We start from the raw sequence: 57,671 nt of genomic DNA on the forward strand, positions 1-57,671 counted from the left end.
TTTTGACATCGCGTTCATCCTCCTCTAGTTTCGTCACGCAACTCTTTAAAAGTATTAGCAAAAAATAAAGTTTACTATAGAATAAAGCAAAAGCTTAGCCCTTTTAGGTGGAGATAGGTGTCATCCAGGTTTTGGAGTCTATAAATATAAATTTCTATATTTATATTGAGAGTTTTTGTTCTATGTTCCGATAGTGTCGTCATTTGTATATAATTTCATTAATTGAGGCTAATCTCTGGGTCGAGAAGATACTAAGATAAAGTTATTATATGCCTTATTTTAATATAGAAATATAAATAGCTTAATGATGACACTATCTATGTTCCTCTCATGTGCCACTTAAATGATAGGTATAACGTTAAATCGATAATAAAAATCTCCTTGGATTACATGGAGGAGATTAATCGTGTGAAAAGATTACAGAGACCATATTACCGTCTTTCTTGTCCACTCTTACAAATCCAAATCTATAAAATTGCACAATTTCATCTATCTCCAAATCCTTTACAATTCTTTCTGCATAACCATTTATTATTTTTATATCATCTCTTTCCGCTTTTTCTACTATTACTGGAACTTTTTCGTCCGATTTTACCCATTGAACTATTCTTGCATTGACTTTCTTAGCCTCATCTAACGTCTTACTGTGAAAAACAAGCTTACGATTACGCTTATCAACTCTGACATTACACAACTCCATTAACCTCAATACGCTACCATCCTCTGCATCGATAGATTCTATCAAAATTTTATCACCAGAATTAACAATGATAGTTCTATCCACTTCCTCTTGTTTAGAAGGAATTAAGGGTATCTTAGCTTTCAACGTTTGAGGTAGCTCAATGGCAAACTCTTCCCCATCTTTTATGAACATTATTCTTTTAGCTACTGGATCTAATTTTTTCCTATTAATCGCAGCAATGTTTTCGAAACTTATAGTAGCATCAGTTACCTTTACTCCAACATCAATTATCACATCTTTAATAGTATCTGGTAAGATTCCCCTTCTTCTGAGTCCAGCCAAAGTTGGTAGCCTAGGATCATCCCTATTGGCACCCTTCTCTAGCATTCCTCTTATTTTCGACTTACTCATCATAAAACCCTCAAGTTTTAGTCTCCCAAACTGTAAGACTTCTGGAAATTCCCATCCCATATACTCAGAAATGTACCTCTGTTTTTCCGTATTCGACATATGTTCTTTAGCTCTTAATATATGAGTAACACCAAGTTCATGATCATCTATTATAGAAGCGAAGTTATAGGTAGGCCATACATAATACTTACTCCCTACTCGTGGATGAGGATTTTTAGTAGTATCAATTATCCTAAGCATTACCCAGTCTATTTGAGAGGGATCCGGATCCATTAAATTGGTCTTTAACCTAACCACAGCTTCTCCCTCTTTGAACATTCCTTCTAGCATTTTTTCAAAAAGTTCTAGGTTACTCTCTGGTGAAGAGCTTCTATGTAGACATTCTGGCTCCCTCATCTTGCCTCTACTGTCTCTAAACTTCTTGAAAGTACTAGAATCACATGTATCAACATAAGCATGTCCCTTTTCTATCAGATAACGAGCATACTTGTAGTATACCTCAAGTCTCTCTGAAGCGTAAAGCTCTTGTTCCCATTTAATCCCCAACCATTTTAGATCCTCCTTAATCCAATCATATGCGTCTAGAATTGGTCTTTTAACCTTAGGATCCGTATCATCAAACCTCAGTATGAATTTACCGTTATACATCTTGGCGTATTCGTAAGATAAGATAGCAGCTCTGGCATTTCCTAAATGAAGAGGACCGTCTGGATTAGGTGCGAATCTAGTTACCACTTGTCCTCTAACGTTAGGAAGGGGTGGTAATATTTTCTTTTTTTCTTCGTGCTTCTTCTCTTCTAATAACTCAGGATACTTAGTCTCAATTTCAGCTATTTGTTGCTCCAAGGTTAGTGAATTAACTTGATCTATAATCTCCTTGACAATTTTTACTATTTCTTTTGCATTAGATCTTAATTCCGGCCTCTCTGCTATGATCTTACTCATCACCGGGCCCGCTTCAGCTTTACCATCATGCTTTACCGCGTTTTGAAGAGCGTATTTATATATAATTTCCCGTAGTTCACTTGATGACATCAAGCTCCCCTTTTAGTAATTTATCCACAAATTCCCTTACACCTTTTCCGCTTTTATTACTTGTTATATAATCAGCTATATCTTTCAGTTCATCATCCGCATTTCCTACTGCTACTTTAAATCCTACTTGTTGAAACAATTCTATATCAGTTGACGAATCACCAATAGCTGCTACATCTTCTTTCTTTAAACCTTGTAATTGAAGCAACTTTTCCACTCCTACACTTTTCCCTGCTGCATTATATGCAATATGAACAGCATATCCGCTACTTTTAATATACAGATTCTTTTCTTTAGCCCAATTTATCATTTCATCAGTTAATTTTGCGGGGACGAAACCAAAATCACATTCTCTATACTCATTTTGCCATGTATCCCTTAACTTAAATAGAGATTTAAATTCAATTACTAGACTCTTATCCATTTGTTTACATAACCTATATTTTTCCTTGTAAAATACTATACATCCGTTTTCTGCGACAATTCCACCATCTAAATAAAGATATGTGTAAAGCCCTCTAAGGATTGGGTAAGAATTTCCGCTAACTAAACCTACTTTAATCCTTTTTTCCTGCAAGAGCCTTATTGCGTAAATTGCATCTAGGTCAATTCTCGTAGAATCCCTATCTTCGGTTAACGTTCCATCTAAATCCATTAAAACTAATTTTATCATGGAACGACATCTCTAGCTCTCTTGGCGTATTCATGATCTACATAAATTCTTCTAATAGTTAAAGTCTCTGGTATATGATTAATTAACGTGGATTTATACTTAATTATATTAATCTCATTATTCTTCGAAATTATATTTATTTTATCCTTACTGAGTATTTTTATTTTTTCCTCAATGGGATATATTGAAGTCCTAGGAATTTGATTTCTCTCTAATCGGTCAACTAGCTCCTTAATCTCAACATCTCCTCCTTTCATCTCGTTATTATAAGAGACCTCTTCATAAACGACCTTAGGACCTCTTCTATCCAAGAAATTCCTTATTTTGTCTTTTAAATAAAGGGGAGAGTTAGAGGAATAGAGATATGTGTAAAGGATCATGAAGACCCATTCATCATCCCAATAGGATATTGAGGAATCATATACAAGATCTCTTAAATTATCAACGCTTAAAATTGACGAATAGCAGCAATCATGAATAGTTCTAAAAATTTCTCTCAGCATTAACTCATAACCTATTATCGTCTTATGATAATATACAGCCTGATACATGTGAAGTCTGGATATGAAAAAGTTCTCTAAACTGTATATGCCTTTATCTTGGACAATAATTTCGTTATTATTCCCATAGAAGATAGTATCTAGAAGTCTATACAAATCAATATTGCCTAATTGCACCCCTGTGTGTCTCGAATCTCTAACTAGATAATCCATCCTATCAACATCTACGTCACTGTTTATAATTGATGAAATCATAGAATTTCCATTTAAAATATCTAGAATCTTATTGTAGTCAATTGACTCTTTATCAAAAAAATCCCTAAAGTAAGGGGACTTGGAAATTATCATATATCTTAAATCCTTATTTGATAATCCTTTTTCTAGATATAGAGGCTCGAGACTATGACTAAAAGGAAATTGACCTATATCGTGGAGTAATGCAGAGTACTTTAGATAGGTTGACTCTTCATCAGTTATTATTCCTAGTTGTTTGAATTTCTCACTTAAAATTGTAGTAAGATAAAAGGTGCCTAATGAGTGGCTAAATCTAGTGTGAGTAGCACCAGGATATACCAGGTACGCTAAACTTGTCTGTTTTATTCTCCTTAGGCGTTGAAACTCAGGCATGTCTATTATCTTGGCTTCTCTATCATCAAGTTTAATATAGGCATAAATCTCGTCATATACTTTCTTCATTCAACTCAGACTAATCTTAAAATCAGAGAAATATAAAAGCCCATCCCAGCTTGGTGGGGCTGCGGATCCTCACGGTATCCACGGCCCCACCAACGTGAGTGGCTTAACTTCCGGGTTCGAAATGAGTCCGGGTGTTGCCCGCTCACTGTGGCCGGGTGGGCAAGATTAAGTACTCATAACATATATAAAAAATTAACTACCCTTCTTTTCCTCAGGCACCACTGCGTATATACCTACTATATATAAGTTACGTCCATCCTTTGGACAAGTGCCAACTACTTTAAGAACATAATCTCCATCTTGGAAAGGTCTCTCCGTTTCATAGTCCCCATTAACGCACTTAATCACAGTGTAAACGCTTACAGTTTGTTGTTGATTAGAGGACATTTATTGAGCCACCCCTGCAGTATTCCCTACTCCTACTACTACTACTATATCTCCAGGTTTAGTTCTTTCTAGAATTATCTTCTTTACTAATTCCAATGCCTTAGGTGCAGCTTGATAGATTTCCTTCCTCATTTCAGTAATTGCCTCCTCCATGCTCATCTTCACTATTACCGCATCTATCGGTATGTTGTACCTTACAGCAACTCTCTCTATGCTTATCTTTTCTGGGCCTGGATCACCCATTGCAACTCCAGTACCTTCAGCTATGGCCCCAGTATTTTCGCCTTCTAATTTCAACGCAGCATCTATAGTTATAATTCTTGTAACTTTACCTTTATACTCTTCTACAGCATTCTCTACTGCTTCCCCAGGCCTTCCTACTGTAGCCATAGGACCCTCAGCCTTTATTACGACCAATCTTCTACCTTCAAATTCCACCTCTCCTGCTACAGTATCTCTACTAGGATTCCATTTTTTATCAGCATTCATAAATAGATAAGCCGCCACCAAGGGACCTAATGAATCCCCTACTGGTATTCCTCTTATGAAAGTACTCATTGCCTTTGAGTATGCTTCAGATATCTTGACAAGTTGTGGAACAACAAATTGTAATTGATAAAGAAGAACCACACTATTTAGCTTTTTAGCTAAGATTAAGTAATGCCTCACTACTTTGTATATTAGATTCAACGAATTTACTACTTCTGCAGAAACTTCCAATTTACTCCTATTAACGTTGTCTATATTTGGAACCATAAGGGTTATAAGATCTCTTATCTTATCCTCTCCACTTCTAAGCAATAGCTTCATTCTACTTATTATATCCGTTGGCTCTACGTTTACTGGATCTATTATAAACATTTCAGATACTCTTTCAATAAATGGTTTTGGATCTTGAACACCTCTTTCTTTTAATAACTGCTCCATTTTACTCTTGGACTCATTCAAGTATCTTTCAATCATACTTAATTGACCCTCTATACCTCTAGCTAACATCGATACAGTCAGCCTTGTATTAACACCAGGCAAATATAGCAGAAATAATAAAACAAAGAATAGTACATATGTTAGAATGTAGTAAAGAGAACTTGCTTGATTTAAAGATGTTTGTGCTAAAGTAATTAAACTCATTTTTATCGTTAACCTTTACTCATTCGAATTAATTAAACTTTTTTTCAAAGAGACTTTGTAGACACTATAATTGAATTGCCCTTAACTATAACGGTATGCTCGAACTGGGAAACAACGCCTTTTTTAATCTCAAGTAGGATAGGATATCCTCTTAATACACCTTTTTTAATTAAATTTTTTATATTATTTCTTAATTCGTCGACATTGGTAGAAAATTCCTTAAGCCATCTCTCTGAAAATGGCAGATAATTAAAATGTGTATATATAAAATCTAGCAGTTCACTCTCTCTCGCAGAAAGACCTTTCACATTGGGATTTTTTAAGGAATATATTGTAACATCCTTCCCTTCTACTACCTCACCACCCCCATCAGTAGCGAACGGCTCTATCGCGTAAACAGAATCAGATTGTATAGCGCCTAATCCCCTTTCATAAACATTGGGTATAAAGACGCCAGCATGAAGTTCATAGCGCCTTATAAGATGACCTCCCAAGTTCCTTATCGGCTTATATCCTTGAGCTCTTATCATTTTTTCAATAACTCTACCTATCTCGCCTACGCTTAGTCCAGCCCTAAAATTAGCAATTGCAGCTTCAAGAGCGGTTTTAGAGGCATCTAACAACCTTTGATACTTAGCGTCTAAACTAATGGTAGTAGCGGTATCACTAATATAACCATCAATATGAGCTCCCAAATCTAACTTAACTACTGCACCTTCCGGAATTCTCTTTTCATCATTTATAACTGGACTATAATGAGCTGCTTCTGAATTAATGGATATATTACATGGAAATGATGGAAATGCCTTATTTTCGAGTATTATACTCTCAACCTCTTCACAAATATCTAAAACCTTGGCATTAGCCTTAACGTTTAAGGAAACTTCATCTCTAGCCTTAGCTGCAATTTTTCCTGCTAATAAGAGCTTGTTAAGTTCATCCTCAGTCATGAATGTAGTTTTCGGGGTATAAGCTTTATTTTTTTCTCATAAAAATCTTTTGTATGGCACAGTTAAGATGGTTAGGCCATGCAGCAACCTTGTTAATATTTGGAAATAAGAGTGTAATAATAGACCCGATGATAAAGGATAACCCATTAAGCCCGGTAAAAATAGACTATTTTAAAAATAACTTGGACATCATAATCGTAACTCATGACCACTACGATCACTTAGGAGATACATTAGAATTACTAAAAATGAATCCTAAGGCAAAACTCTACGCAACTTACGATTTGGAAGCTTACTTGGCGGAGACCTATAAAATATCCGAGGAAAGTATTATCCCAGCTAATGTAGGGGGATTTGTAGAAGTGGATGGAATAAAGCTTGCATTGACCAAAGCTGTGCATTCAAGTACACATAGTGATCCAACTGGCGCAATAGTATCGGCTGAAGGAATTACGATATACCATGCAGGAGATACTGGATTATTTGAGGACATGAAATTAATTGGAGAAGTATTTAAGCCTGATTACGCACTATTGCCAATAGGTGGAAGGTTTACAATGGACCCCTATCAAGCATCAATAAGCGTTGAGTTTATTAAGCCTAAAAAAGGCGCGATACCAATACACTACAATACTTGGGATCTAATAAAAGTTGACGTAAATGACTTTGTTAAACTAGTTAAAAACAAAGGATATAATCCCATAGTGTTACAACCTGGTCAAACTATAACGTTGTGATATGAATGTTAAGTGAGAACGAAGCTAAGATATTGTTTTTTTTAAAAGATCTTAAAAGAACAAATTCTATAGAAATTTCAACAAAAATAGGTATTCCAGAAAGTTCGGTCCTAAGTTTAATTGAGTTATTAAGAGAAAAGGGTTATGTAAAAACGGAGATAATATCTGAGAAATATTATGTATTAACTGAAGAGGGAAGGAAAAGAAAGGAAAACGGACTGCCCGAAGACATTTTAATAAATTCATTGAATGGACAAGAAAAAGATCTAAACGAGATAAAAAATACTCTTGATGAGGACTTTAATATTGCAATTAGTTGGGCAAAGAGAAAGGGATTAATAGAGATAAAAGAAGGAAAAGTAATACCTAAAGTAAAAACTTATACATCACCCGAATATCTTGCTCTATTAAATCTTGAAAAAGCTGATATTAATACAATAAATTTGCTTAAAAAAAGGGGGCTTATAGAAGAAAAGGAAAGGAAAATTGTAAACGTGAAGTTAGTAAAAGAACCTAAAGAGTCAGAGATCGGGATTTCAAATCTTACTAGAGAAATGATAGTTAGTGGTGAATGGAAAAAGTATAAACTTAGAAAGTATAATGTAGAAGCATTTCCTCCCTATTATACTATTAGTAAAAAACATTATTTTAGAGAATTCCTAGAAAAAGTCAAGGATATTATGATTAGCTTAGGATTTAAAGAGATTAATACAGGGTATATTGAAATGGAATTTTATAATTTTGACCTTCTATTTCAACCTCAAGATCATCCAGCCAGGGAAATTCACGATAGCTTTGCAGTAGAGGGTTTGGGAAATATAGAGGATAAAGAGTTGCTAAGTAATGTAAAGGAAATTCACGAGAAATTCTGGAAGTACGAATGGAAACAAGATATTACGCTAAGGTTAATGTTAAGAAGCCAAACTACAGCTACAACTGCAAGAGTCCTAGCCTCAAGACCAAAGGCACCTCAAAAACTGTTCACTTTAGGTAAAGTCTTCAGACCAGACGCAATAGATGCAACTCATTTGATAGAATTTCACCAATTAGATGGTGTAATTATAGATGATAATTTCACGTTTAGGGAGCTATTAGGTGTTCTAAAGGAAATATTTTATAGGTTAGGAATTAAAGAAATCAAATTTAAACCAGCATACTTCCCATTTACGGAACCTAGCGTAGAAGCCTATGGATATCTGGAAAAATTGGGTTGGGTGGAGATGTGTGGAGCTGGACTGTTAAGGCCAGAAATACTAAGTTCGGTTGGAATAGACAGCATAGCCGGAGCTTGGGGCATAGGAATTGAAAGGCTCGCTATGAGCTTTCTGAACATTAGCGATATTAGATTACTTTATTCGAATAATATAGAATATATAAGGGATATGAAAGTGAAAATAGAGTGATATAAATGGTAACTATAGTATTAAATAAATATAAATTACTAGATAAAATACATATTGGCCAGCAGAAACTAGAGGATCTATTGTTTAACTTAAAATCAGAAGTAAAACCAATCGATGAAAATAATATTGAAATTGAAATAAACGCTGACCGATTGGATCTGCTCTCCTCTGATGGGATAGCTAGAGCAATCAAGGGTTTATTAGAAAAAGAGTTGGGCGAAGCAAAATATAATGTTACAGATACAGAATATACTCTGATTGTTGATAATGTTAGAACTAGACCTTATGCATTAGCTGCTATAGTCTATAATGCTAAGATAGACCTTGAAGAATTGATACAGTTTCAAGAAAAACTTCATGGCACTATAGGAAGAAAGAGAAAAAAGGTAGCAATAGGTATACATGATCTTAGGAAAGTAGATTCAAAGACGATAGAATATAAGGAAGTTCCTCTTTCCTATAAATTTGTCCCATTATATGGAAATAAAGAGCTCACAATCAGTGAGATTTTGGAGAAGACTGAGCAAGGAAAACTTTATGGAAATATCTCAATAGCTAATGGAGTATCACCAGCAATAGTTCAAGACGATGGAGAAGTATTAAGTATACCTCCAATAATTAACTCTAATAAAACCAGACTGGATGAAAACACAAAAGATTTCTTTATAGATGTTACAGGAACTTCGTTTGAAGCCGTTGCACAAACTCTAGATATAATAGTTTCAAATCTAGCAGAAGCTGGAGGGACTATAGGAAGAGTAAAAGTGCTAAAATCTGCTAATTCTTCACAATTATCTTCACCCTTGTTTTTACATAAGATTCAGAATGTTAGAGAGGAATATGTAAAAAAAATTTTAGGAATTAAAACCAGTAAGGAAGAGATATGTAAACATGTAATGAGAATGAGAATGAATTGCGACATAGAAAACGGAGTCATAAGAGTAACGGTGCCTCAATATAGGGTAGATATTCTGAACGAAATTGACGTGGTAGAGGATATTGCGATGAGTATTGGTTATAATAACCTAGAACCTTCTAAGTATATTTCAACAAATTATGGTTCTTATGATTACATGACACTGCTTGAAAGGAAAATAAGAGAACTAGGCATCGGAGCAGGATATGTAGAAATATCTAACTTTGTGTTAATTAAAGATGAAAAACTATTCAGTAATAAATATGTAAAAATTCTCAATCCTGTTACTGAGGAATATAATGCAGTAAGGGATTCACTAATTCCAGGATTATTAGATTTCCTATCTAAAAATCAGCATGCGAAATTTCCCATTAGAGTTTTTGAGACTGGAGATGTAGTAGTTTATGACTCTTCTACAGATACTGGATTCAGAAATGATAAAAGGGCTGCGTATGCAATAATGGATAATAAGGTGAGTTATGAGGACATACAAGCACCAATCCACTACATTCTAAAATCCTTAGGCTTGGAAGTAAATTATAAGGAAGAAAATAATAATATTTTCATTGAGGGGCGCTCAGCATCAATATTTTACGAAAACGAGAAAATGGGAGTAATAGGTGAAGTTAACCCTGACGTATTAATAAGATTCGGTATTGAATATCCTGCAGTAATTGCTGAATTATATATTTCGGAAATAGGTAAAAGACTTACAAATCAAAGATAATAGACGAGGTGATATTAATCCCATTTATAATATCGAATGGTGTTCGTCTATATTATGAAGTAAGAGGAAATGGAAAACCGATTGTGCTAATCCACCATTTAGCAGGCAATTATAAGAGCTGGAAATTTGTAATTCCAAAGTTGACATTAGATAGCACTGTAGTTGTATATGATTTAAGAGGACATGGTAGATCTTCAACTCCCAATTCACCTTATAATATCGAAGAGCATTCCAGTGATTTAAGAGGTTTATTAGTCCAACTAGGTATAGAAAAACCAATATTAGTTGGACACTCAATAGGTTCTTTAATTGCAATAGATTACGCTTTAAAATATCCAGTAGAGAAATTAATATTAGTTGGAGCTCTGTACAAAGCGCCATCGCCAGAAGTTTATGAGAAGTATGTAAGAATAGCGGTGAATTTCGGATTAAGAGCCTTAGCGGAATACAGAAGATTACATAAAGAGTTTGCGGAGACATTAGTCAGTAACTATCACGCATGGAATTCTCTTCTAGAAGTATATGAGGAAACAACGCCAATAGGTTATAAAAACGCAGTAGAAGGGTTATTGAAAGCAAAAGATTATTCAGACGAACTCAGGGAAATAAACGTTAATACCCTTTTAGTGTATGGGACTTATGACGGATTAATAACAAATATAAACGTATTTAAGAACAACATGAAAAATGTGGAAACAAAAACTATAGAAGGCTATGGTCACTTTCTTAATTTCGAGAATCCGTCATTATTGTCGGATATCATAAAGAATTTCTTATAATTCCATTTAATTTCTTTATGGCATCTAGTAATTCATTCTTAACTTTTTCTATTTTTACTTTAATTTCCTCCTCTCTTCCGCTCCCCGCTATTTGTATTTCTAATATAGGGCGTAACAACTCATAACTTTTTGGATGTGTTTTTATATAAATATCATACTTTTTCACCAGTTCCTTAACATATGGTGCCAAAGCCGATTCCATCACGTTCTCAACGTATATGAAGTCCTCTAGATATTTCAAATTGGGCTTGTTTCTTAGCATTTTGTTTATAAAATTCTCTAATACGTTTTCCATTTCTCTAGGTACGCCCGGTGTTGCTAATATATCAATGTTATTATGATAAATATATATCCCAGGTGCTATTCCCTCATTATTTTCGACGGCCATAGCACCATACGGCAAATAAGCCATTTTCTTTCTCTCTTCAGTGAGGGGAATATTTCTTTTGGTATACTTTTCTAGAATCATATCAAAGGCTGTTTTATTTAACTCCAAATTAACCCCTAACGCTTTTGCTAACCCTTCTGCTGTCTTATCATCCCACGTAGGCCCAAGACCACCAGAAGATACTATGACTTTCGGCTTTCTATCTATTGCCTCTCTAAAAGCTGATACAATTTCATCTATATCATCCATAACTACAGTTATTCTTCTCACAGTGAATCCCAATGATGTAAGTCTACGGCCGATATGTGAAGCATTAGTATTTACAGTCTTTCCACTTAATACTTCATTACCTATAGTTACAATTTCCGCGAACCAATAATCCATAAAAATATTAACTATCGGAACCAATTAAAACTTGAGCTTCATGTTTGAGAGATTTTTATCCAACGAAACTAAGTATTTACGCACCTCAGAAATAAGAGATTTACTAAAGTTAACCGAAGGTAGAAATGTAATTAGCTTTGCAGGCGGTTTACCTGATCCTCAGACTTTTCCGGTAGAGGAGATTAAAAAAATAGTTGATGATGTTTTATTGAATAATGCAGACAAGGCATTACAATATACGGCAACTGCTGGAATATCTGAATTTAGGAAAGAACTAGTGAACTTATCTAGGTTAAGGGGAATTAGTGGAATAGATGAAAGAAATGTCTTTGTTACAGTAGGAAGCCAAGAAGCACTTTTCATGCTATTTAATATATTACTAGACCCAGGAGACAATGTAATAGTCGAGGCGCCAACTTATTTAGCAGCTTTAAATGTCATGAGAACCAGAAAGCCAAATTTCATATCAATCACCGTAACGGAAAGAGGGCCAAATCTAGATGAATTAGAAAGAAAAATAAGGAATACTCATAACGATGGGAAAAAGATCAAGTTAATGTACGTAATACCAACAGCCCAGAATCCAGCGGGTACGACAATGAGTACAGAAGATAGGAAAAGACTCTTGGAAATTGCATCAAAATATGATTTCTTAATTTTTGAAGACGATGCTTACGGGTTTTTAGTGTTCGAAGGAGAGAGCCCCCCACCGATTAAGGCCTTTGATAAAGAAGGAAGGGTAATTTATACTAGCACATTTAGTAAAATACTTGCACCAGGTTTAAGATTAGGATGGGTAATTGCTCATGAAGATTTCATTAAGGAGATGGAATTATACAAACAAAATGTTGATTTACATACACCTTCATTTTCACAATATATTGCAATGGAGGCTATAAGGAGAGGTGTAATTCAAAATAATTTACCTAAGATAAGGAGAGTGTATAAGGAAAAGAGAGACGTAATTCTAGAGGCAATAGAAACTTATTTCCCTAAGGATGCTAGGTGGACTAGACCAGTTGGTGGAATGTTCGTTTTTGCTTGGTTACCAGAAAAAATAGATACCACTAAGATGCTAGAAAAGGCTTTGCAAAGAGGCGTAGCTTATGTGCCCGGTTCTAGCTTTTATGCTGACTATAGTGGAAAGAATACCATGAGGATAAACTTCAGCTTTCCTAAGAAAGAAGAGCTAGTAGAGGGAATTAGGAGACTAGGAGATACCATAAAACAAGAGCTCTCTACTTAAAAACCTCTTCAGTATTTATTACTACCCCAGCCCTCGGTGATGGAAAAGAAGTCAAAAGGTCATTGGAAAATGATACCAACTCATTAAATAGTTTATCGGTAATTTTTTTGTCTATAAATTCAAGAACACCATCAACTTCTCTAGGAGGAATAAATATCGCTTTAGTAGATGAAACTACTGGCCATGTGTTCATTAACTTGGGCATTATTATCTTAGTATTTGATTTAGAAATATGGTCTACAAAAGCTCTGATCCATGACCTAAATGTTGTAATTACTATATTGTCCCACTCCTGTGAAAGGTGTCGAATCTCCTCAACTCCAACTATTTTCGGATTAATTCCGTCTTCCCTATATACAGCAACTTTACTGACTACGTCTCTTAAATAAAGTGCTGAGGTTATTCCGTAGAGCCCACTACCTATTATTAAGGTATTGCCGCTGCTAATATATTTAGGTAATTGTAATGCAAAACTCACGTAAGGATAAAGTATATATTTTTCATTGAAATTAGATTGAGGAAGAATTACTATACTGTCCAGAGGTAAAGTAGCCTTTTCTGCCAAAATACCATCTATCTCAGTTCCAATCCCACCATATGTCTGAGAATATGGTAAGACGAGAACTAGTTTTCCTTCTAAACTCTTGTCAATATCTAATCCAACGTTTTCAATTCTACCTATTCCAGTTGAACCGAGTATTCTAGTTGGTTCTACCCATAATAAACCCACATATATAGAGTTTTCTAACCCATTTACTAACACTCTTTTTGGCTTTAATAATACATAATCTCTATTAACTTGTTTTTCTGGCACATCGTTTATTGTAATACCTAAATTGAATACCAAAGCTTTCATTTGAGGGACATAACTCCTACTGCTTATTAAATTTTATAATTAAATTCATTCTACAATGGAAAAGGCAATTCATAATCTAGGGAAAGACGCTAGACTGCACATTATACACATTCTCTTACAAAACAGAAGTAAAAAGGAACTTGCTGATGAGCTGGGTATAACTCCAGCAGCGATTACTAAGTACTTGAAGGGAATTACACACCCAAGTGATGAAATAATTGAAAAATGTATTGAAGTTGCTAAAGAAGATGAGTATTATGAGATAATTAAAATAATAATTAGTGATATAACAGAGGCTTTAATAGAACTATCTAGGGAAATAGATATAGAAAAAATAATGGAAAACGAGAATGTACAGAAACTTAAAAAACTACTTGATAAAGCATTTGATAAAATGTTATCAACTTCTCCTAGCTTCGTATAGTGGACATACAATGCATATTTCTGAAAATTTGGAAACAACAACTCTTTTAGTACCATCATCATTTATTACTATTACATCACTAGGAATTCCGAGCTTACTTTCATCGCTTATATTCCACGCTTGGCATACAAAGTTTATTGCATGTTTGCAAGTTTTTGATTTCCATACACCTTGAGATTTTGCTATATTAATCCAGTTTAAAGTTCTTGTTATATTGTCAACCATAGCATAGATTTTTTTATGCTCTTCATTATTATTATCTTTTATGTTCTTTAGTTCCTCTGTTAGTTGCCTTATTTCTTGCTCTAGATCAGAAGTTGAAAGAAGTACAATATTTGGTTTTAAATTATCCTCTGTAACTGAACTCATGATAAACTACTTAATATAGTATACCTTATAAAGAAATGTGCACATAAACTTAACGAGGTAGTTAGGAATGGTAAAGGAAATCTACAGAGAAAGGATAAAAGTACTTACTGACATATGGAGTTTATTGATGGAAAGCTGGGAATCATTAAGTCGGGAAGATGTTATTGAAATCGTTAAAAATGCTTATACAAAGAAAAATATTAAGCCATTTAGAGGGTTTAATGCAGATGGATTATATGAGAAGGAGCTAGTAAGCTTGTTTGTAGTAGGAAAATATGGGTTAGGTCTCTTTGAAGATAATAAAGAAATATTTGACAAATTACTATCTAAGGAGGAAGACTACGATGAAATCTCAAAGTTAATCATAGATGGAAATGTTAATGAAGCCTTTGAAAAGTCTGGTAATAGCAAAGAGGTATTAGCTAGAGCATTAAGAACAACATTTACTAAAATAATATTTTCTTTTGAATCAGAAGACAAAATGTATAAATCGCTAAAAAATCTAAATATTTCAGAAAAAGACGAAATAAAGCATACTTCAAGAAGTTTTTCAAGATTCTATACCGCATTTAAACTTGCAGAAAGTATGGCTGAGGGAATAGTGAGGGATAGGCTAACTTATATTGCTACTAAAAAGGCTATCGCAATATCAATAGGTATTAAATATCCTTTACCAAAAGCTGATTACGTAGCGTTAATAGCCAAAGAGGTGTTTAACGTAAATAAGAAGATATTGAATAAGATTTTGGGTATAAAGGTATAAGCATAGATATTTTAAACTACTAAATAAATTATAATTGAGTTATGCAGAATCTCTCGCCTACACAAAGGGAAATATTATTAGCACTTACAGATCTTTATAATAGGCAAAAAAGAATGATAAAAAGTAAGGAAGTGGCTGACATTATAGGGAAAGATGAGGGGACAGTAAGAAACATTATACTAAGCTTAAAGGTATTAGGTCTAGTTGAATCGAAACCGGGACCTAATGGAGGCTACATGCCAACACTAAAGGCATATGAAATTATCAATAATCCTACATTAACTCCAATACTGGATAAACTAAATCTCTATAAAGGAATGATAGAAACTGATATAAAAGTAGAGAATATTGAAATAATTGATATTACTAATCCTTCGGCAAATAGGGTTCTCCTAAAGGTAGAGGGGGATCTAAGGAAATTAAAAGTAGGAGATGCCGTACGATTGGGTCCTACACCCTATAGTAGGCTAGTTATAGAAGGATTAGTATTACACTTAGATGAGAACAGTAAAGAAATCGTAGTAGATGTAAAGAGAATGATAAGTATTCCAAAGGAAAAAGTTAAAAATCTTATCTCCAAGAAACTTATAGCGTTAAAGCCAGAAACTAGCTTAAGAGAGGCCTCCATGATATTCTACAAGGAAGCAATAAGAGGTGCGCCTGTTATCAATCAAGACGAAAAAGTTGTAGGGATTCTAACTACAGCAGATATAATTAAAGCCTTTTTCGAAGGAAACTATACCGCTAAAGTGTCAGAGTATATGAAGACCAATGTAATAAGTATAAATGAAAATGAAGATTTGCTAGATGCAATTAGAAAAATGATAATTTACAATGTTGGTAGATTGCTAGTGTTAGATAGTAATAATAAAGCCGTAGGTATTGTAACCAGAACAGATATTTTAAGATCCATTGCAGGCCTAGAAGGCTTGTGGACATCTTGAAAGAGAAATGCGGAATCATCTGCAATAGCGCTTTTTATGAGCTAAAAAATATAAGTTATCTAGAACACGAATTTCTTTGCGATCCTTCTGATTTTTATACAATTGTACAAAGTAAATGTAATGGTAAAATAAAAGCAATAGTTCACACTCATGAAGAAAGTTGTGAACCTAGTTACAAAGATATCATATCAATGAAAATATGGAACATACCTTGGATTATTATATCTAAAAATTGTATAAAAGGTATACTATATTCAAACGGAAGTATACTCGAGCTCGATATTAACTCCCTTCTGTCTCAAGAACTCTATAACTCTATCATGAAGCTTCTTCATTAGTTCCCTTCTATCTTCCGCTAATACTACATCTGAATGCCCTTTAAGTATTATACTATGGGAAAATGGACTGGGAATGCTAGTGGGTCCAAATACATCAATTGTTATTTCGTGATCAGCAACTTTTCTGAGAATCTCCTTAGCTCTCATTATATCCATATGATCTTCCAAAATCTCTCTGATAGTCTCCTTAATCACTGGAAAATTTTCAATTTCTCTTACAGCTTTTAGCAATATCTCTGAATTTAATTCTCTTCTCTCTAGATTAGTCTCCCTTCCTTTGTATTTTCGCAATATCATAAATGATCTCTCTGCGCAGTGTCTAAATCTTCTCTTTAGCATTTCTGTCCTCATAATAGCATTTGTAACTATTTCATAAACGTTATCTGGATTAACCTTTTCAAATAGGTTCTTAATATCATAATCCAAGGAAATGTCTCTTTTCACACTAAGCACAAATCCATTGTCAGTAACAGAAACTTTAACATCTATATTTAACTCTTCACTAAGCACATATGCAAAAGCTCTAGAAAGAGCATCTAATGCTCTTCTTCCATATAATGCGTGAAAAATATAATTCCTAATTCCTTCTTCATCATCATAAATTTCTATTAAAATCAAGTTATCAGAAGGAACTTTTCCATTCGTGAAAAGGTATTGCTCTAAAATATAGGTATATATTGACATGGAAGAGTGTTTATCAATATCATATTGCTTAGAAATATTTTGTATTATCTCGGTATGCGTTACTCCTTTCTTAATCATCTCAGCTATTTCTCTTCTAAACTTACCAACCTCTAGCGCTGATTCATAGGCTAATGGAAGCATTTCAGAAAACCAGCTTGGAACTGTTGGCCTTTGACCTATGGCTTCTTTTACAATTACCTTTGAACCTTTGCTCCCAATAAATTCATAGGTCCTACCACTTAATACGAAGATATCTCCGGGTGATAGTATTTCAACAAATTCTTCTTCTAAATTACCAACATATCTATTATTCTCAGTAACTACGCTTATCATAGCCTCATCTGGAATTGTACCACTATTAGTGTAAAATATCAGTCTACTACCTTTTTTTGGATAAATAATCTTTTCCTCTTTTAGTCGTATTTTAGCATAAACGTTTTTTAACTCAACTCCAAAGAAATCTCCACTAAGATATCTTAATACTAAAGAGTACTCAGATTCATTAAGGTCTGAGAAATTATATGACCGCTTTAGAATATTATACAACTCTTCCCTATCTATCGGAGAAATTAAACTAGCAGATACTATTATCTGCGACAAGACATCTAATGGATTTTTAGGAATATGAATGTTATCAATTTTCCTATCTCTAGCCAACTTAGCTAATACAGAACACTCAACTAAATCATCTCTGTCAACAACAATCACTCTTCCTTTACTAATACTCCTTATATGATGACCAGCTCTCCCTATTCTTTGTAATAATCTACTTACACTCTTAGGACTACTTAGTAAAACAACTAAATCTATGTAGCCTATGTCTATTCCTAATTCAAGGCTAGTTGATGATACAACAACTTTTAAGATCCCCTTTTTAAGCTTATCTTCAACATCTAGCCTCACATCTCTACTAAGACTACTATGATGAGCTTCTATCGCATCAACATCAAAGACCTTTTCATTTTCAGCTAACTTTCTCAACTTATATGCTACTCTCTCTGTAGCATGTCTTGTATTTGTAAAGATAAGAGTAGCTCTATGCTTTTTTACTTCATTCAAGATTGTCTTATATATTCCCTTATCTACCTCACTTTCAGAAGAATGAACTAGATCTTTAACTGGAGAAATCACCTTAATATCAATAGGTTTTACAAATCTAGCGTCAACAATTCTATACTCTCTCCCTTTGCCCACAAGAAATTGAGCTACGTCTTCAAGTGGTGATACAGTCGCACTTAGCCCTATTCTTACAAATTCTTTCTTAGCAAGTAGGCTTCTAAATAGTTCTAACATTGCAGAAAGATAAGCTCCCCTCTTACTGTTAGCTAGTTCATGAATTTCATCGACTATAACCCATTTCACATCAGTTAATTTCTGGCTGAACTTCGGTGAAGTTATGGATATTCCGAAGGATTCTGGTGTTGTTATTAAAATATGTGGAGGTTTCTTTAACATTTTCTGCTTTTCATAGGGTGTAGTGTCACTGGTTCTAATTCCAACCCTAATATCTGGTAACCTTGGATTTATCTGCTTTAACTCATTAAGAGGTTCTAATAGGTTTCTTTGCATATCATTGTTAAGCGCCCTTAACGGTGAAATATAAACCGCGTAAACCTTATCTTCCAACTCGTTGTTATCGCCTAATTCAAATAACGAATCTAAAATTCCTAGAAACGCAGCTAAAGTTTTCCCACTTCCCGTAGGGCTTGATACTAAGACATTATAGTTTTGCTTTATTAAGGGTATCGCTGCTCTCTGAGGAGGAGTGAACGTGGTATATTTCTCCTTAAACCATTTGACAACATATGGTCTAAGTAAGTTATATATTTCTTCATCGGAGTAAAAGTAGGTACTACTCAACTTGTAGTCCCTTTAAGAATATGATTTAAAAAATACTTCTTTCATAATCCTTTAATATATGCTATAAAAGTATAAAGGAAAGCTATTGAATAGTAAGCTAGCCAAATAAAGGTTAGAAAGTCGCCTCTAAACATATAAAGGAAAGCCGATAAAAGGAAGAATATTCCAAAGGCTAAAATTGGATATCCTATGTTACTCTTAGCCTTCTTACCTTTTGGAGTAACAATATATGTTCTAGTCTTCTTAAATGCGTTAAGAATACCAACAAGTAAAAATGGCGAAATTCCAACGGTATAAGCAGATAATCTTCCCAGCGCGTTTATTGCTGTTATAGTATCTAACCCTGACCTCTTTGAACTATTTACAAAAATAATAGCATAAACTGATAATGTTATAGCCCATATGACAAACATTGACAAACTCATACTAAGCCTAATACCTAGAAAACCAGCTATTCCAAAAACAGTAGCACTTATAAAAGTTAGTATAATTGGAATGTACTGAGAAAGATAAGCTATAATCTCTATTTTTTGCCAAATTTTTATATTACTACTTACGATATATTTGAACCTCCTAGAAAGAACCTCCATCGTCCCCATCGCCCACCTAGTCTGCTGTACGTAAAATGCTATTAGATTGTCTGGAACTTCCACATAAACTGGGGATGAAGATGCGCAAATCCTAAATCCTCTATTTATAAGTCTGGTTCCAAGTTCATAATCATCTTGAACCATAGTATAGTCCCATCCGTTTACCGCCTCTAATGCATTACGCTTAAAGATCGTTCCACATCCTATTGGCAATACTTTTAATCCTAATTTGTCTCTTCCTCTCAGTATAGATCTACTAGTAAGTACTGTTGATACCATTAACGCTCTTGCTAGAGATGTGCTAATGTTAGAGTAACCATGCCATTCCATAGTAACTGCATCACAGCCTAAATTCACCATATGATTGTAAGCTCTTATTAACGAATCTTTTTCAATCCTAGCGTCAACATCTAATGTTAGAATTAAATCACCAGTACTTTTCTGCAAGCCAAATGCTAATGCACCACTTTTATAGCCAAGTCTCTTTTCTCTTCTGAATATCTTTACATCTAACCCTGGAGGAATAATTAATGTTGATAATAATTTATCAAAATATGCTTGATCATCATCAGATACGATTATTATCTCTAGCTTGTTTTTATCCCATCTAGCCTCATATATATTATTAATTAGCCCTTGAATCACATCTATTCGTTCACCTTTCGTCGGTACTATAATTGATAGTTTAGGTAAATTAATCCCGTTATCGTGTAGAATTAAATTAACTGCATTGTAATTCTTACCATAGATATAGAAAATTATCTGATTCCAAACCACTAGAGAAGGTACTATAAATATAGCCAGATTAAGTAATAAGTTAAGCATCTATTAATATTGCCTTTTGGGGAATAATAAATTCATATACGTGTCTTGTTGTCTTAGGTGGAAATCTTAAGCCCCTATTAGCAATACTTATAACATCTTCCTTATATATTGAAGGTGGTTCTAAATGACCAACCATATCCTTTTCGACATGTATCCCTATCGAATTTAGAAAACTTTCTACTTTTTCTAGTTTCCAATAAAGTTTATACAAGCTATCATCACAAATGCGGATAGAATCGAATCGGGCGCATATTCCACCACTAGAGTAAATTGATGATAATATGCTCTTTACAATATGAGGCTTTGAGAATCTTCTATGCCATATACTCACGCTAATAGAAGTAGAATTATAGTTTACGTAAATCACTGGTATTCTTGGTAGCGAAAGACGTAAAGCAGCAGTAAATCTATGATGACCATCTAAGATAACATGTGTATTTTCATCCACTATAATAGGTTTTATAGCCCTTATTTTCTGCACTTCTAAAGAGATATTGACAACTTTGTCGATTAATATGTCCTCATGAGGTATTAGATTTCCGGGCTTCTCCATCTCTATGCGAATAGTACTCACAACATTCTTTAATTATACATGAATTACATAAAGGTTTTCTAGCCTTGCAAATTTGTCTTCCATGTGCAATTAACAAGTGATGAAGTTGAAGAAGATCATAAGCCGAGAAAAGTTCTTTTAAAGTAGATGATATCAATTCATATTTAGCGTTCATAGGAACTATCCCTAACCTTTTACTAACTCTAGTTATGTGAGTGTCAATCGGGAAAACTTCGTATCCCCTACAAGTTAATAATACAACATCTGCAGTTTTCTCTCCTATTCCCTCGAATTTTAATAGTTCCTCTCTGGGATTACTACTATTTAGCAGATTATCTATCAATCCATTATATTTCTCCAGAATTATTTTTGAAATTATTTTTAGCCTTTTGGCCTTAGTTTTGTAAAGGCCAGATATTTTTAGCGCATTTTCTATATCACTCAAATCCGCATCTGATAGTTTTTCTGGAGTAACGCCAACTTTCTTTTCTAGCTCTAAATAGGCTTTAAGCGCTGATTTATCTGTAGAATTTTGAGATAAGATAGTGGCTACAAGTACTTTAAAACAATTTCTAGTCTTAAGCCAGACATAATATGCAATGTAATCCTCCTCTTTTATAGTATAGATAGCGGAAAGTTTATGATAAACTATTTCGGGGGCACACTTCACGAATTTGAATATGCAGTTCAGCTTATAAGGAATTCTTAAGCTAACTTATTATTTGATGTACGAAATAGAGATGGTTCTTGATGCCATAAAGGAAGGTGCTGTAAATCCAGGGGATGCAGTAATCAAAACTGGACTACCTAGATACGAAGTCTTAGCGCTGTTCCACATTTTAGAGGAATTGGGCTTAATAGAGCCAGTATACTCTAAGGGATCACATAAGGCATTTCGTCTTACTAAAAAAGGAGAGGAAATACTTGAGGGATTAAAAAAGGGATATGAATTACATGTATTCGTAAAACCTAATCTGATCCAAGGTTAAAATAGTAGTAGTTTCCATTAATCTGCAAAATTATTGTAGAGTTTTCCTTAACAGGTATGTTGCTATTTATTATTGAGCTCAGTGGAACTAAGCTACCAGTTAATATTTCATATTTTACGTTATATGACACGTTATTGACTATAACTTTATCTATTATAATAGGAACACTACCATAATTATATACAAAAGTAGTATTAGCTGAATTTCCTAAATATATCACACTTATTTTAACATTAATATCGGTTAGATAATTATTGTATGCACTATTTGCTTGGATAGAACTATTTGTATAACTTTGTGCGAAAAATAAGTATAATGGAACAATTAGTGAGAGCGTAATCATAACCACGATCAATGTCGAAAAAATAGATGAAATAGCTTTCAAATAAACCACCTAATTTACGCTATTGAAGCTAGCACGTTCTGAACAACACTATACGGTTTTCCATTAGGTAAATTACCAACAATTTCAACAGTGTAGTATTGGCCAGCAGTTATTTTACCATTAATTGATGTTATATTTTGAATTGATTGGCCAGGTTGTAAGAGGTCGTTATTAAGTGATATTACAATATTCTTAGTCCCATTTAGAATCACAATGCTGTTTAGATATATCTGTGTGTTCCCTGTATTTGAAATGTAATATTGTAGATATGCTTGTCCGGTATTAGGATTGACATAGATACTTAATTGAGTCTGGAGACTTGTATTTTGTGTTAATGAACTAAATAAACCGTTTGAGTAGGCATAAAGTAGACCACCTAGCACTAGAGTTATGGCTAATACTATTACTGTACCTAAAATCGATGAAAGTCCTTTTCTCTTTTTTAATTTATACACTCCTTTCATCTCTCACTATATCAAAATTTATCTTACTCAGAGAACATCGAAAATAATTTACCTTTTTAGATTAAGTTAAAGATAACGTTTCCGAAAAATAGTATCAGTATCAAGTTTACCAGAACTAAAACAAGTAATGGGAAATTAAAAATAGTAAAGCGAGATATTTTAGCATACATTATACTAAGCGCTATCGAATATAGAACAATAATCAAATCTAAGTTACCCACTGCCTTAATCTTAGTCATTACCCCTAGTGCAAAATAGAATATAATCGGAGTTATGATGGCTAGAATATTGAACATACGAAGATTCTGCAATACTTTCTTTCGTAACAAAATATAATTGTTAAGAACCAAGGACAAATCTTTGAAAGTGTAAGTGTCAGCGAAACCTTTTTTGTCAATATTTTCTATAAGTTCTAAAATAGCATTTACAATCCAGATATTTGTTTTTACATTAGACATTGCTTCATTTTTCTTAATCTTTGTAACAAGTTCCCCCAAAAACTTCTTAAATTCTGTACTATCTACATTAAGTTTCAGTATTGCACTTTTTATACTATAACCTATTCTCAAATAATCTGCAATATCTGATAATATATATGGCAAATTGTTCAGAACAGCATCAGCGACCGATATCTTACGATAGACAATAAAGGAGAACACTATAAATATTGAATAAAATAGTAGTATCTCGTATTCTAAATTAAGATGGAAGAGGAACGTAAATATAAAAGGAATAGGTAGTATATATAATGATTTTTTAATCTCATTTATATTAATTTTTATATCGTATCCTATATTTGGCTGTATTAGTGAAACATAAAAGAAAATAATAGGAAAGAGTAAAAGAGGAAATATAAGCTCGAACATATTTATTGTTGACGAAATATACTGAAAGGCCAGTAAAATCATTGGAGTGACTAAAAACAGCATAAATAGAATCTCAACTAATTCATTCACTTTTTCAACGTAACTTCCAAAATTCAAATTTAAATTATCAATTGTCTCATTTAAAAGATCCTTTATTCTTTCGGGCATGGAAATTCCTATTGACTCGCCACTTGTATATGTTGTATAAATCTTGCCTAGAAAGTCCCCCCTATGAACTTTTGCTCTACTTTCCATTGCGGAGAAAGAAGATTTTCCTAAAACTTCCACCTCTTTAACCAGTAACATAGCCTCTCTTCTTAAACCTTTAAATACCTTAGAATTCCTTATTTCCTCAAAAGTTTTATATAAATTTTTACCTAAAAGACTATTAACATATGCAAATAGTAAGAAAATGGGTATCTCGTTTTCTATAATTTTTCTTTGCTCATCCTTTCTAATTTGAGTAATCAATAAAGGATAGAAATAGATGAAAAAATTCATTATATCTAATAATAAAAAATATTTACTAAATTTTAAATAAAAGATAACAGAGATAATGGAGATAACAGGTATTAAAAATGATATCCTAGTATACTCTTTACGGAGTCTTTCTATGTCATCACCATAATATTTAATATTATCATTTATTCTCGTAGCAATCAAGTTAAATAAATTAATTTTTTCAAATAGCCTTTGTCTCAACTTGACCACCTTGGGTTATTTTCTTTAGATAAATACTAAAATCTTCAAGATCTAAGACCTCATTATTTACTAACTTATCAAGGATTTTAACTCTATTACTAATCTCCTCTGTTATTTCTGAAATTGGTATTTCATATGTCTTTGATATATAATTGATCCTATAGGACTTTTTAACTAAATCATTAACACTGTTAGGTAAAAATGTGTTAGAGGAGAAAGACCATTTTAACACTGGTTTGAATCTTAGTTTACCTTTAACGTAAACTATTTCATAAATCGACCTTATAATGCGCCTTATATTCCCATTACGATCTCTTAATGTTCCTAAAACTATAATCCCCCATAGATTTTGTAAAAACAATTTAGCAACATCCTTATTTAAAAGACTAATTAATCTGGTTAGGGCCTCATGTGGATTGCCTGCATGAAATGTGGCTAACGAACCATGGCCAGAAGCTGAGGCATGAACCAATGCCTCTATCTCCTTGCCTCGAATCTCACCTATAACTAAGTAATCCGGCCTATATCTTAATGATAGTCTAGCTAAATCCATCAACGATACTTCAAATTGGGAAGAGATTGATTGTCTGGCAAAAAACCTTATCCAGTTATCATGAACTATGTTTATTTCTGGAGTATCCTCAATCGTAATTACCTTAAAGAAAGGGTTAACCATACTGAGTATCGAGTTAAGTAAGGTAGTCTTTCCAGATCCGGTAGAACCTATGACTAAAAAGAACGGTTTATAATCCAATAAAAACCAAATATAAGCTAACATTAGCGAACTTATCGATACGTTTTTAATCAATAATATAGGACTTATTGGCTTTAAAGGAAATTTCCTTATATCAAATGTAGAACCAGGTAATGAAACCTCACGAGATACCGTAGCAGCAACTCTATGGCCCTCAGGTAGGGAAAATTCAAGGTATGGCTTGGCAATACTGACTGGCTTATCCGCCTTGTTTGCAAGCTTTTCAATAACCTTTAGAACATGATCCTCTTGCTCAAAGACTATATTGGTATACAATCTTGGGAATCTCGTAACAATTCTATGAACTACAGTTACAGGATATGAGAATCCTTTGCATTCTACTTCTTCAACATAAGGATCTGCTAAGGGAACAGTTAGCTCATCATAACCTAACCTTTTTCTCAAATAATAGATCATTTTTTCAATAATACCTTGATCAGTAATACCTTTATTCTTAAGTATCTTGACTACTGTCTCTTCTATATTAGATATACTAGGAGTTGAATAGGTATACTCTAATATAGAATTAAGTAGTTCAATTTCCTTCTGATCTAGGCTAGGTTCGCTTACTTTATAATAGCCAATTCCATTATCCTCATATATAATGACTTTAGCATTTAGAACAGAATACTCTTGAAGAATATTCATAATACTGAGTATTCAGAAAAAATATACTCACGCAATACCGAAATTACTTAAAACTTCCTTTATAGCCATTGCTTCACTTAAAGCCATAGAGATTGATAACTTTATAATATTGACTAAGTCATATTGTGACTCCCACGTAAAACCCTGCGTATAGGCTCTGATTTTTATTGAATTATATACAGGCTCTATCGGGAAAATGATGTGATTTCCTTCTTTAGATATGCCTCTAAATGAATGAGGCCCATAAAATATTTCGAAAGGAATATTAGGTTCCATATCTAATTTTATTATCAGTTGATCACCTTTTAACTCAGCATTGATTGACTTAATGGGGTTTTTAATGCTAATTAATAAGTATTCTCTGATATAATTCCCATTATCTTTGACAATCTTGACCAAATCATATCCATCTCTTACAATTATCTTTTCACCGTCAACTTCTATTTTTTCACCTACTTTTCCAAATAATATTCCTTTGTATTCTAAAGGATATTCAAATAACTCTTTCCATTCGAAAATCTCGTTTTTTACTATGGCAACTTCTTTCTCAACACTATTATTTATAATTATGATTTTATTTCTATTTAAATTAGCTTTCTTTCTAACTATTTCCATAGGTGCTAAAAATTCTAATGACGCAACTAATCGATCATCTACATGAGCGTAAACATTGACTTGAACGTCTGAAAGCTTTAAATTATTAATGGTTAGTGGTATTTTAAGTGATTTCTTACCATAATTTTCCATAGTAGTAAGCTTATATATTTGACTTAGAGCTTCTATTGTAAATGTTATTTGAGATCTAGTTGGAATGGAATACTTTATATTAAACATTAATAACGCGTTCTTGTCTGGATTACCAATTAACGCTCCACCTTCATCTGCTGCAAGTATCTTTGCATTTGAGAATTCAATTTTTGGGAGTTGAGAAGTATAAGGAATAGTGTACATAAAAGAGAAGAACGTATTTCCAGCAGAGATTTCGAGGGAATCTTTACTATATTCAAAAGGCTCTATTAGTACGATTTTCTTTTTATCTTCAACAACCTTAATATCTAGCATCTTGCCGTTTTTTATATTAAAACTGTGGGAATAATTTTCGTCAACTTGCAGAATAATTGGATTCTGAATACTATTGTTTCTATTTATAACTTTGATCGGCTTATAGTTGTCTTCCAATGTAGCTATTCCAACAGTTCCGTCATTAGAAACCAGATAAATCCTTTTAAAGTTAAAATTGAATGAAGTAACATTATCAAAAATAAATAACTTGTTAAAATTATTGTCAAAAATGTAAAGTTTTCCGTTTTTTAGAATTCCAAACAAGTTTCTATTTGAGTTAACAAAGAACTCCGAATCTATAGTTCTCTCGATCTCCCTCCAACCAGTATTATAGTACTGCTTTAAGCTTTCACCACATAGAATTAGTAATCCTCCAGAAAACTCTCCTATTAAGTATGCATCATCAATACATATTCCAATATTTCCCTTTTTAGAAGAGACTATTATTCCCTCACTTGATCTATATATATTACCATAGGATTGAATAAAACCTAGATAATCTCCCTTAAAATTAAAATATGACGCAATACCTTTATTATTAATAACTTTAGTAACATTATCATATATTATAGAAATAGAGTGTCTTGAAACGTAAACTCTGTCTCCACGATCAACGTCCAAGTGTTTATTTCCTAATATTATAGTTAGCTTACTTTTTCCTATCAAAATTTTTTTATCTAAATAAGACAGATACTTCTCATACTCCTCTCCATTCAAAATATATTTTCTTCCTTTTAGATAAATTGGATAAATTTCATTATTATTATACATAATATAATCTACTACATATTCATTTTCATCTTTCCTAATTATCGTTTCCTTATCGTCCTCAATCATAACAACAAAATTGCCCTTTCTGAAAATCCACTTATTATCACTCATTCTTATCCCAAATTCATTAATATCAACTGAGGGTTGACGCAAAACGTTACATACTAACTGTACAGAATCTTCATCCTTCAACTTAAGCCAGCAATTGAATTTAGTGATAAAATTTAAATCTAATTTCTGGTAAAGTATAAAATCAGGAATCACCATATATCCTCTTTTTAATCCTTTATAAAAAGACGGAGTGTAATGTGAATTTATAATTTAGTTAAATTCAAGACTGATATAAAGAACCCTTCAGTAGAATCGATATGAGGGAAAGTCCTATTGGATCTCTTTCCTACCTTGTATAAAGAATAACCAGATTGATAATTAGAAAATGGCATTTCAGCTATATCATAATAGTCTTCTATTACCCTTTCACCCTCTTCTGGAAATAATGAACATACTGCATAAACGAGTTTATTGGCCCTAATCTTTAAGGACTCATTTAGTAAAGATTTCTGCAATTTAGCGAACTTTTTTATTTTTTCATTATCACTTAATTTCAATAAAATAGAAGGATCATTATTTATCATTCCGGAGGAGGAACATGGAGCATCTAATAATATCTTATCTGATTTTATTACACTATTTTTTGTGGAATCTTGATATATTATATGAATCTTACGTAAATCTACTCCACACCTTTTTAACAAATTATATTCCCTCGATAACCTCTTAAAATCGACGTCGGCTAGGAAAGTTTCCGCTCTATTTTCTGTTAGCATCATGTATAAAGAAGCCTTAATCCCGGGAGCTGAAGACAGATCGACTAGTTTTTCACCTATCTCTGGCTTAAGTGCTTCTACCACTAAGGAACTAGCTTTATCGTGAATTACTAATTTACAGTCTTTTACTATGCTCAAAGAAGATAATCTTACTGGTGACTTCTTGATCTTTATCATATAATAAAAATTCTTATCCACTTCAAATTCTATATTTTGACTCTCTAACTCCCTATAAATTTTATCGATACCAGTCTTGAGGATATTTACACGAGCCCACATCCATCTTTCTGATAGTTTTCTTTTTAGAGCATTAATATCTAATAATGTGGATAGTTTTTCTTCCATCCAGTTAGGAAACTTAATCTCAATACTTTCCTTATTTTCAAGCCAATATCTTACCTTAAATGACCTTTTGCTTTGAGGTAATGCATAATAAGATAATAGCATCCTTTTACTATATTCGTATAAGAGGTTAGACTCTATCTTCCTTGGTTTGTTGTGCAGATACGCTCGTTTAAACGCTACCGCCAAGGGATAATTCTTCTTTTCCACGTAATATAGCACAGTAGTCAAAAACTTTACTATATCCTTCAACTTAAGTGTAATTCAAATTTTAACGTTTAATATTCTTATCGTCATCTAGGCATAAGGTAATATTAGGACTTACATAAGATTACTCTATATTAGATTACACGAATAACTAAATATGAAAGCTACATTACTCATCTATGTAACATTGGTCTTATTAACAATTTCGGTTTTATCAACTAAAATTAATAATGAGGCACTTCAATACGCATTAACTATTAACTCAATTTTCATAGCAGCGGCAATGTTTATATTAACTAGAAAAACTAAGAACCTTCATAGAATCTGAGGAGAAATCGTACTCCTACATAAACCCTTTTTTAAACAGAGTTGGAAGAAACATTCCACTGCTTGCCTCCCTTTAAGACCTAATTCTTTACTATACTGTGAGACTTTCTTCCTAGACTCTTGTAAAGATGCTGCTTCTCTGATAATTACTTTAACTTTAGATAGAGTTTGTTCATCTAGACGTAAAGAACCAATTAAGCTTATAACTATAGGAAGATCACCGCAATTCTTTCTCCAGAGTTCATCTAAAGAGATATGGTAATCCTCATAACTTATTAGTACGTCAGTATCGGTACATGATTCACTTCTGACTACCTCTATTGGGTTTTTATAATTTGTAAGTATTTTAAACAAATAATACTCTGTTGAATTGGAACTACTAATACATAATCTAGCAAATCTATTATTTATAACCTTTAATCCAATTTTAGTAGTCACAAATGCACCATTACTTATAAATCTTATGTTTTCATAAAAAAGTGTTAAAGGTAAGGGTATAAAAGCTAGGTCTAATTCTTTAAGTTTGAACTTCAATTCGTCTTCCTTAACACGTATAGGCTCTAATTCAACATTTCTATTGATTTCATTGCTTAATAGGGGTTCTATAACCTCTAACTCTTTTTCACTCACGTATCCTAGACGTAGCCTCACATAGTAGAACTTTTTCTGAACCTTTATTTTAACTTATCTTTTAAAAGGAAACATTAGATTACTAATAACCGAAATGGAAACAGAGAAAGTTGTAATCGTGGGTGCGGGGTACTCGGGACTTAACGCTTATTATGAATTAGGGAATCATGTAGTTAAAACACTAATAGCTGATAAAGCTCAACTTGTATTTTATACTGCATATCTCCAAAAACTCATGTTTAATAAAAATATTAAATATACAGCTAACATAAAACCAACCATAACGAGCAAGGTAAAGGAAATCGATTTAGAAAGAAAAACAGTGAAAATTGAAAATGGTACAGAGATTCAAGGTCATAAACTAATCCTTGCTATGGGATGTAAAAGAGAACGCCAATTAGATATTATAGGAAGGATAATAGGAAAGGATAGAGTTAGCATAAGTGTAGAAAATCATCTAGATGAGTATCTTGGTATTCAACTGGCTTTTTATTTGAGAAAGCTAAACAAGGAAGTCTCTTACTACGGCCCAGTCCTAAAATGGTTAGGGGAAAAAGTAAGTACTAAAGTTCTTGAATTATTAGAAAAGAATGGAATACGATTATCTGAAAAATCTGATGATATAATTCCTGCTTGTGACCCTAATGAGATAATTGGGGATTTCTTACCTATAAATGATAAATTGGAATATAAGAACGATGTGTTTGTAATTGGAGATATGATAAAGAATTACCCCAAATTGGGAGAGTTGGCAATGAGAGAGGGTATATATGTGGGCAGGTTAATATCTAGAAAAATTAATGAAAGCTTTAAACCGATTTTCATTAACATTATCGATACTGGTAAAGGAGAGGCTATACATATAAGGTCTAATGTTCCATGGAATGGGAATTTCGAAAGTGTAAGGGTATCAAAACTAAGGGCAATAATGAAGAGATTTATCGAAAGGTATTACATTATCAGAAAGGGAAAAATGGGCATACTTTACAACTTATAAGATATCCAGGGACCCTGGGGGGAAATATCAAGGGGCTCCTCTCATCTATCCTAAGGTCCCTGGATATCTCTACTTTATTTTTTGTATTAGGGGGTTTTAACTTTTTCCTATTTTTCCTAAAATGGAATGCCTAGCACAACATCTATATCAGCACCTAATCCTAACACAATAGATGAATATATATTGTAATAAAATGCTCTGCCGAAATCATTTTTCTGCGATGCTAAATAGTACGCATATGCCATTATAAGACCGTGAAGAATAGTTGCAAATATAGCTATTGGACCTAATCCATAATACAAATCACCTAGAAGATCGAGTACTACAGAGAATAGTTGATTGAGTCCAGCAAATGTTAGAGCCCATCTCCCTAGTACCACAGCGAAACTATGTAAACCCATCTCTTTGTCGAATTCGGCATCAGGTATATGATTATAAAGATCGAACCCCGCAGCCCATAAAATTGTTCCAATTACGAAAAACCATGGGACTTTCAAAAGAATCTGAACTAGGGAATTATAGTACAAACCCAATACAGCCACGGCACCACTAAATACTGCCAATCCTTGGATTGATGCCAGATGATAGTTAGCGAATGCAGTATATCTTTTCATATAAGGGTATGACATTACTATTATCGCTACAATAGGAGATAAGATAAATGCCCAGATATTGACAAAATATGACGTAATAAAGAATAAAATCAGAGAAGTAGTAATCATAGCCTTTGCTTCACTTATTTTTATTGCACCAGTTACTAAAGGTCTATTTTTGGTTCTAGGATTCTTCGCATCTATCTCGACATCTGCTAAGTTATCGTTAGTCATTCCAGCAGTTCTTAAAAAGAATAAAGCCAAAAAAATCAATATTAATGTTGAAATTGGAGAAATTCCTTTAATTGCAACGAAAGCTCCTAAATAGGCCATAGGTAAACTAAAGAAAGTCTGCTCTATCCTTAAGAATCGCAAAATTACGTAAAATTTACTTCTAGTATTCTTGTTTAATCCGCCAGGATCCCAGCTCACACAATATAATTATCTGCACTTGTTTTTAATGTCTTCTTTAATTGTAGGTAATAATCAAGCCCATCTACTAATGCCATGACTGAAGCTTCCACAACGCTTTTAGATACTCCTTCTGTTCTCCAGTTCATTTTATTATCTGTAAATTCTATGGTAACCCTAACGACACTCTCAGTGTTCTTAACTTCACTAGGCAATATAACCCTATAATCTATTAACTTAACTTCACTTATTTCTGGATATACCCGCTGAAGTGCCATTCTTAGCGCTCTATCTATTGCGTTTACTGGACCTACCCCTTCAGCAACTTCGAGCTGAGAATTAACTTTAACGATCCCTATTGAAAGACCATTATTCTCGTTTATTACTTTCCAGTATTCTAAATTTATATAATTCGTATACATGTTTAGCTCCTTTAGTGTTATCAAAATTGCGGAAGCTGGACCAACATCAAAACTATATCCTTTAGTCTCAAGTTCCTTAATCTTATTTAAAGCTTTTTTAAGCCTTTCGTCTTTCTTGTCAACAACTATTCCTATGCCTTGTAAATATGAGACTAGATTTGCAGTTCCAGACAATTCTGAAATTACAAACTTTCTGTCATTACCTACCAATAAAGGATCAACATGTTCATACGCTCTGGGTACCTTCATTACAGCATCAACATGAACACCAGCTTTGTGTGCGAAGGCGTTATCACCAACATAAGGTTGATAGGGATTAGGAGGTAATCCTAGTATTTCATATACTATTCTTGAAACCTCCCTCAATTTCCTTAAACTATCTCTACCTTTTAATACATTAAATCCCATTTTTAACACTAATGTGGGTATTATCTGTATTAGATCAGCATTACCAGTTCTCTCGCCAATTCCATTTATTGTTCCTTGGACATGCCTAGCTCCTGCTTTTATAGCCATTAAAGAGTTGGCAACTGCACATCCTATATCATTATGGGCATGAATACCTAGTTTAACATGTAATACTTCTCTAACTTTCTTTGTTATCTCATAAACCTCAAATGGTGGTGTACCACCATTAGTATCTGCTAAAGCAATTACATCTGCCCCCGCAGATTCTGCAGTTTTCACTACTTCGAGTGCATATTTTGGATCTTCTTTAAAGCCTTGATAGAAGTGCTCTGCATCAAATATCACCTTAAGACCATGTGATCTCAAATAATTAATGCTGTCATATATTATATCTAAATTATCTTGCTTAGTTACCTTTAGGACTTCAGTAGCATGTAGTGACCATGACTTACCAAATATTACAGCAAAATCAACATCTGCTTTTATTATACTATTTAGACTAATATCTTCCTTTACGCTAACATCTTTTCTTTTGGTACTTCCAAAGGCAGCTATTCTAGCTTTAGATAGTTTATATTTCTTTATCTCTTTAAAGAACTCCTCATCCTTAGGATTAGATCCTGGCCATCCTCCTTCAATATATTCTACTCCAAGCTCATCTAAGAGTAATGCTATCTTAATTTTATCATTTAGAGTAAAAGATATATTCGCGCCCTGCGATCCATCTCTTAATGTTGTATCTAGAACCTCAACAGATTTCTTGGACACCGAACATAGGTGAAAAATAATGGGAAGATTTAAAAGCTTTAATGATAATGGGAAAAAATCATATTTCATTTTTAGCACCATAATGCTAATAATCTTTTTAATAACATTTGCGCTTTTCTTAGAAATCCCAAACTATTTTCCCAATTATAAATATATTAGCCTTGTTTACAAAAGCAATCTCAAAAACGTTGAGATATCACCTAATTTAGGTATAAATATTGCAAACATTACTATTAACGATTTCAATAATACGCTAATCGCATTTACTTCAAACACTTCTACGATCAATATTTCAGTCATAAATGAAATTGGTAAGACTATTATTAATCAGCAAGGATATATAGGAGTGAAATTGATAAACGGAACCTACAGAATATTCTTGATAAATACTGGACAGCAGACTGCGTATTTAACCTTTGATTATGGTGTGTTCAACTATAATCTAATCTCTTCATTTTATTCATCTTTAGCGTTACTTAAAGTGATTTATGAAGTGATCATGGCAGGAAGCATAATATTGGGTTTGTATTCAATAATCCGAGGATTAGCTAAAGGAAGTAGGATAACTAGGAAGCTAAGGTTAAGAAAAAACAACTGATTTAAGCCAAATCAGTGCATCAGTTATGAAACTAGGTCCCATATGAGCTAAATAATCACCCTTGGTGAAGATTATACGCTTACTTAACAGCTGAAATAATCCTCTTTGTTGTAAAATTGAATAAAATCTCTCCTTTTCGTAATCTGTAAGCTTTTTCGGCTCGTAAATTAGAATGTCTGGATTTCTTTTCAAGATTTCGTCATCATTGGGTGTGAAATAGGCTTCAGAAACGTCATCGAAAATATTAATACTTCCTAATAGTGATATTCCGTCACTGATATGAGTTGGAAAACCTACTGTTATAGGTCCGCCTAGGTCCAGTTCCACATAGACCTTTAGCTTATTCTTAAACCTCCCAACTTTAAGCTCATTTATAATAGTGTAAAGATTATAATATAATTCTCTGGCGTTTTGGTAGGCTCCTAAAACATTTCCAATAAGTAAAACGTTATTCAAAATCCCTGCGATGTTAGTTGGAACTGGTAAGGGATATACGTTAAAACCTAAACCAATTAATTTTCTTGTTAGCTCCTTTTGTGCTCCTGCAGTAGTAAATATTATATCCGGATTAATTTGCTCTAAGATATCCATATTAACGTGAGTATAACTACCTGCCTTTAATGTTCTTCTCGCCTCTTCTGGTCTATAACTAAAGGCGTCTGTGGCTTTAACCTTATCTCCTAAGCCTAAAAGAAATATTATCTCTGTAGAAGCTGGATCTAGACTAACTATTTTAGTAATTGGCTTCGGAATTCTTATATAATCATCTTGTAATGGATTATAAACTCTTATGCTCATTTATTAAAATTAACAGAATACATCTTTATATTTATTTAACTCCAAGGCAAGTTATAACTCCAAACGCTCTTCTCACATCCCTTAACAAAACCTTAACTTGTAATTCTTTAAGCAATGTTTCACAAGAACACAACTCATCCACGTCAGAAATATATATAATATTAGAGTAATAGTATTTCGAAAGTTGATTTAATTTCTTATCATCTTTGAATGAAGAAGATACTACTATATAATCTATTCTATCATTTAGAATATAAAGAGATTTTAAGGTCATCTTTAAGGAATACACAAGAACATCTAGGGGGGTAGATTCAAGATACTTTATACCAACATAGATGCCAGCAGGCATTAAATATAGCTTATCACTACTTTCTTCTACATTATCAACATGTCTAGAAATTACCAGATCAGCAGTTGCCTTATGATCGACTACTGAGTATCCGTCATATAGTATATAATTACCTTCATAAGAGTCTAAGTATACACTAACCTTTCCTTCAGTTACTAGCTTTTTATTAAGAGAATTCACAATTTTGTGATCATAATTATGAATTGAAAAACCATTAAGCCAGCTAAACTCTTCTACACTATATAGTCCCTTAACTCCAGTGGACGTTGTTAGGACTAAATTTGCACCTAAGGAGTCAGCCAAAAAACTTGATATTAAGGAACCACCCAAATGTTCTTTTGTTAGAGGAATTACTGAACTGCCATCTTGTACAACATTTATTATAATCTTATTGTGAAATTTTAGGAAATATTTCCTTATAGTATTATTAATGGAGTTGACAGAAATTATAATGTCAGGATCGTTATCGACAATCGAATATCCAAGTTCATTGAACAATCCCTTTATTTGCTTTACCAGATCCTTATTAATGCCGTTTACTAGAATCCTTGATACATACAACGCGTATAATATTTTTAAAAACACCTTTTTAATCTTAATTATTAAATTGGGAAGCCTATAATAAGCGATATTATATATCCTATCAACATAAAAGGAATTACTGGGATGCCCCAAGCAACCCATATATACATATCTGCTGAAATTTTACCTTCATTAACTAATTTTGAATAAAGCTCTCGCCAATATTTGTCATCTTCCTCTACTGAAAAATACTCCCTCAAAGTTATTGAACCGTCTTCCTTTATCTCAGTCAAAGGAAATAAAAACTTCGAGTTAATGAAATCTCTTATCTTGATTCTCTTAGCGGATAATGCCAAAAGAACTCTTTTGGAGAAGGGGAGATTTCTAACATATCTATAGTACTTTATAAAATTTATTAGACTAAATATAAAAATTGCTATTGACGAATATAATACTATAATTAGAGGCTCTAGACCTATAATCGAGAAACGACTCGGAACTAGGGAAGTAACTGAGGAGTTTGCGAGACTGAGTATTACGTTTAAAAATAAATCGGCCCCACCTAATAAAGAAAGTTTGTACAAAACTAAAAATAGGAGATTAGTGATTATAAACGAGTACAAATAAATAGGAATGAATAAATTGTGAAAATTAAAAATAATGAATAAGCATAGAGGAGAGTAATAAATCCATACTTTTGGATCAACTTCTCTATATTTAAGATCAAGGACTGAAGTGTGAACCAGCATTAAAATGGAAAGGAAAACTTGAATATAATATATAATGGTCACGGCAGGAAGTCCCTCTCATGCAATACCCTTCTTCGGGGCTGTCAAGGGACTAGATACCCCATGATTTAAAATAATCATAACACATAATAAATCTTGTGTAATATGCAGTTTCAAGTTCACCATTACAATCAACATTGATATGCAGTCTATAAAATTTCTGACTCTCCTTATCTGAAGATCAAAGTTTATCTTTAAGTTACAATTGGTTACTTTATTAATACCTTAACATAAACGTTACGAGATAATCCATATTCTGCAGAAACCTTTAAAAAGCCATAACCGGAAGCCTTGCCCTTTAGGGTAGGATGTGAAATGCTTATTAATGGGAGAACAGTAATATGCATAGTGTGGGGATCTCTAACCCTCTCGTCTGCCCCTCGGATGAGAGATGTAGACCCTAATCGATGAGGAGAACCTATGAACCACCAAGAAGGATTCCTTATCCTTTAGGGTGGGGAGGCCAGAGAGAATTCAAATTTGCTAGCTAAAGGGCCCGTCGTCTAGCCTGGTTAGGACGCCGCCCTCACACGGCGGAGATCCTGGGTTCAAATCCCAGCGGGCCCATATGTAAAACCTCGTTGTTTTAAATAATTAATTATCTTTCTAACTAAATTTTCGTCATCACAAATAAGTGCATTAAAGACTTAAATTATGAAGAATAAAAACAAGAAGCTTACAGTGCAAGAAGGAATATATGTTAATAAAAAGATCAACAAAAAGAACCATTGCGCGGGCCCGCCGGGATTCGAACCCGGGACCTACGGGTTGCTTTCCGCAACCCTTTGCGGTTAAAAGCCCGCCGCTCTACCTGGCTGAGCTACGGGCCCAAACGTATGTAGTTAATTGAGATTTGGTTAATTAATTTTTCTTCGGTTTTTTACGTCCGCATCCATTATACTTCACGTGGCAAATATAGGCTAATTTTATTTATATCGATGCAAATGTTAACGCTGACATGCTAGTTAGCGCGCTAATAGTGATGATGATAACCTATGGCCTTATAATTTCTAGAGGTATTACGAAAATACCACCTTGGGCTTCAATGTTTTTTGGTGGCATCCTTATGGTTATTCTAGGTGTAATATCTCCAGAAGAAGCTCTACAATCAATAAATTTAGATGTGATATTATTTCTTATTACCCTTTTTACATTTGCATCAGCATTAGAAGTTTCAGGGTTTTTAAAATTTCTTGCATATGAAATTATAGAAAAGTACAAAGAACCTAAGAAAGTTCTCTTCTATATTCTTTTATATTCTGGTTTGTTGTCTAATTTAGTTACCAATGATGGGATATCAGCAAGTTGGACTCCAGTTATCCTAGAGTTAAGTAGAATGATAGGCGTTTCTGAAGTTCCCTTTCTTTATGCACTAGCAGTTGGTGTTACAGTTGGGAGCGTTATAATGCCTACCGGAAATCCTCAAAATTTGCTGATAGCTTTAGAATCTGGAATTAGGAACCCTTTTATTGTATTCACAATATATTTGACTTTACCATCAATAATTAGTCTAGTAATTGCTTATTTTATACTCTTTCGACTATTTAGAAAATCACTGTCTTTACCAAATGGACTTAATATGAAAAAAGAGGAAGGAAAAATAGATTTCGATAGAAGACTTGGATATCTTACATTAGCCTTATTGGCAGTCACTGTAATATTATTTTTTTCCTTAAGTTTCTTTAAAATAGATATTTTACTAGGCTCATTAGTTACATCATCGCTCTTACTTCTTATAACGGAAAATAGAAGGGATATTGTAAGAAGAATGGATTGGCCAACTATATTATTTTTTATTGGATTATTTATATTTACTGAGGGAGTATTGAAATCTGGAATTATACAATATTTAGCTAATTTTCTTCCACCTCCAGATAACGTGGCTAGCATAATGATCGTGAGTATTTTGTTGAGTCAAGTATTGAGCAATGTGCCATTGGTTGCAATTTACATTCCGATCATGATCTCTCATGGTAATATTACAGTAGTTGACTGGTTGGCATTAGCCGCTGGTAGTACTATAGCGGGTAACTTTACCATATTAGGCGCAGCAAGTAACGTGATAATTTCCGAAGCTTCTGAGAGTAGAGGTGGAAAAGGATTTAATTTCGTAGAATTTATGAAGTATACTATACCTATTTTAATACCAAATGCAATTATCATTTATTTATTTTTGATATTATTCGTCAGATAATGGTGTTTCTGGTACTTTTACAACAACTACATAGCCTTCTTTATATTGTCCCATATCGGGGTCCAGATCTATGAGTTCCATTCTATCTTCGATATTAGATAAATTAAGAATTTTCACCTTTAATCCCTTGTATACCCTCTTGGCTTCTTGCATTGCTTTTTCAATTTCTTTATAATCCTTACTATAATCGTACACCGCTGCTTCTTGTAGAGCAACTAGGGTACCTAAAAACGAACGCATAACCACGTATTATTTATCCCTATCTGTTATAAAACTTAGCCTTATAGAGCCAGTATAGTAGAAATGATGCACATAAAATTAATTTTTGGACCCAATGGTGATATGGGGCTAGCAAAGACTATTTACAATTTAAAGATGTCATATCCTAACGTGAATGCTGAAGCAGAATTTAGCTTATTATGTTCTACGCCAATGTTACAAATAGGAAATAAGACTATAAGTGTTATAGAGTATACTGATGATGAGATAATAGACCTTATAGTAAGCGCAGTAACCAGTCACGGAAAGATTGATCAGCTAAGAGAAAGCGGAGGGGATATTTATCAAAATGAGTTCAAGGATTTTCCGCCGGGTCCCAATTTTTCAGAAGTTTTAATTTGATTTTGTTATATGGTATAAGTTAATGATTATCATAATAGGTGCAGGAATAGCTGGATTGTTGCTAAGTAAGAGAGTAAACGCTGATTTAATACTGGAAGAGCAGCCTGTCATTGGTGGTGTTTTCGCTTCTGATAATGTGTTTGGAGTAGATTTGCCTTATGTGTTGCCGATAATAAATAATCCTATGAAACTGACAAACATAGGACTTAACTATATTGAGTATGATTTAAAAATATTGTACAGAAAATATGACTATTTTAAAGATAAAATTTGCAAATTTTGCGATAAGTTACCTACATGGTTGAATTTTGATTTAATGAGAAAATTATACGTCGTACGGAATATCCCGGATTTTATAGCTACTTTATCTAAAAATGTGAGAATAGTTAAGGAATATCCTATAAGGATAGATGATAAGAAAATTATAACTAATAAGGGAAATGTGTATAAATACACCAAGACATATAACACTGGATCTTTGAAAAAAATGAGCAAATTATTAGGATTGGATAACTCAAATCTAAAGCATAAATCAGTGCTGACTTTAATGATATTAGCAAGGAAAGAATATGAGAGAGATTGGAATGTGCACTTGAGCGGAGATACAGCAGATTCTTTCTCAGTAATAATTAGGCTAGATAATATCATTAAAGATCTCGACTTATATTATGTTTACTCCTTCATTGATACGAATCAAAAGAACATTGATATAGATAGAATAATACTAGATCTAAAAAGAAGACAAATAATATCCCTCAATGAGATAGTAGCCTTTAGAAGTAAATTGATATCAGAAGCTCTTCTATTTGGCGAAATAAATGATAAAATGCTACCAAATGTAATAAACTGTGGTAGATTAGGTGAGTGGAAAAATTACGACATTATCGAAACTATATCAAGAATTCAGAATTGCTAAATTCCTCTGTAAGTTTACCTGCAATAGTAGCTGCTTCAATAATCTCCAGTCCACTTAACCTTAACGCAAAATATGCTCCTAACAAGAAGTCACCCGTTCCTACTTCGTTTCTGCCTGTTCTACTAGGTCTGTAAGTATATTTTGCTAGCGTATACGTATAAACGTTGAACCCATTATGTCCATCTGAAATTATGATTTCCTTAAAACCTGATTTAAATAGATCGCTTAATTCTAGTTTAGAAGATTCAAATTCCTCCATATTGCCATGTAGTACCATGTAATTACTATTAAATGGAAAACTTAAACCCCTTTCATATTTAATTTCTTCTGACTCTACACAATTCCTAATAAAACCTTGAATATCTACTGCTATGGGAGCAGAGCTTTGAATATTAATATTGTCAATTTCCTTACACACTGGATTTACCAGAATTCCATCAACTGTGTTATCATCGATCACTCTTATCTTACTTTTAGGCTTTTTAAGTAAGATTAATCTTCTCCCACTATTCGTTAAATCAATTTTAAACCTAATTGTATATTTGTCATATATCAGTTGCTTCTCTAAATCAGATATAAAATCTATCTCAAAATTAAAATCCTCTCCTATTACTCCATACAGTTTTGGTATACCACCACCTCTCATTACGCCAAGTGATGAATATATTAAAGGTCCACCCGGTCTTATCTTCCCTTGTATCTCGTCTATTGTAAATCCTCCTACTATTAATATCTTATTCCTCTTCAATTTCTTCTTCACCAACTGATAGCTTAGGTTCCTCTTCCTCTTCTTCAGTTCTTATCTTTTTCTGTAACCATAACCCATGTTTATGTGCATCTAAATGCCTTTTTAAATCTTCTAAATCAAAAAAATATGTACTATAGTCAGTTGACACACCTTTAGCACAATTTGGTGAGCATATAGGACAAACGTAAAGCTTAGTAGTTTCATCATAGCAAATTGTAACCTTTTTATTATTATGATCAATCTCTATTGCTTTCCACTTAGGTGACCATCTCGTTGACATTGGTAATATAATTGTGGAGGCCAAATATATAATATTAAGTACTCATTTCTTCCAAATTATTATTAGGACATGTCGTATACATTAAACAATATTGTTGAGAGACTGTCTCGAATGCAAATAATTGAATAACAATAGCAAGAGAGAATATAGTATTATGGATTATAAGGAATGAAATGCAATCATATCTTTCAATATAACGTAAGATTAAACTTATATTGTGGGGAAAATAACCAAATATAGAGAAAATTCAAAATTTCTCAATAACTTATCTCTATTTTTGAATAATTATCTGTAAACTTGTACATAGATTTATTGAATTATTTGCGCTTGGGATGCTCTCTTGAAGCCCGAATAAAACATAAGGGTGAGAAAAGTGGAGGCCCCCAGTTGCAGGAATAGATGTATCAAAAGATAAATTAATATGTATTTTCAAGGCAAACTTTACGAGTTTGCTAATGATAGGCAAGGGTTTGAGGAGATAAGGAAGATCTTACCTAAGGGTTGCAAGATAGGTATAGAAAGTACTGGAGTTTACCACGTTAACCTAGCAAAGTACTTGATGGGCGAGTATGATGTTAGGATCATTAATCCCTTCATACTTAAGAAGTTCAAGGATTTTAGGGGTAAGAAGAGTGATAAATGATGCTTGCGGAATTAGTTGTAAATATGGGGGATAAGTTGAAGTAAGTGATGCTAGGGAGTTAACGAGCCAATGGGATTTTGTTACTAGGAGCATTACTAGGGTTAAGGTTGAGGAGGGATTTGGTACTTCTAGGCTATAGTGATAGCTTGTCCAAGAAGAACTTGGAGGAGGTTTTGAGGGGCGAGGATAGTATAGTGTTGTCTGAGGTTTCTTTTGGAGGAGTTGGAGAGGCTTGAGGCTAGGAAGATTGAGGATAGGCTTAGAGAGTTAGTCCCCAAGGATAGTTTGATTTTTACTATTCCGGGTATTGGTAGGACGCTGGGTTGTATTATCTTGGCTAGGGTTGGTGATGTTAAGCGTTTTGGTGATAAGAAGAGGTTTGTTGCTTATTGTGGTCTTGTTGTTGAGTCTAGTGGTAAGAGTGTTGTTTCAAGGAGTATTTCTAAGACGGGTGATGCTGTTTTGAGGAGGGCTTTCTATCTTCCAGCTCTAGTCACTATTAGAGTTAACCCGGTAATTAAGCGTTTTTATGAGGAGCACAAGGGTAGGTTTAGGGGTAAGAAGCTGATTGTTGCATGTACTAGGCTGTTATTACTTGGGCTGTGCTGTATTATAATAAATCATTTGACGCTAGTGAGTAAAGCAGGTTTCATCACTTGCATAAGTAGTGTGGCTATGCTCGATTTTTCATGGAAAAGTTTTTATACGGAAGCTCCCCAAATGGTCCAAGCTCGATTCTTTGTAGTGTTGAAATGAGAAAGTAATATTGATGACAGGACCCATAATTACGTATTAGACAAGTATAGATGTAAAAAGAGAAAAATGGACTTAGCTTTAGTATAAATAATATAAGTGCAGTGATATAGCAGAAAGAGCAATACTTATATAATGAATAAAGTAAGATAATAATTGGCGGTCCGAATTTGTCATCTTCTCTCGACGACTATCCTCTTTCTTTAAAGACAATGTACGATATAGCTGAATTTATACTTAGGGCAGCCAAAGCAATAAAACCAGAACAAACAAGTAAAATGATAAGTGAATTGGAAAATTTCTATAAAAATAACCGCAATGGAAAAGTATTAGTAATGGGAGCAGGTAGAAGTGGATTAGTAGGAAGAGCTTTTGCTATGAGATTGCTTCATTTAGGTTTTAACTCCTATGTTTTAGGGGAAACCATCGTACCCGCTATTGGGAAGAACGATATAGTAGTTGCTATTTCCGGTTCTGGTAGAACCAAATTAATATTGACAGCCGCAGAGGCGGCGAAAGAAGCTGGAGCTAAATTGATATCGATAACAAGTTACTTCGATAGTCCCCTAGCAAAAATATCCGATGTAGTAATTGAAATCCCGGGTAGAACAAAGTATTCGAAAAATGAAGACTACTTCGCGAGACAAATTCTTGGAATAACTGAACCGTTAGCACCATTAGGTACATTATTTGAAGATACAACACAAATATTCTTAGATGGAATTGTAGCTGAGCTAATGATAAGGTTAAAGAAGACTGAAGAAGATTTAAGGTTAGTTCACGCTAATATTGAACTATAGTTTCTCTTCAGTCACTCGCAATTTTTTAATAATAGTGAATATGGACGTAAAAGACTTCAACTCAAGAATCATTGGATTATTAATAATATCAATATTTATAACAATTATGTTTTTATATAAATTAATATACTTAATACCACTTATTTTTATAGCAGTACTTATGTTTCAGAGTAATAAGAAGATTTTTAGTTATATATCAAGACATACAAGACAAATCCAAATGTATAATATCGAAGATGGAGTATTCTATAGTGAAAAGAAAGCTAGTGCAGTTTTAATAATAGATGATATACAAATGGATTACAAAGATTTTACAAACTCGAATCTGAAATCATATATATCGTCATTCTATAAAATTTTGGACATAGCAAAGGATATCAACATAGTATTAAAGAAAGAGAGCTTCGATAAAAACTCATACGTAGAATCGCTTTCACAGAAAATGCAAGCGCTCCGGATAATGATCGATAGTGATCCTTCAAATGAGAAAGCTAAAAGAAAGCTCGAACTAATGGAAACTATAATATCAAGAATCGAATCTGGTGAGAATCCATTTAAATATGAAATGTACATAATTGTTAACTCTAAAGATAAAAACTCAGCGCTAGCTACCGCATCCATGATTAGGCAAGGATTAGAAGGTCTTGGTATAAAAACCAGAATAGCTACACTAAATGAAATACGAGAATTATTAAAAGATTTTTTTCGTTCAAAATTAAATTTTAACAAAATTGTATTACCTACCCAAATTCCATATTTAACACCAATTTCTATAGAGAAAAAGCCTAATAATGGTATTATAATTGATGGAATATTGTTAGGAAAGGATCCTAATAATAATAGCCTAGTATTTTGGAATATAACCAAAAGTCAGAACACTCATCTATTAATTGTTGGGCCTACTGGTTCAGGTAAAACCGAGTTTTTAATCTGGCTATCCACGCTGCTAAATGTGATCTATGGAGGTACAATAATCCTATTTGATATAAAGGGTGATATAAAACATAGACTTTCTAAATATAAAGTGCCATTTCAATTGATAAATCCGTTATTTTATAGACTAGGACTTCTTGATGAATATGAAATTCCTATAAAGATTAAGTTGCTTCAGATAGAGAAAATACTTCTCAATTCATTCAGATTAAGCAAGTTTAGCTCATCTATTTTATACACTTATCTAAATAGACTAATAGACACTGGCTACTTAAAATATAGAATTATGTGGAAAGATTTAGAAAAATATTTAGACGAATTAAACGATTTTCAGTTAAAGTATTATCTCGGCAAGTTAATAAACATATTATCCTCAATGGAGGATTCGGAATTGCCACCCTTGCTACATGGAATTAGCGAAAATGAGATAAATGTAATAGATCTCACTCTGATTAAAAGTGAAGAAGTAAAAAGACTTATAATATATTCCGTTCTGCAAGAGATATATAATAAATTTTCATTAGAAAAAATATATGATATGTCTAGAGTATTCTTAGTATTGGATGAAGCATGGACTATTTTAAAAAATGAATCCGAAGATTATCCCATTGTTGTAGATCTAGTAAAAAGAGGAAGAGGGCATGGAATTTCCATCATTATGGCAACGCAAAACTTAGAAGATCTAGGTGACCTAGTTAATATATATCTAGATAATATAGGAGTAGTGGTATTTATGAATAATGGAGATAAAAAATTCTGGGAGGAGGTAAGAAGGTTTGTTAATGTTGATAACGATACATTATCTAACAATTTAATGTTCATGGGTAGAGGAGAAGCTCTCGTGAGATTTTTAGGAGATCCTAGGCCAATAGTTATAAGATTAGGCAACTTAGCCAGTAGCACGCTCTAAAATAGCTTGTATACCCGTTTTTATCTTATTATAGATTATTTCGCTATTTATATTTTTTAAAATTATCTCTCTTAGATCATTTTTATCCATTTCGATAGTATAATCTATTTTATTCAACTCCTTCTCTGATTCTAGAATTTTACTTAATGCGGAAAAATATGACTTGGTTAATGTGATCTTGTTTTTTATAACAAATTTTGCAACGGGAGGTGTAAAATAGATCTCGGCTAAAATTTCACCTCTTTTATTCTTTATATACTCTATACTACCTTTATTACCCTTTATAGTAGGTAAATAGCCGGATTCTATAATACTCAATAAAAACTCATAAAATTCAAGTTCTTTTCTCAGGCTTGCAATCTTGTTCTCAAGGAATTTTTTTAGCTCATCAGTGTTAACACTCATCACAAATATCTATATACATTAAACTATATATAACCTAAACTGCAATAGTTAGTTTAATGAAAGATAGAGTTAGAGTTGCCGTAGTGGGAGGTTCAGGATACACGGGTGGAGAGTTACTAAGAATACTAGTTACACATCCGAAGACAGAAATATCAGCCATAACTTCTAGAGAATATGCAGGAAAACCGGTATCATTGGTACATCCGAATTTAAGAGGGCTATTATCGCTTAATTTCACAAATTTCTCGATAGATAAAATCTCAGACAAAGCCGACGCAATTTTTCTTGCTCTACCACATGGAGTATCGCTAAATTACGTACCCAAATTACTGGATTTAGGATTAACGGTAGTGGATTTGAGTGCAGATTTTAGACTCAAGAATCCCGAACTTTATAAAATATGGTATAACTATGAACATCCTTACCCAGATCTATTAGACAAAGCAGTATATGGACTACCAGAGTTGCATTTCGAGGAATTAAGAAATGCTAAACTTATAGCTTCCCCAGGATGCAATGCCACAGCAACAATACTAGCACTAGCCCCAGTTGTAGCATCAAAAATAACTGATGAGAAAAAGTTTATCAGTGATGTAAAGGTAGGCAGTAGTGAAGGGGGAGCTAAACCTTCAGAAGGAAGTCATCATCCGGAGAGACAAAATGCAATTAGACCTTATGAAGCCGAAGGACACAGACATGCAGCAGAAGCTGAACAAGAACTGTCCAGAATAGCTAAAGTGAATATAAGCGTAAGTATTGTCCCTCATGCTGTGAGCAGCATCAGAGGGGCTTTAGCATCTGCACATACATGGTTATCTAATGAGATAGAAGAGATTGAAATATGGAAAAAAATAGCCGAATTTTATAGAGGCAAGAGATTCATCAGAATAGTTAGAGGTAATATACACCCATATCCTGATCCAAAATTCGTTATCGGAAGCAACTTCGGTGACATAGGATTTGCTGTAGAAAAAAGAATTTCAAGACTAACAGCATTCTCAGCTATAGATAACTTGATGAAGGGTGCGGCTGGCCAGGCTGTCCAAGCCTTTAATATCTCTATGGGATTTAACGAAGATGATGGATTAAAACTAGTACCCTTGAGGCCTGCCTAAAATGATAGTGGTTAAAATAGGTGGAAGAGTAGTAAAAAACTCGTTAGATAAGGTAATCTTAGATATAGCAAATATAAACGATAAGGTAATTTTAGTGCATGGCGGAGGAGATATTGTAACCGATTATACTAAAAGATTGGGAATTGAACCAGTTTTCGTAACATCACCTGAAGGTATAAGAAGCAGATACACCACAAAGGAAGAATTAGAAGTTTACATTATGGCAATGAGCCTTATAAATAAAATGATAACTTCAAAATTATGCAGCTTAGGTAAAAACGCGATAGGTATTACAGGTGCTGATGGAGGCTTACTGCTTGCAGAAAGAAAGAAAAGAATAATTGTAATTGACGAAAGAGGAAAGAAAAGAATAATTGAGGGTGGTTATACAGGTAAGGTAAAAGAAGTAAGGAGTGAAGTTATTAATCATTTAATGAAATTATTTGACATAATAGTAGTATCACCTTTAGCCCTAGATGTTGAAGAGAGCACACCACTAAACATTGATGGAGATCAAGCAGCATTTGCAATAAGTAAAGCTGTTAAAGTAAACGTGTTAGTGATTCTTTCAGATGTGGAAGGAGTATTAGTGGAAGGAAAAGTAGTTGATAGACTTACTCCGGAAGAGGCAAAAGAGCTTTCTAAAAAAATAGGCCCTGGAATGAACAGAAAGTTATTAATGGCTGCTGAAAGTGTTGAAAATGGTGTAAATAAAGTAATAATAGGGTCTGGAGTTAAAGATAGACCAGTTAGTAGTGCTTTAGAACTCAATGGGACGGTGATAGTGAATGGGTAATGCAAATGTTGATGAGAGTGATCTAAAAATATTGGAGATTTTAAAAAAGAACGCGAGGACACCTTATACATTGATAGCCAAGGATCTTAAAGTAAGTGAGGCTGCGATACGAAAGAGAATAGAGAAATTAATACGCCAAGGTATAATTAAGAGATTCACTATAGAATATGAGCTAGAAAATGAGATTAGAGCAATAGTTATGGTTCAATCTACACCGCAAATACCAACACCGGAAATCTCTAAAAAGATAGCAAAAATTCCAGGGGTTGAAGTAGTATATGAGACTACAGGAGATTATGATATTCTAGTAATAGTAAGGGGAACAAACATAACATCAATCAATAGAACAATAGATGAGATTAGAAGTATTCAAGGTGTTATCGGAACAAATAGTACTATTATCCTTAGAACTTGGTTCTAAAATCGTACCACTTATTACTAAAAACTTTTTCTACACAAAACTAAGTTAATATCTAACTGACCTTCAATGGTAAATCTAAAATGCCCTATTTGTGGTGGAGAATTAACCGTAGAAGACGATGCGTTACCAGGAGAACTTGTTGAACACGAATGCGGAGCTCAATTAGAAGTTGTAAAACAAAACGGAAAATTGTCACTCAGATTAGCAGAGCAGATAGGTGAGGATTGGGGAGAGTGAAAATAGGAATTCTATATGATATGCCTAGATGGGAGGAAAAAAACCTAATTGAAGAGGGAAAAAAATTAGGCTATCAGGTTACTACCATATATAGTAAAGATTTTGTTCTTTTTTCAAATGAGTTTAATATAGAGAATGATGTAAATCTTTTTATCCAAAGAAACATATCACATAACAGAGCACTTATTACATCGTTTCTAGTAGAGCAGCTTGGCTATCCCGTAATAAATGACCATATGACTCTAATTAGATGTGAAAACAAAATTTTTACAACATATATTTTAGCCAAACATAATATACCAACTCCTAAAACTTTCATAGCATTTGATAAAACTAACGCAATGGAATATTCAAAAAAACTAGGATATCCGGTAGTTATAAAACCGGTTGAAGGAAGCTGGGGGAGAATGGTAGCTAAAGCTGATAATCTAGACATACTATATAGTTATTTAGAGTATCAAGAATTTAGTACACAAAAATACAAAGATATATACTACATACAAGAATTTGTTAACAAGCCAAATAGGGATATAAGAATATTTGTGATAGGAGACGAAACTCCGGTTGGAATTTACAGAGTTAATGAAAATAATTGGAGAACTAATACTGCATTAGGTGCAAAAGCATATCCTCTTAAAATAGATGAGGAACTTAAAGAGTTGGCATTGAAAGTAAAGGACATAATAGGGGGTTTCTTTTTAGGAATAGATATATTTGAGGATAAGGATCGGGGATATCTCGTAGATGAAGTAAATGGAGTGCCAGAATATAAAAATACTGTAAGAGTAAATAATTTTAATATATCAAAATTCCTTTTGGAAAAAGCAGTAGAGTGGGTGAAAAAATGATAAAGTTATTAAAATTCTATCAAGATAGAGGCATTAAAATTGTTAGAGGAGAAGGTCAATATGTATGGGATGAAAGGAATAACAAATATTTAGATTTACACGCTGGACATGGAGTAGCGTTTCTTGGTCATGGAAATAAAATTGTTATAGACTATTTGAAAAAGCAAATGGAGGAAATCTCTACTCTCTCTTTAGCTTTTGATACACCAATACGAGAGGAGATGATAAAAGAACTAGATGAACTGAAACCGGAAAACCTAGATAATTTATTCCTCTTAAATAGTGGATCCGAAGCAGTAGAACTAGCATTAAAAATTGCAAGAAAAATTACGAAAAGGAGAAAAGTTGTTGCATTCAAAAATTCATTCCATGGAAGAAGTATGGGTGCTTTGTCAGTAACCTGGAATAAAAAATATAGGGAACCTTTCGAGCCATTAGTTGGCCCAGTAGAATTTTTAGAATATAATAATATAGATTCCCTAAGGAGTATTACGGAAGATACAGCAGCAGTAATAGTAGAACCAGTACAAGGTGAAGGAGGCGTAATACCGGCTAAAAAAGAGTTTATGAAGAACTTAAGAGAAGTTACGGAAAAGGTTAACGCTATATTAATAATGGATGAAGTGCAAACGGGATTTGGCAGAACAGGTAAGATATGGGCACATCAACACTTTGATATAAAACCAGATATAGTAACAGCAGGTAAAGCAATTGGTGGAGGTTTTCCAGTAAGTGCAGTATTTCTACCAGATTGGATAGGTGAGAAAATAGAAGAAGGTGATCATGGTTCGACCTATGGAGGAAATCCATTAGCTGCTGCCGCAGTTACTGCTGCTTGTAAGGTTGCTAAATCTGAAAAAATTGCAGAACAAGCTCAAAAGAAAGGAGAATTATTTATGAGAATTCTAAAAGAGAAATTGGAAGATTACAAAATAGTCAGGGAAATAAGAGGGCTTGGCTTAATGATAGGAATAGACTTAAAGGTTAATCCCTCGATGGCTATAAAAATCTTACAAGACGAAAAGGTATTATCATTAAAAGCAGGGCTTACAACAATAAGATTCTTACCCCCATATCTAATAGCACAATCAGATATGGAGTGGGCTTCAGATGCAGCAAGAAAAGGAATTAGTGAAACAGAAAGCAAAAGAGTTGCTTCTTGATCTTTTATCAATATATACACCATCAAAGAACGAAACAAATGCTACCAAATTTTTTGAAAAAATTTCTAATGAGTTTAATCTTAAACTTGAGATCCTACCAGACTCAAATTCGTTTATACTCGGAGAAGGAGAAATATTATTAGCATCTCACGTAGATACCGTTCCGGGATATATTGAACCAAAGATAGAAAACGAAGTAATCTATGGAAGAGGCGCAGTGGATGCAAAAGGCCCATTAATAAGTATGATAATAGCTGCATGGTTACTTAATGAGAAAGGAATAAAAGTTATGGTAAGTGGATTAGCAGATGAGGAAAGTACTAGCATAGGAGCTAAAGAACTTACATTGAAAAATTTCAATTTTAAACATATAATTGTGGGAGAACCGTCAAATGGTACAGATATAGTTGTAGAGTACAGAGGATCAATACAATTAGATATAATGTGCGAAAGTACTCCAGAACACTCTTCATCAGCTAAGAGCAATCTGATCGTAGATATTTCTAAAAAGATAATTGAAGTTTATAAACAGCCTGAAAATTATGATAAGCCATCAATAGTACCAACAATAATTCGCGCAGGAGAGTCCTATAATGTGACGCCTGCTAAATTATACCTACATTTCGATGTAAGATATGCAATAAATAATAAGAGAGACGATTTAATCAATGAGATTAAAGATAAATTCCAAGAATGTGGTCTTAAAATAGTTGACGAAACACAACCGGTGAAAGTTAGTATAAATAATCCAGTAGTAAAGTCCTTAACTAGAGCGTTATTAAAACAAAATATAAAACCGAGGTTAGTAAGAAAAGCAGGAACAAGTGATATGAACATATTACAGAAGATAACAACGAGTATAGCAACCTACGGTCCTGGTAATTCCATGCTAGAACATACTAATCAAGAAAAAATTACCTTGGATGAAATATATATAGGAGTAAAAACGTATATGTTAGCAATAGAAGAGTTATGGCAAAAGAGCTGACTAGAAACTTTCTCTTTAAACCTATTTACAAACTGTATGAGATCTTATTATGGAATCAGATTCGTAATGGTCCATTACCAGATCACGTGGGTATTATACCAGATGGGAATAGAAGATGGGCTAGAAATAATAATCTTTCTCTTAACGATGCTTATTTCTATGGTTATAAAAAATTGAAAGAGGTCTTAATATGGTTATTGGAACTTGGTGTAAAAAATATAACAGTTTTTGCACTCTCTACGGAAAATTGTGAAAAGAGAAAACAGAGTGAACTATCAATAGTAACAACATATATTAAAAGAGGTCTACAAGAATTATTAGAAGATCCCATCGTAGACAGATATGAGGTTAAAGTAAGTGCAATTGGAAAACTAGATAAATTACCCAAAGATCTTACTGATTATCTTAATAAAGTAATAGAGAAAACCTCTAACTACGATAAGAGAAAACTTACGTTAGCTATTTGTTATGGGGGGAGACAAGAAATACTAGATGCGGTCGTTAGGCTTCTAGATGATTATAGAAATGGAAAAATTAGTAAAAACGAGATAAATGAGGAAACATTCAGAAAATACTTTTATGATAGTGAGTTGCATGATATTGACTTGGTAATCAGAACTTCGGGTGAAGTGAGAATTAGTAACTTTTTACTTTGGCATGTAGCATACTCTGAATTGTTCTTCTGTGAAGCTTACTGGCCAGAATTCAGAAAAATAGACCTATGGAGAGCAATAAGGTCATTTCAAAAAAGAAAACGTAACTTTGGAGCCTAAGTTTTTTAATCCTTTATTACACACTTTTAAAGTGGCGTAAGTTATGGGATTTTACCAAGGCCCAGATAATAGGAAAATTACTGGTGGTTTAAAAGGAAAACACAGAGATAAGAGAAAATATGAAATTGGAAATCCATCTACGCTTACAACACTGTCTGCAGAAGATATAAGGATAAAAGATAGAACGCTCGGTGGGAACTTTAAAGTTAGATTAAAGTATACTACAACTGCTAATGTCTTAGACCCAGCAACAAATACTGCAAAAAAAGTCAAGATTCTTGAAGTCTTAGAAACACCAGCAAACAAAGAACTAGCGAGAAGAGGAATAATAATAAGAGGAGCTAAAATTAGGACAGAGGCAGGGTTAGCTGTAGTCACGTCGAGACCAGGACAAGACGGAGTAATCAATGCGGTGCTCTTAAAGAATGAGTCTCAGGGATCTTAAAGAAGAAAATAGAATAGTTATTTGGCCTTCATATTTTTTCTCACCAACTAGATCTAAAGGAAGACGGTTAGCTAGGATGCAATATAAAATAAAAACCGAAGAATTAGTCTCAACACTAAAAGAACTTGGTCTAGATCCAGTAATTATAGAAAATAAAAAATATCCTAGAGATAGAAAGATTAATTTTTTAATAGCAGTGAAGAAAATTAAGAGCAAAAATTATACGTTAAAAATAATATACAACGCACTTACGAGGACAAAACAAGCTAGCTCTAATAAGGAGAATTAAGAACATCAAGTTTAATAAAGATCAAGGATCCTATTCTCATTATATATGTATATAGTTACTGGCGGTGCTGGGTACATTGGTGGACATCTGGTAGATTATTTAGTTTCAAAAAATTTAGAAGTGATAGTTATTGATGATTTGACCTATGGTAGATACAGAAACGAGAAGGCTAAATTTATAATGTTTGACTTACGTCAAGGCAGTATAGTAGAGCTTACAGAGAAGTTAGAAAAAAAACCGATAATTTATCATCTAGCTGCAAATCCCGACGTAAGAACATCAATGATAAATATCGAGGAACATTTCGAAAGGGATGTCAAAGTTACGTTAAATGTAATGGAGTTGGCAAGAAAAGTAGATGCAGAAAAAGTAATCTTTGCTTCTTCATCTACCGTGTATGGAGAGACAAAGAAAATTCCAACTCCGGAATCAGAAGAACTTAAGCCAATTTCTAATTATGGATTATTTAAACTATTGTGTGAAAATGTGGTAAAGTATTACGCAGAACAATATGGCATAAAAAGCATAAGCGCAAGGCTGGCAAACATAACTGGAGGTAGGGTAAGTCATGGGGTAGTAGTTGATTTTGTCAAAAAACTCAGAAATAATCCAAACTTGTTAGAAATCTTAGGAAATGGAAAACAAAGAAAAAGTTATCTGTATATTAATGATTTAATAGAGGCATTTATGATGTTAGAGGAAAAAGTAAACAAAATTTATGATGTTTTTAACATAGGTAATACTGACTGGATCTCTGTAGACGAGATTGCTAAAATCGTTATAGATGAAATGAGATTAAGCCCCAGAATCATTTATAAAGATTTGACAGCTGAGGGGAGGGGATGGCCGGGGGACGTGAGAGTAATGTTATTAGACATCTCAAAAATCTCAAAGGAAATAGGTTGGTCACCTAAAATGGGTTCTAGAGAAGTGATTAGGCAAGCCGTAAGAGACTTGTTATATGGATACAAGTCAGTCTATTAATAAAATGTTTCATATAATTAAACAGAGTAAGGCACTTTCATATAAGAGCTATCTCTAAACTTCCTTGATAGATTATCAATGTCAGTTTATTATCTAATTATATTGACGCGACCACACAATCTTGCTGCTTTTTTAATATTGCTCATTTTTACTGATCTCATACAAACCTATATAGGTTGGTGATGTTAAGCGTTTTGGTGATAAGAAGAGGTTTGTTGCTTATTGTGGTCTCGATCCTCTTGTTGAGTCTAGTGGTAAGAGTGTTGTATCGAGAGGCGTTCAGTAATAAACCTTTCGGTCAAACTTCAAGCATAGTGTCAACTAAGGTTGCCACGTGAGTCCTTTCAACCCACATGGCGATTCGAGGGAGGGATTCACCTATTTAGGCTCATAAGGCCTATTATTATACCATACACTCCATATAATCCTTGCCAACTTCCTAGCCAAAGCAGTGTACAACTTCTTACCTTTTAACCTATCCCTATGAGACTCATAAAACTTCAACAATGTTGGGTTCCTAGAATAATTCCTCACTGCCAAAAAGTAGAACAAGCTACGCAAGTACTTATTACCCCTCTTGGAAATCCCCCTACTTATTACAGCTCTTCCACTCCTTTCCACAACTGGGTCTAGACCACAATAGGCAACAAATGATTCTGGCTTGGGAAAACGCCTAACATCACCAACAACACCAATAATAACCCCAGCTGCAAGCCTCCCAACACCCGGTATCGTCAATAGGACGTGAGAATGTCCGAAATGTAATTATCTGAATGAATATATAAATGAATGATAAATATTAATATTATCAGAAGTATAAAACCTGGTTAATCTGGAAAAACTTGATCATGGAAAAATATCAAGTTAAGAAGATTTATTTATCATGCATGGTGATGCTTGAGTGCGTGATGACGTTTCTTAGAGTTGAACTATTCGACGTCCTGGAGGGGTTCTTCGTTGGACGGCTAGGAACATCCTGATGTTGTAGAAGACTCCCAGGACGTGGAGGAAGGCTTCGTTCCTCCACACCGTGGTCCCATAGGGCCTCCAGAACTTGTACAGGAAGGTACCGAAGAACTCCACGTGAGCCCTCAGAGTCGTGAAAGGTTTCTCCATAGCTATGAGCTGGGTTGGGGAGGGCGAGAAACCCCTGTCAGCTATCTTAATCCCCTTGAGCGGGGACTTAAATCTCGGGGCTACTGGGTAGGCACTTCTCCTCAAACTTGAAGGAAATTTCCAGCAACTTCTTCCTCACTTCGTATACTCTTCCCACGAAATCGTGTAACGTGCTCTTGCCCACTTTCCTCCCAACGAACCACGCCACAACGACGTTCACGTTGACCATCTTTACTGCGTCTCTATAGGAACAAGAGTAGAGTACCATGACGATTAGTAACTTCAGGTAAACCAGAGTGCCTTCTCCTAGAACTCTTTCTAAATCTAGGGTGTCTAGCACGGGTTTGATATCCGTTACCATTTTTCCCTCTACGGCATATCCTCTCTTGGGGGGAGAGAATAGTACACTAAGTTTGGGATGCGTCTTAGTGTACGTGCCATGGTACTACTCTCTCCTCCCATAACTTAAGTATTACTACAATTTAATCCAAGATAATGCTAAGAATCAATTTATTCTCAAAAATTAAAATTCAGTTTTTTACATTCCGGACACTCTCACCTATCTAATCTTCTCCACTACATATTGAATTCCGAATTGATTAGAAAACCCTCCCAAGAGGAAAGTTGAAAATGTTTCTTAATCATTCTTTTTGAGGAAATTTAGTGCGCGGGCCCGCCGGGATTCGAACCCGGGACCTACGGGTATCTCCGCTTTTCTTACATGGTTAAGAGCCCGTCGCTCTACCTGGCTAAGCTACGGGCCCATCAATAAAAACTACTATAAATAATATATAAAGTAAACGGTTTCTAGCTATTTAATCTATAACTATGCGTGTGTCACATAGATTCATTATATCTTTATCATGCGTAGCGAGAATTAAGCCTCGTCTTTGCTCCTTAAGAACTTTCACCATTTCGTAGAACGAAAGTAATGCTTCTCCATCCATTCCTATACTAGGCTCATCTAAGCCTATTACTTTAGAGTTTGAAGAAAAGGCTGATGCTATCAGAACCCTCATTTTTTGACCGAAACTTAGAGCATAGGGACTTCTATCTGCCAAACTTTCTATATTAAATAAAGATAAAGCATATTTACTTCCTACAATCTCCTTTACGGTAAAATCAAAGAATTGTAAGTCTACTTCTTGAAAAATTACGAAGATTTTCCTAAATAGTTTTCTGAGAATAGTAGTTTTACCACTTCCGTTTCTGCCTAATAAACACAAAATTTCCCTTTCTCTTATTTTTATCGTATAATTATTAACATTTACATTAAATATTTCATTACCCAATTCACTGTTAATCTTAGGTAAACTAAATCCTCTTAATCCTTCTTTCCTCAAGAATTCCGTATCGAAAAGTTTTTCCTTGGATATTTCATTTATTTCCGTATTATTCTTAATCATGTAGACCCTATCTACTAATTTGCGCAATTCGTCAATACGATGTTCAGCAATCAAACTGTTTTTAGGAATTATTTCACTAACCAACCTTACTCCTTCATCATCTAAGTTTGCAAATGGCTCGTCCAGTAAGATATATTCGGGATTTGAAGCTAAAACTGAAGCGATAGCGTACCTCTTTTTATATCCGTCCGACAATTTATTGAACTCGCCCTCATAGTAATTACCCATTAACTTTCTAGCTATTTTATCATCTACCCTATGGAATCTTTTCATTAACTCGATTTCATCCTTGCACGTCGAAGCCAATATTTGAGAAGAAACGTCTTGTAAAACTGCTGAGATTCTTGAATAATCCTTCTCTTTGCAGAAGTCCATATCATCAACTATAACGTTATTAAAGGTAGTCTGATCTATGCATAATGTGGATAATATTAATGTAGTTTTTCCGCTTCCGTTCTTACCTACTAAACCTACTCTTTCTCCTTTTTCAATCTCTATCTTTCCGTTTAAATATTTAGGACTACTGATAAGCATAATGCGGCTACACCTATAAGTAGAAGTATTAAATCTTCCCTTGAAGGTTTTAAATTTCTCTTATAATTATACTTACCGAACAACTTAACAGTATATGCAACATATAAATTATCAGCTACTTTCACGGTTTCTACTATTATTGGAACTAATAATCTTTTAAGATCTAATAAATTTATTTTTCGAATTCTTGCATAAAATGCAACGTTTTGCATTAAATCATAAAACCTAGGATAATATGTAAGAGCGATTACAAGAGGAACCCCCTTAGAACCAAGTAAGTCAATTATTGAAGACTTATCAGTATAGTCGCTTGAAATTAGGAAAACGTTAACAATTGAGAAAGCTCTAAGCGTATACTCATAAATGAAAATTTTCCCAAGAAAACCCAATATAAGATAAGATAGAATACCAATTATAGCCTCTATTACAATAATCCATTTTCTTCTATATAATACGATCGATGTAACTAGAAAT

60 protein-coding genes, 3 tRNA genes, 1 rRNA gene and 5 pseudogenes (2 of these 69 running past the window's edge) are annotated in these 57,671 nt (G+C 33.5%); 32 read left to right on the forward strand and 37 right to left on the reverse strand.

What is annotated here, in order from left to right; all coding sequences use genetic code 11:
* The 8 genes from rpl7ae to map all read right to left on the reverse strand — a co-directional run.
* Nucleotides 1-9 carry the start of a 50S ribosomal protein L7Ae gene (rpl7ae, locus tag YN1551_RS03670; RefSeq protein ID WP_012711999.1) on the reverse strand. The gene continues 375 nt to the left of window position 1, outside the view, so 9 of the gene's 384 nt are visible here — the first part of the coding sequence; it begins with the start codon at nt 7-9; the stop codon falls past the left edge of the window.
* Between the two features lie 391 nt (nt 10-400).
* Nucleotides 401-2,128 (reverse strand): glutamate--tRNA ligase, encoded by a 1,728-nt coding sequence (locus YN1551_RS03675; RefSeq protein WP_012716487.1) that lies wholly within the window; start codon nt 2,126-2,128, stop codon nt 401-403.
* On the reverse strand, nt 2,115-2,801 hold the full coding sequence (locus tag YN1551_RS03680) for a phosphoglycolate phosphatase (protein ID WP_012711997.1): 687 nt from the start codon (nt 2,799-2,801) through the stop codon (nt 2,115-2,117). The genes YN1551_RS03675 and YN1551_RS03680 overlap by 14 nt, the downstream gene beginning before the upstream one ends.
* Nucleotides 2,798-3,997, reverse strand: a complete 1,200-nt coding sequence (locus tag YN1551_RS03685) for an HD domain-containing protein (RefSeq protein WP_012714144.1) — start codon at nt 3,995-3,997, stop codon at nt 2,798-2,800. The genes YN1551_RS03680 and YN1551_RS03685 overlap by 4 nt, the downstream gene beginning before the upstream one ends.
* 40 nt (nt 3,998-4,037) lie before the next feature.
* A 5S ribosomal RNA gene (gene rrf / locus YN1551_RS03690) occupies nt 4,038-4,156 on the reverse strand.
* A 33-nt stretch (nt 4,157-4,189) separates the two neighbouring features.
* Nucleotides 4,190-4,384, reverse strand: a complete 195-nt coding sequence (locus YN1551_RS03695) for a hypothetical protein (RefSeq protein ID WP_012711995.1) — start codon at nt 4,382-4,384, stop codon at nt 4,190-4,192.
* A complete protein-coding gene (locus tag YN1551_RS03700) occupies nt 4,385-5,515 on the reverse strand; it encodes a DUF1512 domain-containing protein (RefSeq protein ID WP_012717212.1) in 1,131 nt (376 codons plus the stop codon).
* Nucleotides 5,516-5,559: 44 nt separating this feature from the next.
* Nucleotides 5,560-6,465 carry a type II methionyl aminopeptidase gene (map, locus tag YN1551_RS03705; protein ID WP_012716485.1) on the reverse strand — a complete coding sequence of 302 codons (906 nt, stop codon included), beginning with the start codon at nt 6,463-6,465 and terminating at the stop codon, nt 5,560-5,562.
* Nucleotides 6,466-6,518: 53 nt separating this feature from the next.
* On the opposite strand from map, the gene YN1551_RS03710 reads away from it, so the two are divergent.
* The 4 genes from YN1551_RS03710 to YN1551_RS03725 are packed head-to-tail and all read left to right on the forward strand — an operon-like array spanning nt 6,519 to nt 11,027.
* A complete protein-coding gene (locus YN1551_RS03710) occupies nt 6,519-7,202 on the forward strand; it encodes a metal-dependent hydrolase (RefSeq protein WP_012717213.1) in 684 nt (227 codons plus the stop codon).
* 5 nt (nt 7,203-7,207) lie between these two features.
* Nucleotides 7,208-8,605, forward strand: a complete 1,398-nt coding sequence (pheS, locus tag YN1551_RS03715) for a phenylalanine--tRNA ligase subunit alpha (protein WP_012714140.1) — start codon at nt 7,208-7,210, stop codon at nt 8,603-8,605.
* Between the two features lie 5 nt (nt 8,606-8,610).
* Complete coding sequence (gene pheT / locus YN1551_RS03720; protein ID WP_012716484.1) at nt 8,611-10,248, forward strand: phenylalanine--tRNA ligase subunit beta; 1,638 nt, start codon at nt 8,611-8,613, stop codon at nt 10,246-10,248.
* A gap of 8 nt (nt 10,249-10,256) precedes the next feature.
* Nucleotides 10,257-11,027, forward strand: a complete 771-nt coding sequence (locus YN1551_RS03725; protein ID WP_012716483.1) for an alpha/beta fold hydrolase — start codon at nt 10,257-10,259, stop codon at nt 11,025-11,027.
* Here YN1551_RS03725 and YN1551_RS03730 read toward each other — a convergent pair.
* Nucleotides 11,008-11,799 (reverse strand): nicotinamide mononucleotide deamidase-related protein, encoded by a 792-nt coding sequence (locus YN1551_RS03730; RefSeq protein ID WP_012711988.1) that lies wholly within the window; start codon nt 11,797-11,799, stop codon nt 11,008-11,010. The genes YN1551_RS03725 and YN1551_RS03730 overlap by 20 nt on opposite strands.
* 40 nt (nt 11,800-11,839) lie before the next feature.
* Between YN1551_RS03730 and YN1551_RS03735 the strand changes: the two genes are divergently transcribed.
* Entirely contained in the window at nt 11,840-13,045 is a 1,206-nt protein-coding gene (locus YN1551_RS03735; protein WP_012717214.1) for an aminotransferase-like domain-containing protein, read from the forward strand.
* Here YN1551_RS03735 and YN1551_RS03740 read toward each other — a convergent pair.
* Entirely contained in the window at nt 13,038-13,901 is an 864-nt protein-coding gene (locus tag YN1551_RS03740) for an MDR/zinc-dependent alcohol dehydrogenase-like family protein (protein ID WP_012717215.1), read from the reverse strand. The two genes, YN1551_RS03735 and YN1551_RS03740, sit on opposite strands and share 8 nt — an antisense overlap.
* A 55-nt stretch (nt 13,902-13,956) precedes the next feature.
* On the opposite strand from YN1551_RS03740, the gene YN1551_RS03745 reads away from it, so the two are divergent.
* A complete protein-coding gene (locus YN1551_RS03745; protein WP_012711985.1) occupies nt 13,957-14,325 on the forward strand; it encodes a helix-turn-helix domain-containing protein in 369 nt (122 codons plus the stop codon).
* On the opposite strand, the gene YN1551_RS03750 is transcribed toward YN1551_RS03745, so the two are convergent.
* Nucleotides 14,302-14,694 carry a hypothetical protein gene (locus tag YN1551_RS03750; protein ID WP_012711984.1) on the reverse strand — a complete coding sequence of 131 codons (393 nt, stop codon included), beginning with the start codon at nt 14,692-14,694 and terminating at the stop codon, nt 14,302-14,304. The two genes, YN1551_RS03745 and YN1551_RS03750, sit on opposite strands and share 24 nt — an antisense overlap.
* Before the next feature lie 67 nt (nt 14,695-14,761).
* Here YN1551_RS03750 and YN1551_RS03755 point away from each other — a divergent pair, with 67 nt between their 5' ends.
* Both YN1551_RS03755 and YN1551_RS03760 read left to right on the forward strand, forming a co-directional pair.
* Nucleotides 14,762-15,457, forward strand: coding sequence for a DUF2192 domain-containing protein (locus YN1551_RS03755; protein ID WP_012717216.1), 696 nt, complete (start codon nt 14,762-14,764; stop codon nt 15,455-15,457).
* A 41-nt stretch (nt 15,458-15,498) separates the two neighbouring features.
* Entirely contained in the window at nt 15,499-16,401 is a 903-nt protein-coding gene (locus YN1551_RS03760) for a CBS domain-containing protein (RefSeq protein ID WP_012711982.1), read from the forward strand.
* A 254-nt stretch (nt 16,402-16,655) separates the two neighbouring features.
* On the opposite strand, the gene YN1551_RS03765 is transcribed toward YN1551_RS03760, so the two are convergent.
* Genes YN1551_RS03765 through YN1551_RS03780 form a run of 4 tightly spaced genes read right to left on the reverse strand, consistent with a single transcriptional unit; the run spans nt 16,656 to nt 21,921 of the window.
* Nucleotides 16,656-19,283, reverse strand: a complete 2,628-nt coding sequence (locus YN1551_RS03765) for an ATP-dependent helicase (RefSeq protein ID WP_012717217.1) — start codon at nt 19,281-19,283, stop codon at nt 16,656-16,658.
* A 41-nt stretch (nt 19,284-19,324) separates the two neighbouring features.
* On the reverse strand, nt 19,325-20,698 hold the full coding sequence (locus tag YN1551_RS03770) for a glycosyltransferase family 2 protein (RefSeq protein WP_012714133.1): 1,374 nt from the start codon (nt 20,696-20,698) through the stop codon (nt 19,325-19,327).
* Nucleotides 20,691-21,251, reverse strand: coding sequence for a ParB N-terminal domain-containing protein (locus YN1551_RS03775; RefSeq protein WP_048052282.1), 561 nt, complete (start codon nt 21,249-21,251; stop codon nt 20,691-20,693). Before YN1551_RS03775 ends, YN1551_RS03770 begins: the two co-directional genes overlap by 8 nt.
* Nucleotides 21,220-21,921 carry an endonuclease III domain-containing protein gene (locus YN1551_RS03780; protein WP_012717219.1) on the reverse strand — a complete coding sequence of 234 codons (702 nt, stop codon included), beginning with the start codon at nt 21,919-21,921 and terminating at the stop codon, nt 21,220-21,222. Before YN1551_RS03780 ends, YN1551_RS03775 begins: the two co-directional genes overlap by 32 nt.
* 55 nt (nt 21,922-21,976) lie before the next feature.
* Between YN1551_RS03780 and YN1551_RS03785 the strand changes: the two genes are divergently transcribed.
* The gene (locus YN1551_RS03785) at nt 21,977-22,240 is read left to right on the forward strand and encodes a hypothetical protein (protein WP_012711976.1); all 264 of its coding nucleotides are present in this window, start codon (nt 21,977-21,979) and stop codon (nt 22,238-22,240) included.
* On the opposite strand, the gene upsB is transcribed toward YN1551_RS03785, so the two are convergent.
* The 6 genes from upsB to YN1551_RS03815 are packed head-to-tail and all read right to left on the reverse strand — an operon-like array spanning nt 22,221 to nt 29,313.
* Nucleotides 22,221-22,625: a pilin subunit UpsB gene (upsB, locus tag YN1551_RS03790; protein ID WP_012717220.1), complete on the reverse strand. Its 405-nt coding sequence runs from the start codon at nt 22,623-22,625 to the stop codon at nt 22,221-22,223. The genes YN1551_RS03785 and upsB overlap by 20 nt on opposite strands.
* A gap of 14 nt (nt 22,626-22,639) precedes the next feature.
* Nucleotides 22,640-23,089, reverse strand: coding sequence for a pilin subunit UpsA (gene upsA / locus YN1551_RS03795; protein ID WP_012717221.1), 450 nt, complete (start codon nt 23,087-23,089; stop codon nt 22,640-22,642).
* Nucleotides 23,090-23,145: 56 nt separating this feature from the next.
* A complete protein-coding gene (gene upsF / locus YN1551_RS03800) occupies nt 23,146-24,657 on the reverse strand; it encodes a membrane pilin protein UpsF (RefSeq protein WP_012714129.1) in 1,512 nt (503 codons plus the stop codon).
* Nucleotides 24,638-26,059 (reverse strand): type II/IV secretion system ATPase subunit, encoded by a 1,422-nt coding sequence (locus tag YN1551_RS03805; RefSeq protein ID WP_012717222.1) that lies wholly within the window; start codon nt 26,057-26,059, stop codon nt 24,638-24,640. The genes upsF and YN1551_RS03805 overlap by 20 nt, the downstream gene beginning before the upstream one ends.
* 27 nt (nt 26,060-26,086) lie before the next feature.
* Complete coding sequence (upsX, locus tag YN1551_RS03810) at nt 26,087-28,159, reverse strand: protein UpsX (protein ID WP_012716480.1); 2,073 nt, start codon at nt 28,157-28,159, stop codon at nt 26,087-26,089.
* Between the two features lie 47 nt (nt 28,160-28,206).
* A complete protein-coding gene (locus YN1551_RS03815; protein WP_012716479.1) occupies nt 28,207-29,313 on the reverse strand; it encodes an RsmB/NOP family class I SAM-dependent RNA methyltransferase in 1,107 nt (368 codons plus the stop codon).
* 112 nt (nt 29,314-29,425) lie between these two features.
* Between YN1551_RS03815 and YN1551_RS17395 the strand changes: the two genes are divergently transcribed.
* A complete protein-coding gene (locus YN1551_RS17395) occupies nt 29,426-29,596 on the forward strand; it encodes a hypothetical protein (RefSeq protein ID WP_012716478.1) in 171 nt (56 codons plus the stop codon).
* On the opposite strand, the gene YN1551_RS03820 is transcribed toward YN1551_RS17395, so the two are convergent.
* Complete coding sequence (locus YN1551_RS03820; RefSeq protein WP_012711969.1) at nt 29,584-30,246, reverse strand: hypothetical protein; 663 nt, start codon at nt 30,244-30,246, stop codon at nt 29,584-29,586. The two genes, YN1551_RS17395 and YN1551_RS03820, sit on opposite strands and share 13 nt — an antisense overlap.
* Before the next feature lie 73 nt (nt 30,247-30,319).
* Here YN1551_RS03820 and YN1551_RS03825 point away from each other — a divergent pair, with 73 nt between their 5' ends.
* Nucleotides 30,320-31,222: an FAD-dependent oxidoreductase gene (locus YN1551_RS03825; protein WP_012714125.1), complete on the forward strand. Its 903-nt coding sequence runs from the start codon at nt 30,320-30,322 to the stop codon at nt 31,220-31,222.
* A gap of 116 nt (nt 31,223-31,338) precedes the next feature.
* On the opposite strand, the gene YN1551_RS03830 is transcribed toward YN1551_RS03825, so the two are convergent.
* Nucleotides 31,339-32,247, reverse strand: coding sequence for a 4-hydroxybenzoate octaprenyltransferase (locus YN1551_RS03830; protein WP_012717223.1), 909 nt, complete (start codon nt 32,245-32,247; stop codon nt 31,339-31,341).
* Nucleotides 32,244-33,893: a citramalate synthase gene (gene cimA, locus YN1551_RS03835; protein WP_187146885.1), complete on the reverse strand. Its 1,650-nt coding sequence runs from the start codon at nt 33,891-33,893 to the stop codon at nt 32,244-32,246. Before cimA ends, YN1551_RS03830 begins: the two co-directional genes overlap by 4 nt.
* Between cimA and YN1551_RS03840 the strand changes: the two genes are divergently transcribed.
* Nucleotides 33,844-34,422: a hypothetical protein gene (locus YN1551_RS03840; RefSeq protein ID WP_012714122.1), complete on the forward strand. Its 579-nt coding sequence runs from the start codon at nt 33,844-33,846 to the stop codon at nt 34,420-34,422. The genes cimA and YN1551_RS03840 overlap by 50 nt on opposite strands.
* On the opposite strand, the gene YN1551_RS03845 is transcribed toward YN1551_RS03840, so the two are convergent.
* Genes YN1551_RS03845 through YN1551_RS03855 form a run of 3 tightly spaced genes read right to left on the reverse strand, consistent with a single transcriptional unit; the run spans nt 34,405 to nt 36,840 of the window.
* Nucleotides 34,405-35,220: an ABC transporter substrate-binding protein gene (locus YN1551_RS03845; RefSeq protein WP_012717225.1), complete on the reverse strand. Its 816-nt coding sequence runs from the start codon at nt 35,218-35,220 to the stop codon at nt 34,405-34,407. The genes YN1551_RS03840 and YN1551_RS03845 overlap by 18 nt on opposite strands.
* 31 nt (nt 35,221-35,251) lie before the next feature.
* Nucleotides 35,252-36,253 carry a cobalt-precorrin 5A hydrolase gene (locus YN1551_RS03850; protein ID WP_012711963.1) on the reverse strand — a complete coding sequence of 334 codons (1,002 nt, stop codon included), beginning with the start codon at nt 36,251-36,253 and terminating at the stop codon, nt 35,252-35,254.
* Nucleotides 36,172-36,840 carry an A24 family peptidase C-terminal domain-containing protein gene (locus tag YN1551_RS03855; protein ID WP_187146834.1) on the reverse strand — a complete coding sequence of 223 codons (669 nt, stop codon included), beginning with the start codon at nt 36,838-36,840 and terminating at the stop codon, nt 36,172-36,174. Before YN1551_RS03855 ends, YN1551_RS03850 begins: the two co-directional genes overlap by 82 nt.
* A gap of 363 nt (nt 36,841-37,203) precedes the next feature.
* Between YN1551_RS03855 and YN1551_RS18070 the strand changes: the two are divergent.
* Nucleotides 37,204-37,290 (forward strand): annotated as a pseudogene (locus YN1551_RS18070) (transposase); the annotation flags it as partial.
* 81 nt (nt 37,291-37,371) lie between these two features.
* Nucleotides 37,372-37,446: transfer RNA gene (locus YN1551_RS03860), tRNA-Val, on the forward strand.
* 166 nt (nt 37,447-37,612) lie between these two features.
* On the opposite strand, the gene YN1551_RS03865 is transcribed toward YN1551_RS03860, so the two are convergent.
* Nucleotides 37,613-37,709, reverse strand: a tRNA-Lys gene (locus YN1551_RS03865).
* Between the two features lie 128 nt (nt 37,710-37,837).
* On the opposite strand from YN1551_RS03865, the gene YN1551_RS03870 reads away from it, so the two are divergent.
* Entirely contained in the window at nt 37,838-39,073 is a 1,236-nt protein-coding gene (locus YN1551_RS03870) for an anion transporter (protein ID WP_012716476.1), read from the forward strand.
* On the opposite strand, the gene YN1551_RS03875 is transcribed toward YN1551_RS03870, so the two are convergent.
* Nucleotides 39,059-39,319, reverse strand: coding sequence for a hypothetical protein (locus YN1551_RS03875; RefSeq protein WP_012711960.1), 261 nt, complete (start codon nt 39,317-39,319; stop codon nt 39,059-39,061). The genes YN1551_RS03870 and YN1551_RS03875 overlap by 15 nt on opposite strands.
* A 57-nt stretch (nt 39,320-39,376) precedes the next feature.
* Between YN1551_RS03875 and YN1551_RS03880 the strand changes: the two genes are divergently transcribed.
* The gene (locus YN1551_RS03880; protein ID WP_012711959.1) at nt 39,377-39,694 is read left to right on the forward strand and encodes a hypothetical protein; all 318 of its coding nucleotides are present in this window, start codon (nt 39,377-39,379) and stop codon (nt 39,692-39,694) included.
* A gap of 22 nt (nt 39,695-39,716) precedes the next feature.
* A complete protein-coding gene (locus YN1551_RS03885; RefSeq protein ID WP_012716475.1) occupies nt 39,717-40,610 on the forward strand; it encodes a hypothetical protein in 894 nt (297 codons plus the stop codon).
* On the opposite strand, the gene YN1551_RS03890 is transcribed toward YN1551_RS03885, so the two are convergent.
* Together YN1551_RS03890 and YN1551_RS03895 are read right to left on the reverse strand one after the other, a co-directional pair.
* The gene (locus YN1551_RS03890; RefSeq protein ID WP_012714117.1) at nt 40,585-41,358 is read right to left on the reverse strand and encodes a carbohydrate kinase family protein; all 774 of its coding nucleotides are present in this window, start codon (nt 41,356-41,358) and stop codon (nt 40,585-40,587) included. The genes YN1551_RS03885 and YN1551_RS03890 overlap by 26 nt on opposite strands.
* Nucleotides 41,345-41,638: a hypothetical protein gene (locus YN1551_RS03895; RefSeq protein ID WP_012711956.1), complete on the reverse strand. Its 294-nt coding sequence runs from the start codon at nt 41,636-41,638 to the stop codon at nt 41,345-41,347. Before YN1551_RS03895 ends, YN1551_RS03890 begins: the two co-directional genes overlap by 14 nt.
* 395 nt (nt 41,639-42,033) lie before the next feature.
* Here YN1551_RS03895 and YN1551_RS15740 point away from each other — a divergent pair.
* The 3 genes and pseudogenes from YN1551_RS15740 (at nt 42,034) to cedB (ending at nt 45,677) form a co-directional block, all read left to right on the forward strand.
* A pseudogene (locus YN1551_RS15740) lies at nt 42,034-42,922 on the forward strand (transposase).
* Between the two features lie 282 nt (nt 42,923-43,204).
* Nucleotides 43,205-43,834, forward strand: coding sequence for a 6-phospho-3-hexuloisomerase (gene hxlB, locus YN1551_RS03915; protein ID WP_012711955.1), 630 nt, complete (start codon nt 43,205-43,207; stop codon nt 43,832-43,834).
* A gap of 40 nt (nt 43,835-43,874) precedes the next feature.
* A complete protein-coding gene (gene cedB, locus YN1551_RS03920) occupies nt 43,875-45,677 on the forward strand; it encodes a DNA import protein CedB (RefSeq protein WP_012714116.1) in 1,803 nt (600 codons plus the stop codon).
* Here cedB and YN1551_RS03925 read toward each other — a convergent pair.
* Nucleotides 45,657-46,082, reverse strand: a complete 426-nt coding sequence (locus YN1551_RS03925) for a hypothetical protein (RefSeq protein ID WP_012711953.1) — start codon at nt 46,080-46,082, stop codon at nt 45,657-45,659. The genes cedB and YN1551_RS03925 overlap by 21 nt on opposite strands.
* A gap of 56 nt (nt 46,083-46,138) precedes the next feature.
* Between YN1551_RS03925 and argC the strand changes: the two genes are divergently transcribed.
* The 12 genes and pseudogenes from argC to YN1551_RS15745 form a co-directional block, all read left to right on the forward strand.
* The gene (gene argC, locus YN1551_RS03930; protein ID WP_012714115.1) at nt 46,139-47,197 is read left to right on the forward strand and encodes an N-acetyl-gamma-glutamyl-phosphate reductase; all 1,059 of its coding nucleotides are present in this window, start codon (nt 46,139-46,141) and stop codon (nt 47,195-47,197) included.
* Nucleotide 47,198: 1 nt separating this feature from the next.
* The gene (locus YN1551_RS03935) at nt 47,199-47,993 is read left to right on the forward strand and encodes a [LysW]-aminoadipate/[LysW]-glutamate kinase (protein ID WP_012717228.1); all 795 of its coding nucleotides are present in this window, start codon (nt 47,199-47,201) and stop codon (nt 47,991-47,993) included.
* Complete coding sequence (lysM, locus tag YN1551_RS03940; RefSeq protein WP_012717229.1) at nt 47,986-48,414, forward strand: HTH-type transcriptional regulator LysM; 429 nt, start codon at nt 47,986-47,988, stop codon at nt 48,412-48,414. The genes YN1551_RS03935 and lysM overlap by 8 nt, the downstream gene beginning before the upstream one ends.
* A gap of 66 nt (nt 48,415-48,480) precedes the next feature.
* Nucleotides 48,481-48,651 carry an alpha-aminoadipate/glutamate carrier protein LysW gene (gene lysW/argW / locus YN1551_RS03945; protein ID WP_012711949.1) on the forward strand — a complete coding sequence of 57 codons (171 nt, stop codon included), beginning with the start codon at nt 48,481-48,483 and terminating at the stop codon, nt 48,649-48,651.
* Entirely contained in the window at nt 48,648-49,499 is an 852-nt protein-coding gene (gene lysX / locus YN1551_RS03950; protein ID WP_012717230.1) for a lysine biosynthesis protein LysX, read from the forward strand. Before lysW/argW ends, lysX begins: the two co-directional genes overlap by 4 nt.
* Nucleotides 49,496-50,662 carry a [LysW]-aminoadipate semialdehyde/glutamate semialdehyde transaminase gene (lysJ, locus tag YN1551_RS03955; RefSeq protein ID WP_012717231.1) on the forward strand — a complete coding sequence of 389 codons (1,167 nt, stop codon included), beginning with the start codon at nt 49,496-49,498 and terminating at the stop codon, nt 50,660-50,662. Before lysX ends, lysJ begins: the two co-directional genes overlap by 4 nt.
* On the forward strand, nt 50,610-51,650 hold the full coding sequence (locus YN1551_RS03960; RefSeq protein ID WP_012717232.1) for an N-acetyl-lysine deacetylase: 1,041 nt from the start codon (nt 50,610-50,612) through the stop codon (nt 51,648-51,650). The genes lysJ and YN1551_RS03960 overlap by 53 nt, the downstream gene beginning before the upstream one ends.
* On the forward strand, nt 51,635-52,423 hold the full coding sequence (uppS, locus tag YN1551_RS03965; protein WP_012711945.1) for a polyprenyl diphosphate synthase: 789 nt from the start codon (nt 51,635-51,637) through the stop codon (nt 52,421-52,423). The genes YN1551_RS03960 and uppS overlap by 16 nt, the downstream gene beginning before the upstream one ends.
* A 43-nt stretch (nt 52,424-52,466) precedes the next feature.
* The gene (locus YN1551_RS03970) at nt 52,467-52,868 is read left to right on the forward strand and encodes a 30S ribosomal protein S8e (protein WP_012714112.1); all 402 of its coding nucleotides are present in this window, start codon (nt 52,467-52,469) and stop codon (nt 52,866-52,868) included.
* Nucleotides 52,849-53,157, forward strand: a complete 309-nt coding sequence (locus YN1551_RS03975) for a signal recognition particle subunit SRP19/SEC65 family protein (protein ID WP_012714111.1) — start codon at nt 52,849-52,851, stop codon at nt 53,155-53,157. Before YN1551_RS03970 ends, YN1551_RS03975 begins: the two co-directional genes overlap by 20 nt.
* A 45-nt stretch (nt 53,158-53,202) precedes the next feature.
* Entirely contained in the window at nt 53,203-54,141 is a 939-nt protein-coding gene (locus YN1551_RS03980; RefSeq protein WP_012711942.1) for an NAD-dependent epimerase/dehydratase family protein, read from the forward strand.
* A 175-nt stretch (nt 54,142-54,316) separates the two neighbouring features.
* Nucleotides 54,317-54,421: pseudogene (locus YN1551_RS15745) on the forward strand (transposase); the annotation flags it as partial.
* 98 nt (nt 54,422-54,519) lie between these two features.
* Here YN1551_RS15745 and YN1551_RS03985 read toward each other — a convergent pair.
* The 5 genes and pseudogenes from YN1551_RS03985 to YN1551_RS04005 form a co-directional block, all read right to left on the reverse strand.
* Nucleotides 54,520-54,891, reverse strand: a pseudogene (locus YN1551_RS03985) (IS110 family transposase); the annotation flags it as partial.
* A 168-nt stretch (nt 54,892-55,059) separates the two neighbouring features.
* A pseudogene (locus YN1551_RS15750) lies at nt 55,060-55,719 on the reverse strand (hypothetical protein).
* Nucleotides 55,720-55,925: 206 nt separating this feature from the next.
* Nucleotides 55,926-56,021: transfer RNA gene (locus tag YN1551_RS03995), tRNA-Lys, on the reverse strand.
* Nucleotides 56,022-56,072: 51 nt separating this feature from the next.
* The gene (locus tag YN1551_RS04000) at nt 56,073-57,197 is read right to left on the reverse strand and encodes an ATP-binding cassette domain-containing protein (RefSeq protein ID WP_012717233.1); all 1,125 of its coding nucleotides are present in this window, start codon (nt 57,195-57,197) and stop codon (nt 56,073-56,075) included.
* Nucleotides 57,170-57,671, reverse strand: partial view of a hypothetical protein gene (locus YN1551_RS04005; RefSeq protein WP_012716470.1) — the 3' portion only. The gene runs 80 nt beyond the window's last position; 502 of the gene's 582 nt are visible here — the last part of the coding sequence; its start codon lies off the right edge, out of view — the gene reads right to left on this strand; it ends in the stop codon at nt 57,170-57,172. The genes YN1551_RS04000 and YN1551_RS04005 overlap by 28 nt, the downstream gene beginning before the upstream one ends.

Source organism: Sulfolobus islandicus Y.N.15.51 (genome assembly GCF_000022485.1).
Taxonomy (GTDB): Archaea; Thermoproteota; Thermoprotei_A; order Sulfolobales; family Sulfolobaceae; genus Saccharolobus; species Saccharolobus islandicus.

Excerpts from the sequence above, each read along its gene's own strand:
- upsX (WP_012716480.1), bottom strand. The coding sequence starts at position 28,159 with ATGGTGATTCCTGATTTTATACTTTACCAGAAATTAGATTTAAATTTT.
- YN1551_RS03730 (WP_012711988.1), bottom strand. The coding sequence starts at position 11,799 with ATGGATTATTGGTTCGCGGAAATTGTAACTATAGGTAATGAAGTATTA.
- YN1551_RS03870 (WP_012716476.1), top strand. The coding sequence starts at position 37,838 with ATGCTAGTTAGCGCGCTAATAGTGATGATGATAACCTATGGCCTTATA.
- lysW/argW (WP_012711949.1), top strand. The coding sequence starts at position 48,481 with ATGGTAAATCTAAAATGCCCTATTTGTGGTGGAGAATTAACCGTAGAA.
- YN1551_RS03775 (WP_048052282.1), bottom strand. The coding sequence starts at position 21,251 with ATGGAGAAGCCCGGAAATCTAATACCTCATGAGGACATATTAATCGAC.
- YN1551_RS03980 (WP_012711942.1), top strand. The coding sequence starts at position 53,203 with ATGTATATAGTTACTGGCGGTGCTGGGTACATTGGTGGACATCTGGTA.
- YN1551_RS03695 (WP_012711995.1), bottom strand. The coding sequence starts at position 4,384 with ATGTCCTCTAATCAACAACAAACTGTAAGCGTTTACACTGTGATTAAG.
- YN1551_RS03970 (WP_012714112.1), top strand. The coding sequence starts at position 52,467 with ATGGGATTTTACCAAGGCCCAGATAATAGGAAAATTACTGGTGGTTTA.
- lysM (WP_012717229.1), top strand. The coding sequence starts at position 47,986 with ATGGGTAATGCAAATGTTGATGAGAGTGATCTAAAAATATTGGAGATT.
- YN1551_RS03855 (WP_187146834.1), bottom strand. The coding sequence starts at position 36,840 with ATGCTGGTTCACACTTCAGTCCTTGATCTTAAATATAGAGAAGTTGAT.
- YN1551_RS03960 (WP_012717232.1), top strand. The coding sequence starts at position 50,610 with ATGCAGCAAGAAAAGGAATTAGTGAAACAGAAAGCAAAAGAGTTGCTT.
- YN1551_RS03750 (WP_012711984.1), bottom strand. The coding sequence starts at position 14,694 with ATGAGTTCAGTTACAGAGGATAATTTAAAACCAAATATTGTACTTCTT.
- YN1551_RS03845 (WP_012717225.1), bottom strand. The coding sequence starts at position 35,220 with ATGAGCATAAGAGTTTATAATCCATTACAAGATGATTATATAAGAATT.
- YN1551_RS04000 (WP_012717233.1), bottom strand. The coding sequence starts at position 57,197 with ATGCTTATCAGTAGTCCTAAATATTTAAACGGAAAGATAGAGATTGAA.
- YN1551_RS03740 (WP_012717215.1), bottom strand. The coding sequence starts at position 13,901 with ATGAAAGCTTTGGTATTCAATTTAGGTATTACAATAAACGATGTGCCA.
- YN1551_RS03805 (WP_012717222.1), bottom strand. The coding sequence starts at position 26,059 with ATGAATATTCTTCAAGAGTATTCTGTTCTAAATGCTAAAGTCATTATA.
- YN1551_RS03710 (WP_012717213.1), top strand. The coding sequence starts at position 6,519 with ATGGCACAGTTAAGATGGTTAGGCCATGCAGCAACCTTGTTAATATTT.
- YN1551_RS03770 (WP_012714133.1), bottom strand. The coding sequence starts at position 20,698 with ATGCTTAACTTATTACTTAATCTGGCTATATTTATAGTACCTTCTCTA.
- YN1551_RS03825 (WP_012714125.1), top strand. The coding sequence starts at position 30,320 with ATGGAAACAGAGAAAGTTGTAATCGTGGGTGCGGGGTACTCGGGACTT.
- YN1551_RS03975 (WP_012714111.1), top strand. The coding sequence starts at position 52,849 with ATGAGTCTCAGGGATCTTAAAGAAGAAAATAGAATAGTTATTTGGCCT.
- YN1551_RS03745 (WP_012711985.1), top strand. The coding sequence starts at position 13,957 with ATGGAAAAGGCAATTCATAATCTAGGGAAAGACGCTAGACTGCACATT.
- pheT (WP_012716484.1), top strand. The coding sequence starts at position 8,611 with ATGGTAACTATAGTATTAAATAAATATAAATTACTAGATAAAATACAT.
- YN1551_RS03760 (WP_012711982.1), top strand. The coding sequence starts at position 15,499 with ATGCAGAATCTCTCGCCTACACAAAGGGAAATATTATTAGCACTTACA.
- YN1551_RS03785 (WP_012711976.1), top strand. The coding sequence starts at position 21,977 with ATGTACGAAATAGAGATGGTTCTTGATGCCATAAAGGAAGGTGCTGTA.
- cimA (WP_187146885.1), bottom strand. The coding sequence starts at position 33,893 with ATGAAATATGATTTTTTCCCATTATCATTAAAGCTTTTAAATCTTCCC.
- YN1551_RS03700 (WP_012717212.1), bottom strand. The coding sequence starts at position 5,515 with ATGAGTTTAATTACTTTAGCACAAACATCTTTAAATCAAGCAAGTTCT.
- YN1551_RS03680 (WP_012711997.1), bottom strand. The coding sequence starts at position 2,801 with ATGATAAAATTAGTTTTAATGGATTTAGATGGAACGTTAACCGAAGAT.
- uppS (WP_012711945.1), top strand. The coding sequence starts at position 51,635 with ATGGCAAAAGAGCTGACTAGAAACTTTCTCTTTAAACCTATTTACAAA.
- YN1551_RS03735 (WP_012717214.1), top strand. The coding sequence starts at position 11,840 with ATGTTTGAGAGATTTTTATCCAACGAAACTAAGTATTTACGCACCTCA.
- YN1551_RS03895 (WP_012711956.1), bottom strand. The coding sequence starts at position 41,638 with ATGTCAACGAGATGGTCACCTAAGTGGAAAGCAATAGAGATTGATCAT.
- map (WP_012716485.1), bottom strand. The coding sequence starts at position 6,465 with ATGACTGAGGATGAACTTAACAAGCTCTTATTAGCAGGAAAAATTGCA.
- YN1551_RS03850 (WP_012711963.1), bottom strand. The coding sequence starts at position 36,253 with ATGGGTTGCTTGGGGCATCCCAGTAATTCCTTTTATGTTGATAGGATA.
- YN1551_RS03675 (WP_012716487.1), bottom strand. The coding sequence starts at position 2,128 with ATGTCATCAAGTGAACTACGGGAAATTATATATAAATACGCTCTTCAA.
- YN1551_RS03755 (WP_012717216.1), top strand. The coding sequence starts at position 14,762 with ATGGTAAAGGAAATCTACAGAGAAAGGATAAAAGTACTTACTGACATA.
- pheS (WP_012714140.1), top strand. The coding sequence starts at position 7,208 with ATGTTAAGTGAGAACGAAGCTAAGATATTGTTTTTTTTAAAAGATCTT.
- YN1551_RS03925 (WP_012711953.1), bottom strand. The coding sequence starts at position 46,082 with ATGAGTGTTAACACTGATGAGCTAAAAAAATTCCTTGAGAACAAGATT.
- YN1551_RS03840 (WP_012714122.1), top strand. The coding sequence starts at position 33,844 with ATGGGAAGATTTAAAAGCTTTAATGATAATGGGAAAAAATCATATTTC.
- YN1551_RS03885 (WP_012716475.1), top strand. The coding sequence starts at position 39,717 with ATGATTATCATAATAGGTGCAGGAATAGCTGGATTGTTGCTAAGTAAG.
- YN1551_RS03880 (WP_012711959.1), top strand. The coding sequence starts at position 39,377 with ATGATGCACATAAAATTAATTTTTGGACCCAATGGTGATATGGGGCTA.
- YN1551_RS03685 (WP_012714144.1), bottom strand. The coding sequence starts at position 3,997 with ATGAAGAAAGTATATGACGAGATTTATGCCTATATTAAACTTGATGAT.
- cedB (WP_012714116.1), top strand. The coding sequence starts at position 43,875 with ATGGACGTAAAAGACTTCAACTCAAGAATCATTGGATTATTAATAATA.
- argC (WP_012714115.1), top strand. The coding sequence starts at position 46,139 with ATGAAAGATAGAGTTAGAGTTGCCGTAGTGGGAGGTTCAGGATACACG.
- upsA (WP_012717221.1), bottom strand. The coding sequence starts at position 23,089 with ATGAAAGGAGTGTATAAATTAAAAAAGAGAAAAGGACTTTCATCGATT.
- lysJ (WP_012717231.1), top strand. The coding sequence starts at position 49,496 with ATGATAAAGTTATTAAAATTCTATCAAGATAGAGGCATTAAAATTGTT.
- YN1551_RS17395 (WP_012716478.1), top strand. The coding sequence starts at position 29,426 with ATGAAAGCTACATTACTCATCTATGTAACATTGGTCTTATTAACAATT.
- YN1551_RS03935 (WP_012717228.1), top strand. The coding sequence starts at position 47,199 with ATGATAGTGGTTAAAATAGGTGGAAGAGTAGTAAAAAACTCGTTAGAT.